The 57,406-nt window shown below is 70.2% G+C and carries 46 protein-coding genes and 1 tRNA gene (2 of these 47 running past the window's edge); 25 read left to right on the top strand and 22 right to left on the bottom strand.

Annotation, left to right across the window (positions count from 1 at the left end; genetic code table 11):
* Both R2J75_RS13795 and R2J75_RS13790 read left to right on the top strand, forming a co-directional pair.
* On the top strand, positions 1–258 hold the 3' portion of the coding sequence (locus tag R2J75_RS13795; RefSeq protein WP_316410393.1) for a hypothetical protein. The gene continues 246 nt to the left of window position 1, outside the view; 258 of the gene's 504 nt are visible here — the last part of the coding sequence; its start codon lies off the left edge, out of view; it ends in the stop codon at positions 256–258.
* A gap of 315 nt (positions 259–573) precedes the next feature.
* Positions 574–1,370 (top strand): IS5 family transposase gene (locus R2J75_RS13790; RefSeq protein ID WP_394365840.1). Its coding sequence is split into 2 segments (ribosomal slippage): positions 574–910 and positions 910–1,370, totalling 798 coding nucleotides; the frame shifts between segments, so codons are not numbered across the junction.
* 209 nt (positions 1,371–1,579) lie between these two features.
* Here the strand turns inward: R2J75_RS13790 and R2J75_RS13785 are convergent.
* Positions 1,580–1,861 carry a GxxExxY protein gene (locus R2J75_RS13785; protein ID WP_316410391.1) on the bottom strand — a complete coding sequence of 94 codons (282 nt, stop codon included), beginning with the start codon at positions 1,859–1,861 and terminating at the stop codon, positions 1,580–1,582.
* A 136-nt stretch (positions 1,862–1,997) separates the two neighbouring features.
* A complete protein-coding gene (locus R2J75_RS13780) occupies positions 1,998–2,489 on the bottom strand; it encodes an IS5 family transposase (protein ID WP_316411607.1) in 492 nt (163 codons plus the stop codon).
* An 82-nt stretch (positions 2,490–2,571) separates the two neighbouring features.
* Between R2J75_RS13780 and R2J75_RS13775 the strand changes: the two genes are divergently transcribed.
* Both R2J75_RS13775 and R2J75_RS13770 read left to right on the top strand, forming a co-directional pair.
* Positions 2,572–3,411 (top strand): tyrosine-type recombinase/integrase, encoded by an 840-nt coding sequence (locus R2J75_RS13775; RefSeq protein ID WP_316410090.1) that lies wholly within the window; start codon positions 2,572–2,574, stop codon positions 3,409–3,411.
* 4 nt (positions 3,412–3,415) lie between these two features.
* Positions 3,416–4,540 (top strand): IS91 family transposase, encoded by a 1,125-nt coding sequence (locus tag R2J75_RS13770; RefSeq protein WP_316410089.1) that lies wholly within the window; start codon positions 3,416–3,418, stop codon positions 4,538–4,540.
* Between the two features lie 262 nt (positions 4,541–4,802).
* Here the strand turns inward: R2J75_RS13770 and R2J75_RS19955 are convergent, their stop codons facing one another.
* The 8 genes from R2J75_RS19955 to R2J75_RS13735 all read right to left on the bottom strand — a co-directional run bounded on the left by R2J75_RS19955 (position 4,803) and on the right by R2J75_RS13735 (position 13,696).
* Entirely contained in the window at positions 4,803–5,168 is a 366-nt protein-coding gene (locus R2J75_RS19955) for an IS5 family transposase (RefSeq protein ID WP_394365849.1), read from the bottom strand.
* 797 nt (positions 5,169–5,965) lie between these two features.
* On the bottom strand, positions 5,966–6,520 hold the full coding sequence (locus tag R2J75_RS13765) for a NifU family protein (protein WP_243334138.1): 555 nt from the start codon (positions 6,518–6,520) through the stop codon (positions 5,966–5,968).
* A gap of 10 nt (positions 6,521–6,530) precedes the next feature.
* Complete coding sequence (gene sufU, locus R2J75_RS13760; RefSeq protein ID WP_243334140.1) at positions 6,531–6,980, bottom strand: Fe-S cluster assembly sulfur transfer protein SufU; 450 nt, start codon at positions 6,978–6,980, stop codon at positions 6,531–6,533.
* Positions 6,977–8,212, bottom strand: a complete 1,236-nt coding sequence (locus R2J75_RS13755; RefSeq protein WP_243334142.1) for a cysteine desulfurase — start codon at positions 8,210–8,212, stop codon at positions 6,977–6,979. The genes sufU and R2J75_RS13755 overlap by 4 nt, the downstream gene beginning before the upstream one ends.
* The gene (gene sufD, locus R2J75_RS13750; protein ID WP_316410390.1) at positions 8,209–9,489 is read right to left on the bottom strand and encodes a Fe-S cluster assembly protein SufD; all 1,281 of its coding nucleotides are present in this window, start codon (positions 9,487–9,489) and stop codon (positions 8,209–8,211) included. The genes R2J75_RS13755 and sufD overlap by 4 nt, the downstream gene beginning before the upstream one ends.
* Complete coding sequence (sufC, locus tag R2J75_RS13745; RefSeq protein ID WP_243346992.1) at positions 9,489–10,268, bottom strand: Fe-S cluster assembly ATPase SufC; 780 nt, start codon at positions 10,266–10,268, stop codon at positions 9,489–9,491. Before sufC ends, sufD begins: the two co-directional genes overlap by 1 nt.
* Positions 10,269–10,343: 75 nt before the next feature.
* Positions 10,344–11,783, bottom strand: a complete 1,440-nt coding sequence (gene sufB, locus R2J75_RS13740) for a Fe-S cluster assembly protein SufB (RefSeq protein WP_243334148.1) — start codon at positions 11,781–11,783, stop codon at positions 10,344–10,346.
* A 59-nt stretch (positions 11,784–11,842) separates the two neighbouring features.
* Positions 11,843–13,696 (bottom strand): tetratricopeptide repeat protein, encoded by a 1,854-nt coding sequence (locus R2J75_RS13735; RefSeq protein WP_243334150.1) that lies wholly within the window; start codon positions 13,694–13,696, stop codon positions 11,843–11,845.
* A 66-nt stretch (positions 13,697–13,762) separates the two neighbouring features.
* Between R2J75_RS13735 and R2J75_RS13730 the strand changes: the two genes are divergently transcribed.
* From R2J75_RS13730 to R2J75_RS13705, 6 genes are all read left to right on the top strand, one after another.
* The gene (locus tag R2J75_RS13730) at positions 13,763–14,521 is read left to right on the top strand and encodes a sulfite exporter TauE/SafE family protein (protein ID WP_243334152.1); all 759 of its coding nucleotides are present in this window, start codon (positions 13,763–13,765) and stop codon (positions 14,519–14,521) included.
* An 80-nt stretch (positions 14,522–14,601) separates the two neighbouring features.
* Positions 14,602–15,105: a tetratricopeptide repeat protein gene (locus R2J75_RS13725; RefSeq protein WP_243334154.1), complete on the top strand. Its 504-nt coding sequence runs from the start codon at positions 14,602–14,604 to the stop codon at positions 15,103–15,105.
* Positions 15,106–15,193: 88 nt separating this feature from the next.
* Entirely contained in the window at positions 15,194–15,991 is a 798-nt protein-coding gene (locus R2J75_RS13720) for an MqnA/MqnD/SBP family protein (protein WP_243334156.1), read from the top strand.
* Between the two features lie 53 nt (positions 15,992–16,044).
* Complete coding sequence (locus tag R2J75_RS13715; RefSeq protein ID WP_316410389.1) at positions 16,045–16,791, top strand: YIP1 family protein; 747 nt, start codon at positions 16,045–16,047, stop codon at positions 16,789–16,791.
* Between the two features lie 9 nt (positions 16,792–16,800).
* The gene (locus R2J75_RS13710; protein ID WP_243334158.1) at positions 16,801–17,157 is read left to right on the top strand and encodes a YbjQ family protein; all 357 of its coding nucleotides are present in this window, start codon (positions 16,801–16,803) and stop codon (positions 17,155–17,157) included.
* Positions 17,154–17,729: a hypothetical protein gene (locus R2J75_RS13705; protein WP_279342759.1), complete on the top strand. Its 576-nt coding sequence runs from the start codon at positions 17,154–17,156 to the stop codon at positions 17,727–17,729. Before R2J75_RS13710 ends, R2J75_RS13705 begins: the two co-directional genes overlap by 4 nt.
* A gap of 49 nt (positions 17,730–17,778) precedes the next feature.
* On the opposite strand, the gene R2J75_RS13700 is transcribed toward R2J75_RS13705, so the two are convergent.
* The 3 genes from R2J75_RS13700 to R2J75_RS13690 form a co-directional block, all read right to left on the bottom strand.
* Positions 17,779–18,795: a helix-turn-helix transcriptional regulator gene (locus R2J75_RS13700; RefSeq protein WP_316410388.1), complete on the bottom strand. Its 1,017-nt coding sequence runs from the start codon at positions 18,793–18,795 to the stop codon at positions 17,779–17,781.
* 95 nt (positions 18,796–18,890) lie between these two features.
* A complete protein-coding gene (locus tag R2J75_RS13695) occupies positions 18,891–19,325 on the bottom strand; it encodes an arginine repressor (RefSeq protein ID WP_316410387.1) in 435 nt (144 codons plus the stop codon).
* A gap of 279 nt (positions 19,326–19,604) precedes the next feature.
* Positions 19,605–20,534 carry a tyrosine recombinase gene (locus R2J75_RS13690; RefSeq protein WP_243334160.1) on the bottom strand — a complete coding sequence of 310 codons (930 nt, stop codon included), beginning with the start codon at positions 20,532–20,534 and terminating at the stop codon, positions 19,605–19,607.
* A gap of 69 nt (positions 20,535–20,603) precedes the next feature.
* Here R2J75_RS13690 and acpP point away from each other — a divergent pair, with 69 nt between their 5' ends.
* From acpP to R2J75_RS13660, 6 genes are all read left to right on the top strand, one after another.
* Positions 20,604–20,843 carry an acyl carrier protein gene (gene acpP / locus R2J75_RS13685; RefSeq protein ID WP_243334161.1) on the top strand — a complete coding sequence of 80 codons (240 nt, stop codon included), beginning with the start codon at positions 20,604–20,606 and terminating at the stop codon, positions 20,841–20,843.
* A 153-nt stretch (positions 20,844–20,996) separates the two neighbouring features.
* Positions 20,997–22,247, top strand: coding sequence for a beta-ketoacyl-ACP synthase II (gene fabF / locus R2J75_RS13680; protein WP_243334162.1), 1,251 nt, complete (start codon positions 20,997–20,999; stop codon positions 22,245–22,247).
* Positions 22,248–22,352: 105 nt separating this feature from the next.
* Positions 22,353–24,362: an excinuclease ABC subunit UvrB gene (uvrB, locus tag R2J75_RS13675; protein WP_243334163.1), complete on the top strand. Its 2,010-nt coding sequence runs from the start codon at positions 22,353–22,355 to the stop codon at positions 24,360–24,362.
* A 586-nt stretch (positions 24,363–24,948) separates the two neighbouring features.
* Positions 24,949–25,362 carry a GxxExxY protein gene (locus R2J75_RS13670; RefSeq protein WP_243334164.1) on the top strand — a complete coding sequence of 138 codons (414 nt, stop codon included), beginning with the start codon at positions 24,949–24,951 and terminating at the stop codon, positions 25,360–25,362.
* A gap of 968 nt (positions 25,363–26,330) precedes the next feature.
* Positions 26,331–30,413: a DUF3857 domain-containing protein gene (locus R2J75_RS13665; RefSeq protein WP_316410386.1), complete on the top strand. Its 4,083-nt coding sequence runs from the start codon at positions 26,331–26,333 to the stop codon at positions 30,411–30,413.
* A gap of 22 nt (positions 30,414–30,435) precedes the next feature.
* The gene (locus R2J75_RS13660; RefSeq protein WP_316410385.1) at positions 30,436–34,530 is read left to right on the top strand and encodes a DUF3857 domain-containing protein; all 4,095 of its coding nucleotides are present in this window, start codon (positions 30,436–30,438) and stop codon (positions 34,528–34,530) included.
* A 47-nt stretch (positions 34,531–34,577) separates the two neighbouring features.
* On the opposite strand, the gene guaB is transcribed toward R2J75_RS13660, so the two are convergent.
* Positions 34,578–36,038: an IMP dehydrogenase gene (guaB, locus tag R2J75_RS13655; RefSeq protein WP_243334169.1), complete on the bottom strand. Its 1,461-nt coding sequence runs from the start codon at positions 36,036–36,038 to the stop codon at positions 34,578–34,580.
* Positions 36,039–36,210: 172 nt separating this feature from the next.
* Complete coding sequence (rbr, locus tag R2J75_RS13650) at positions 36,211–36,792, bottom strand: rubrerythrin (protein WP_394365919.1); 582 nt, start codon at positions 36,790–36,792, stop codon at positions 36,211–36,213.
* Positions 36,793–37,067: 275 nt separating this feature from the next.
* On the opposite strand from rbr, the gene nifJ reads away from it, so the two are divergent.
* Entirely contained in the window at positions 37,068–40,637 is a 3,570-nt protein-coding gene (gene nifJ, locus R2J75_RS13645) for a pyruvate:ferredoxin (flavodoxin) oxidoreductase (RefSeq protein ID WP_279342148.1), read from the top strand.
* 122 nt (positions 40,638–40,759) lie between these two features.
* Positions 40,760–41,752, top strand: a complete 993-nt coding sequence (locus R2J75_RS13640) for a dihydroorotate dehydrogenase-like protein (RefSeq protein ID WP_243334172.1) — start codon at positions 40,760–40,762, stop codon at positions 41,750–41,752.
* Between the two features lie 98 nt (positions 41,753–41,850).
* On the opposite strand, the gene R2J75_RS13635 is transcribed toward R2J75_RS13640, so the two are convergent.
* The 3 genes from R2J75_RS13635 to R2J75_RS13625 form a co-directional block, all read right to left on the bottom strand.
* On the bottom strand, positions 41,851–42,360 hold the full coding sequence (locus R2J75_RS13635; protein ID WP_243334174.1) for a nitroreductase family protein: 510 nt from the start codon (positions 42,358–42,360) through the stop codon (positions 41,851–41,853).
* Between the two features lie 44 nt (positions 42,361–42,404).
* Positions 42,405–44,024, bottom strand: coding sequence for a methyl-accepting chemotaxis protein (locus tag R2J75_RS13630; protein ID WP_243346980.1), 1,620 nt, complete (start codon positions 44,022–44,024; stop codon positions 42,405–42,407).
* 88 nt (positions 44,025–44,112) lie between these two features.
* A tRNA-Leu gene (locus R2J75_RS13625) sits at positions 44,113–44,195 on the bottom strand.
* 85 nt (positions 44,196–44,280) lie between these two features.
* On the opposite strand from R2J75_RS13625, the gene R2J75_RS13620 reads away from it, so the two are divergent.
* The 3 genes from R2J75_RS13620 (at position 44,281) to R2J75_RS13610 (ending at position 48,272) form a co-directional block, all read left to right on the top strand.
* On the top strand, positions 44,281–45,093 hold the full coding sequence (locus tag R2J75_RS13620; RefSeq protein WP_243334178.1) for a transporter: 813 nt from the start codon (positions 44,281–44,283) through the stop codon (positions 45,091–45,093).
* Positions 45,094–45,118: 25 nt separating this feature from the next.
* On the top strand, positions 45,119–47,422 hold the full coding sequence (locus R2J75_RS13615) for an ATP-dependent helicase (protein WP_316410384.1): 2,304 nt from the start codon (positions 45,119–45,121) through the stop codon (positions 47,420–47,422).
* Positions 47,423–47,517: 95 nt separating this feature from the next.
* A protein-coding gene (locus tag R2J75_RS13610) for an IS5 family transposase (protein ID WP_316410383.1) occupies positions 47,518–48,272 on the top strand; the annotation gives its coding sequence in 2 pieces (ribosomal slippage) (positions 47,518–47,851 and positions 47,851–48,272; 756 coding nt in all).
* A 163-nt stretch (positions 48,273–48,435) separates the two neighbouring features.
* Here the strand turns inward: R2J75_RS13610 and R2J75_RS13605 are convergent.
* Positions 48,436–50,391, bottom strand: coding sequence for a transglutaminaseTgpA domain-containing protein (locus tag R2J75_RS13605; protein WP_308220542.1), 1,956 nt, complete (start codon positions 50,389–50,391; stop codon positions 48,436–48,438).
* A gap of 23 nt (positions 50,392–50,414) precedes the next feature.
* Positions 50,415–51,542 carry an anhydro-N-acetylmuramic acid kinase gene (locus tag R2J75_RS13600; RefSeq protein ID WP_243335958.1) on the bottom strand — a complete coding sequence of 376 codons (1,128 nt, stop codon included), beginning with the start codon at positions 51,540–51,542 and terminating at the stop codon, positions 50,415–50,417.
* Positions 51,543–51,593: 51 nt separating this feature from the next.
* On the opposite strand from R2J75_RS13600, the gene R2J75_RS13595 reads away from it, so the two are divergent.
* The 4 genes from R2J75_RS13595 to R2J75_RS19950 all read left to right on the top strand — a co-directional run bounded on the left by R2J75_RS13595 (position 51,594) and on the right by R2J75_RS19950 (position 57,136).
* Entirely contained in the window at positions 51,594–52,271 is a 678-nt protein-coding gene (locus R2J75_RS13595; RefSeq protein WP_243335957.1) for a hypothetical protein, read from the top strand.
* 110 nt (positions 52,272–52,381) lie between these two features.
* The gene (locus R2J75_RS13590; RefSeq protein WP_316410382.1) at positions 52,382–55,843 is read left to right on the top strand and encodes an ATP-binding protein; all 3,462 of its coding nucleotides are present in this window, start codon (positions 52,382–52,384) and stop codon (positions 55,841–55,843) included.
* A 492-nt stretch (positions 55,844–56,335) separates the two neighbouring features.
* Complete coding sequence (locus R2J75_RS13585) at positions 56,336–56,518, top strand: hypothetical protein (RefSeq protein ID WP_316410381.1); 183 nt, start codon at positions 56,336–56,338, stop codon at positions 56,516–56,518.
* A 153-nt stretch (positions 56,519–56,671) separates the two neighbouring features.
* Positions 56,672–57,136 (top strand): GxxExxY protein, encoded by a 465-nt coding sequence (locus R2J75_RS19950; RefSeq protein ID WP_394365848.1) that lies wholly within the window; start codon positions 56,672–56,674, stop codon positions 57,134–57,136.
* Here R2J75_RS19950 and gatC read toward each other — a convergent pair.
* Positions 57,060–57,341 carry an Asp-tRNA(Asn)/Glu-tRNA(Gln) amidotransferase subunit GatC gene (gene gatC, locus R2J75_RS13580; protein ID WP_316410380.1) on the bottom strand — a complete coding sequence of 94 codons (282 nt, stop codon included), beginning with the start codon at positions 57,339–57,341 and terminating at the stop codon, positions 57,060–57,062. The two genes, R2J75_RS19950 and gatC, sit on opposite strands and share 77 nt — an antisense overlap.
* A 2-nt stretch (positions 57,342–57,343) precedes the next feature.
* Positions 57,344–57,406 carry the final stretch of a tRNA (adenosine(37)-N6)-threonylcarbamoyltransferase complex transferase subunit TsaD gene (gene tsaD, locus R2J75_RS13575; protein WP_243334889.1) on the bottom strand. It continues 960 nt past the right edge of the window, so the window shows 63 of its 1,023 coding nt (coding positions 961–1,023); its start codon lies off the right edge, out of view — the gene reads right to left on this strand; it ends in the stop codon at positions 57,344–57,346.

Below are 57,406 nucleotides of genomic sequence, written 5' to 3'. Positions count from 1 at the left end.
GAAGCGTCGCGGACGATTCTGGCGGCCGGGCCCTCGGAGATCCTTCCCGACTCGCCCCGGGCCCGCCGCCGTTCCATCGAGATCATCGACCCCCTCGACTTCCCCGAAACCCGTGCCCACATGGCGCAGGAGGCGGCCTGCGCGGCGAACCTGGCGACCTTCGCGGCCGCCTTCCCGGAGGCCGGGGCGGGCCTCCAGGCCATCCTGGAGGAGTGCACGTACGTCGACCTCGACGACCTTTCCCTGGACTTGATCTAGGGTGTGTTCGGAATCTAGGATAGTAATGGCTAATACCCATCCGTGCCGGAGCATGGAGGAGCTGGAATAGTGAGTCTGTGCTGCAGTGCCTGATGGCGCCGCGCATTCGCAGCATCCTATTGGAACGCGGAGGCGCGGAGGATCTCGCTGAGGCTCGCGGAGAAAGGATCAAGCCCTTGTATGTATCACCCGCTTGATTCCACCGTCTTTGAAAGGCCACTGACGGAAATTGAGGAGCAGGCCGACCTCCATTCCGCCTTAGAAGTGGTAACAAAACCCCTTGTACATCAAGGAAAGAGTGCATAGTGTACTTGGATGGCCCGAGAAATCTTGCCCTCTGAGCTCTGGGAACGCATCGCTCCGCTTTTGCCTCCGCCCGTGCCGAAGCCGAAGGGAGGGCGGCCTCCTGTGCCCAACCCCAACGCCTTGCGGGGAATCCTGTTCGTCCTGAAGACTGGCATCCGCTGGGCGGATCTGCCGAAGGAGATGGGCTGCGGCAGTGGCATGACATGCTGGCGCCGACTCCAGGAGTGGCATGACCTCGGCGTGTGGGACGACCTCCATCGAATCCTGCTTGAGGAGTTGAACGACGCAGGCCGAATCGATTGGGAGCGCGGCGCCCTGGATGCTTCGAGCATCAGGGCAAAAAGGGGGGCCAAGCGATCGGCCCGAACCCCACGGATCGAGGGAAGAACGGGACCAAGCACCACCTGATCACCGATGCCAATGGCATCCCGATGGCCGTGCTGGTGGGGCCTGCGAACCAGCATGACTCGGTCCCATTCGAGAAGCTGATCGATGCGGTGCCAGGGATTCGCCATGGTCGTGGGCGCCCCCGCCGGCGTTTCAGGAAACTGCACGCCGACAAGGCGTACGACTTCCGCCGCTGCCGGGTGGCCTGCAAAGTCCGGGGCATGCTCTCCCGCATTGCACGGCGAGGGGTCGAGACCGCAGAGAAACTTGGCAAGCATCGCTGGGTAGTCGAGCGGACCTTCGCGTGGTTCAAGCACTTCAGGCGCCTCATGGTTCGTTACGAAAGGCGGGCCGATATCCACCTAGCCTTCCTCAAGGTTGCAGCCAGCCTCATCTGCTTCTCTGCCCTGGGATGGTAATGCGCTGGAAGTAGCCCCAGCCCTATCCCCGTTGATCCCAACCATCGGCGTTCATCCCTGTTACGCAGGGCCAGCGATGGCATGGGTCGGTGCGCCCATTACATGCGCCGACCCATCTATGCCTCGGCCCTGCGTAACAGGGATGAACGCCGATGGTCGGGATGGAGGAGATGAAGCATGGTAATCGCCGGCGGAAAGCACTGGTTTTGTTACCACTTCTTAGCCTCCACGACCACGAGGTCGTCAACCAGCAAATCCAGCCGGTAGGCCCGCTCAACCACAAGCCCCCTCCACTCGATATCCAGGAAAACCTCCCGCTTCACCTTATGGCCGGCCAGTCTCAGGGAGTGCGCCAGACAGACCTTGTAGGGATCTTCCAGGAGTCCGTGCCCCAGAGCCTTCTGGATCTCGATGGCCTCCCCGATGATGGCCTGGGTGATCTCCTTGTGCGGATGATCCTCCCCGTCGACCTCTCCCCAATGCCTTCCCATCACGCCTCCCGTTGGGACGTGTCATTGGGAGGTGGCAGGTTCCAGGAGCGCTTTCCTCCGCGACCCTCTGCGAGATCCTCCGCGCCTCCGCGTTTCATAGGATCAATGAGGATCCGGAACGCTTGTCACCCTCCGCTCATAGCCTCAGCCAGATCACGATGCAGGCCAAAGCCACCTGGGCTGAGAAACTTCGCGCCGTTTTGTCGAACCTGGTGGCCAGCGCCCTGAACTGTTTGAGCTTGGCGAACCCATGCTCGATGGCATGACGGGCCTTGTATAGGTGTGAGACCCAGGCCGCCGGATTCTTGCGCCGGGGATGAGGTGGGATGACGGCTGTCGCACCCATGGCCTCGATCGCCTTCCTTACCGGGTTCCCATCGTAGGCCCGATCTCCGGACACGTACTCTGCCTGCCAACCGCACAGCAATCCTTCAGCAGACCGGCTTTCATGGGCTTGCCCCGGAGTGACCAGGAAATCCAAAGGATCACCGTGGGCATCGCAGATCAAATGGATCTTGGTCGAGCATCCACCCCGAGATTGTCCGAGCGCCTGGTTCCAGAGCCCCCCCTTGGACGAAGCCGCTTCGCGGCAGGGGTGATCAGCGTCCGTCCAGCCTGATCGTCCAATAAGGCTTGCGGGATCTACAGCTTGCAGTCCCCATGGATGTGGCGGTGTTACAGCACCAGCCCCACATTCATGGAGGACTGCAATGGCGGTCAGTTTATCTCTGTCCCGGTTCGCCGGGGACCTTCAAATGGCGAACCGCGCCCATAAGACGATCCAGCAGTACGTCGCATCGGTGAGGCGTTTCGAGGAATTCCTTGGCCACGACCCATGCGACGCCAGCCAGGAATCGGTGCGGCGGTGGGTGGACGTCCTCCGGCAGCAGGCCATCGGAGCCTCCCGGCTGGCCCTCCACTACTCAGCCTTGAAGTTCCTCTATGCCCGGACCCTGGGCCAGCCCGAGAAGGTGGCCTGGATCACCGTCCCCAAGGCCAAGGCCCACCTGCCTTCCACCTTGAGCCAGGCTGAGGTTGCGCGGCTGCTGGACGGGTTCACCACCACGAAATACCGCACCTTCTTCACTCTGGTCTACGCCACCGGCCTGCGGATCAACGAGGCCTGCCGGCTCGAGACCCGGGACATCGACGCCATGCAGCAGGTGATCCACGTCCGCGATGGAAAGGGCGGCAAGGACCGGATGGTGCCCATGGGGGCCAAGCTCTACCGGGCGCTGCGGACCTACTACAAGCACATGCAGCCCCCGAAGCCTTGGCTGTTCGCCTCCAAGTCGGGAGGGCCCCTCTGCGCGGACACCGCCCGGCGCGCCCTCCTTTGCGCAGCGGCCGTCTCCGGCATCGGCAAGTTCGTGAACCCCCACCTTCTGCGCCACGCGTTCGCGACCCACCTGCTGGAGAGCGGCGAGGACCTGCGCAAGATCCAGGTGGTCCTGGGCCACGCCAGCATCACCTCCACCCAGATCTACACCCAGGTGGCGCCAGGCCAGATCGCCGCCGTGCGAAGCCCTCTGGAGGACCTGCCGGAGTAGGGCGGTGGGGTTCACCCGACCCCGTTTCGACATCGCCGACATCGTCCGCCTCCACCGCGACGCCCTGGAAAGCCGGGTTGCCTTGAACCGGCAGCAGCGCCGCGTCCTCACGGCCATCGGCCAATGCCGCACCGCGGCCCTGGGCGGGCACAAGGAGGTCTGCGAGCACGGTGACTTCGAGCGGATCGCCTACAACTCCTGCCGGGACCGGCACTGCCCCAAGTGCCAGGCCCTGGCCCAGGAACGCTGGCTCGACAAGGAGACCCAGCGCCTCCTGGACGTGCCCCACTTCCACCTGGTGTTCACCCTCCCGGCGGAACTGCGGTTCCTGGCCCGGCAGTATCCGGCCAAGTTCTACGGCGCCCTGTTCCGGGCAGCGACGAAGACCCTCCTGAAGCTGTTCCGGAGCCGACTGAAGGCCATTCCCGGCCTGCTGCTGGTGCTGCACACCTGGACCCGGGAGTTGACCTTCCACCCCCACCTCCATGTGCTGGTCACCGCCGGGGGCCTCGCCCTCGACGGCGGAGGCTTCATCCCCAGCGGGAAGAATTACCTGTTCCCGGTGGCCATGATGGGTGAGGTGTTCCGGGCCAAGATGCTCAACGCCCTGGGCCGGCTCCAGGCGAAGGGCGCCTTCCCTGAGGTCCCGAAGGAACTCTACGCCAGTCGGATGGCCACGGTCAGCGATCTGGACTGGGGCGTCCACGCCAAGAAGCCGTTCGGGCACTCCAGCCATGTGGCCGGCTACCTGGCCCGGTACACCCACCGGGTCGGCATCGCCAACTCCCGGCTCCTGGACGTCACCGAGGACCGGGTGACGTTCGCCACCAAGAACGGCAACACTGCAACGGTCCACCCCGTGGAGTTCCTCGAGCGCCTGGTCCAGCACGTCCTCCCCCCGGGCTTCCACAAGATCCGTCATGCCGGCCTCTACGGCTCCCTCCAGGCTGGCGGCCTTCTGGAGAAGGCCAGGGCCATCGTCGGGACCTGCAAGAAGCCCCGGAAGGATCCATCCGACCTGGAACGGGTGGAACGCGAATCCCAGACCTGCCCGGTCTGCGGCGGGGCCCTCCGTCGGACACCCCTGCCCGCCACCATCCGCGCACCGCCCGAGGACGATCCATGCTGACCGTCCCCACAACGCCCATGACATCAACTCCCGGCCTGCCCGGTTGGGGTGGCTGGACCGGGGTCTGCCTGCACCTCAGCATCCCGCCGGGAACGGTGATCCCGAAGGGCGGATCTGAGCCCCACGGAACGATCCAGGGAGCCATCGGGTCCCCTCCCGGGCTCCGACCCATTTCGAAATCCCCATAGCCCGGTTGCGCCGGCCCCCTGCCGCTACGGGCCTGTCCAAGAACGTAAGATCGGGCTGCGCGTCAGCGCGCCGGTCAAGGCGTACGCTCGTGTTCCTGCGAGCCCGATTTACTAACTATTTTGCCTGCTGAATGTTGATGAGCGCGAATGATGGTGCCATCCGGCATGACCCACTCCAGGTCGGCTTCCTTGCGCAGGAACTCCAGGATCCTTTGCCACACGCCGCGCTTGGTCCAGGCCTCAAATCGCGTGTACACGCTTGTCCAAGGTCCAAATTCCTCCGGCAGGTCCCTCCACGGCGCCCCAGTCCTGTGCCTCCACAGGATCGCCTCCACCATGGGACGGTTGGGGTGACGGGATCGCCCCATCCCTCCACGCTCTGGCGGAAGGAGCGGTTCAAGCTTTGCCCACATGGCATCGGTCAGGAAACTTCTCGGCATCGGTACCCCAGGAAAATTCGTGGTGTACGAGCCTTTACGTATGAGTACAAGTTCACTATTTATCTAATCTATAGATTCCGAACACAGCCTAGCCCAACCTTCCGACCCACTTGAACGATCACTACCGATTACAGCGGATCGCTCCACAGCCAGCACGACACTGGCCGATTGAGCGCGCAGAGGCGAGGGTCAGGGCGAGGAAGCAGGGGCAGCATCCCAGGCACCCCCGTTCATCCCCGTGCATCCCCGGCGAATGAAATCGCAGGGATGGGACGGCGCAATCGGGTAACGGATGCGCCGCCCCATCCCGGCTGTATTTTCAACGGGGATCAAGGGGATGCGCGGGGAGGCTTGGGATACGTCCAGGACCGCGGCCAGGTCCTTCCACCGCTCCCTGGGCAGGTCGAGGCTTCCAAGGTTCGTGATCAGGCGCTGCCTAGGTCCCGCTTCCGCCCGGTAGCTTTCAACCAGCTGATGCTTGTTGAATGATGTGCCGACCTTGCCCTGGGAGGTCTGCACGGAACGAATGAACATGGCCCCAACGCAGGCCTCAAACCCTTATGCCGCCCATCCAGCCGGCATGACGACTTTTCGACTTTTCGGATTTCGGGGCCACATCGACACGGCTTACCCGGTCCCAAAATCCGAGTTACTCGACTTACGGATTTAGGAGACCGGGTGGGTCGGAAGGTTGGGCTTGGGCCGCGTCCGCCAAGTCTCTTGGTTCATCCGTACGCGATCTTGGGCTATAAGTTCAACCTAACTGATCATTATGCCTATGAGACGCCGGACGCTCCCTAGACGGTGATCACCACGATCTCGGGATCCACTTCCTTCTTCAGGATGCCCTCGATGGCCATGAGGGTGCCGGTGAGGCCGGAGGGGCAGGATCCGCAGGCGCCCAGGTAGCGGATCATCACCTGCTTCTCGTGGCGGCCGACGATCTCCAGGCCTCCGCCGTCGGCGGCCAGGGCGGGCAGGATGCTCTCCCCCAGCACCTTGCGGATCTGCTGGATGAAGGGGTCGTTCTCGTCCACCTGGGGGGCCTCCCAGTGGGGCGGGGGGGCGGCGGCCTGGCCCGCGGCGGACGGGGCCTGCCGGATGGGGGGCGCCAGCTTGGGCAGGAGCTCCGTCCAGCCGATGCCGTCGTCCTTGGTGACGGTGATGAACTTGTCCTGCATGAACACCGAGACCACGTGCCCCACGGCGAAGAGGCCCTTCGCCAGGGGGTCGTGCTCGGCCATCTCGGCGTCGCGGAAGGCCTTGGGGAAGCCTACGGCCACGGGTTCCTTGAGCTGGAACTTCACCGCGTTGGGGTTGGGGGTGTACTCGATCTCCGCGATCTTGGGCATGGGGGCCGTCCTATTCCGTGCTGGTCGTGTCTTCCCCGTGCAGGGCGCTGTGGAGGGTGGCCCAGGGGAGCACCGCGCACTTGACCCGGCTCGGCAGGTCCTTCACGCCCGAGAAGAGGGTGAGGCGGCCCAGGTCGTGGGCCTGGTGCTCCACGTCCAGGGTGCCCCGGATCATGGCGCGGAACTGCTCCACGAGCACCTCGGCCTCGGCCTGGGTCCTGCCCTTGACGTTGACGGTCATGAGGCTGCTGGAGGCCTTGGAGATGGCGCAGCCGTGGCCCTGGAAGCGGATGTCCTTCACGAGGCCGTCCTCGACCACCAGCTTGAGGACGATGTCGTCCCCGCAGAGGGGGTTCAGGCCGTGGGCCTGGTGCGTGCAGGGCTCCAGGTCCCCGAAGTTGCGGGGCTTCTTGTTGTGCTCGATGATGACCTGCTGGTACAGCTCCCGGGGGTCGCTCACTGGAAGATCTCCTGCACCTTCAGGATGCCAGAGACGAGGGCGTCCACGTCCTCCCGGGTGTTGAAGTAGGCGAAGGAGGCCCGGGTGGTGGCGGGGATCTGGAAGCGGGTCATGACGGGCTGGGCGCAGTGGTGGCCCGCCCGGACGACCACGCCCTCGTGGTCGAGGATGGACCCGATGTCGTGGGGGTGGATGCCGTCCAGGACGAAGGAGATGACCGAGGCCTTCTCCCGGGCGGTCCCGATGATGCGCAGGCCGGGGATCGCCTGGAGGCGCTCCGTGGCGTAGGCCAGGAGGGCGTGCTCGTGGGCGGCGATGCGGTCCAGGCCGAGGGCCGTCACGTAGTCGATGGCCGCGCCGAGGCCGATGGCCTGGGCGATGGGGGGGGTGCCGGCCTCGAACCGGGCCGGGACGGGGGCGTACGTGGTCTTCTCCCAGGTGACGGAGAGGATCATGCTGCCGCCGCCGTGCCAGGGGGGCATGGCCTCCAGCAGCTCCCGCTTCCCGTAGAGCACGCCGATCCCCGTGGGGCCGGAGAGCTTGTGGCCGGAGAAGACGTAGAAGTCCGCGTCCAGGTCGACCACGTCCACGTGGAGGTGGGGCACCGCCTGGGCGCCGTCGACGAGGACGGGCACGCCCTTGGCGTGGGCGCGGGCGATGATCTCCTTGACCGGGTTGATGGTCCCCAGGACGTTCGAGACGTGGGTGACGCCCACGAGCCGGGTGCGCTCGTTGATCAGGTCGTCGAGGCCGTCCAGGATCAGCTCCCCGTCGTCGTTCATGGGGATGACCCGGAGGGTGGCGCCGCGCTCCTCGGCCAGCAGCTGCCAGGGCACGATGTCGGCGTGGTGCTCCATGGCGGAGAGGAGGATCTCGTCGCCGGCGTGGACGTTCCGGCGCCCGAAGGTCTGGGCGACGAGGTTGATGCTTTCCGTGGTGCCTCGGGTCCAGACGATCTGCTTGACGCTGGGGGCGTTGATGAAGGCCCGCACCTTCTCCCGGGCCTCCTCGAAGCGGTCCGTGGCCTCCTGGCTGAGGGTGGACACGCCGCGATGCACGTTGGTGTGCTCGAAGCTCTGGTAGCGGCTCATGCGCTCCACCACCGGCAGGGGGGTGAGGCTGGAGACGGCGCTGTCCAGGTAGATGAGGGGCTTGCCGTGGAAGGGGGTCGTCAGGGCGGGGAAGTCCCGGCGGATCCCGGGGACGTCGAGGGGGAGGACGGCGGTGGTCATGACAGGGCCTTGAGGGCGCTGGAGCGGGTGCGGGCCAGGACGGCCTGCCGGAGCTGGCGGCGCAGGCTGGCGACGGGGATCCCGGTCAGCACGTCGGCGGCGAAGGCGTAGGTGAGGACGTTCCTCGCCAGGTCGGGATCCAGGCCCCGGCTGCGGAGGTAGAACAGCCCCTCCGGATCGAGCTGGCCGATGGCGGCGCCGTGGGCGCACTTGACGTCGTCGGCGAAGATCTCCAGTTCGGGCTTGGCGTCGATCTTCGCGGTGGGGGACAGGAGGAGGCCCCGGCACTGCTGGCGGGCGTCGGTGCTCTGGGCCCCGGGCCGCACGAAGATCTTGCCGTTGAAGACGCCCCGGGAGGCGCCGTCGGCGATGACCTTGAAGGCCTGGCGGCTGGTGCAGTGGGGCACCAGGTGATCGATGACGGAGTGGGTGTCCGCGAGGCGGGCGCCGTCCAGGAGGGCCAGGCCGTCCAGGGTCAGCTCGGCGCCTTCGGCGGCCATGGCCGCGTGGGGCATGGAGCGGGACAGGCGGGCTCCCAGGCTGATGGTGCGGCCCTCGTAGCGGGCGCCGCGGTCCAGGCGCAGGGCGAGGCGGCTGACGTGGAAGGCCTCGGCCGATTCCCGCTGGACCCGGTCGTGGACGAGCTGGGCGTCCTCCCGCAGGAGGACCTCGGTGACGGCGGCGGTGAGGTAGGTGCCCGCGCCGGCGTACTCCTCCACGAGGACGGCGGAGGCGCCGCGCTCGAGGACGACGTGGAGGCGGGGGAGGACGGCCGCGGGGGCCTCGCCGCCCTGCTGCAGGAAGACGACGTGGAGGGGGACCTCCACCCGCACGCCCTTGGGCACGACGAGGAGGGCGCCGTCCTGGAACCGGGCCAGGTTGAGGTCGGAGAAGGGGTCCTGTCCGGCGCCGGCCAGGGAGCCGAGGCCCTTGGCCATCTCGGAGGAGCACCCCAGGTTCATGAGGCGCACCCCGGGGGGCAGGCTGGCCACGTTGCTGGCGTGGGGCGCGTAGCGGCCGTTCACGAACACGAGGCGGGTGCCCCGGGCCTCGGGGAGGATGTGGGGGGCGATGTCGGCCTCGGCGGCGGGGGCGGGCCCGAAGTCCAGCCCGCGCAGGGGGGCCAGGTCGGTGTACTTCCACGCCTCCTCGTGCGTGCCCGGCAGGGCGGCGCCGGCGAGGGCCGTCTCGGCCTGGGCGCGCAGCTCCGTCCACTCGCAGGGGCGGGGCAGGGCCAGGAGGCGCTCCGCGAAGGGCGCGGCTTCCACGGCCACCATCACGACCTCCCCGCCGCGGCCTCTTCCTTCAGCCAGTCGTAGCCGCGCTCCTCGAGCTCCAGGGCGAGCTCCTTGCCGCCGGTGCGGATGATGCGGCCGCCGCTGAGGACGTGCACCTTGTGGGGCTGGATGGTCTCGAGGATCCGGGGGAAGTGGGTGATGATCAGCTGGGCGCGGTCGGGGGCCTGCAGGGCGGTGACCGCCTCGCCCAGCACCCGGAGGGCGTCGATGTCGAGCCCGGAGTCCAGCTCGTCCAGGATGGCCAGGGCGGGCTCCAGCACGCACATCTGCAGGATCTCGTTGCGCTTCTTCTCGCCGCCGGAGAAGCCCTCGTTGAGGCTGCGGTCCAGGAAGGCGGGGTCCATCTTCACCACCTGGAGGCGCTCGCGGATGAAGTCGTCGAACTCCAGGGGGTCGAGCTCGTCCCTGCCGGTGGCCTCGGCCTTCTTGTTGTAGGCGAGGCGCAGGAAGGAGGCGTTGGAGACGCCGGGCACCTCGATGGGGTGCTGGAAGCCCAGGAAGACGCCCGCGCGGCTGCGCTCGTCGGGCTCCATCTCCAGGAGGTTCCGTCCCTGGAAGATCACCTCGCCCCCGGTGACGACGTAGGCGGGGTGGCCGGCCAGGACCTTGCCGAGGGTGGACTTGCCGCTCCCGTTGGGGCCCATGATCGCGTGGACCTCGCCGGCCCCGATCTCCAGGTCGATGCCCTTGAGCACGTCGTTCTCGCCGATCCTTGCCGTCAGATTCTTGATGGAAAGCATGCTGTTCTCCAGGGTCATTTCGATTCCTTCATGCAGCGGCGCGCAGCGGGTCCGCGGAGGACCGCCGGGAAGGGGAAACCGGGTTTCCCTCCATCAGCCCACGCTCCCTTCGAGCTTGAGGCTGAGCAGGCGGGTGGCCTCGACGGCGAACTCCATGGGCAGCTCCCGGAACACGTCCTTGCAGAAGCCGTTGATGATCATGGAGATGGCGTCCTCGGCCGGGATGCCGCGCTGCTGGAAGTAGAAGAGCTGCTCTTCCCCGATCTTGCTCGTCGTGGCCTCGTGCTCGACCTTCGCGGTGGCGTTGTCGACCTCGATGTAGGGGAAGGTGTTGGCGGAGCACGTGCTGCCGATCAGCATCGAGTCGCACTGGCTGAAGTTGCGCGCCCCCTCGGCTTTGGGCAGGACCTTGACGAGGCCGCGGTAGCTGTTGGCGCTGCGGCCGGCGGAGATGCCCTTGGAGATGATGGTCGACCGGGTGTTGCGCCCGATGTGGATCATCTTGGTGCCGGTGTCGGCCTGCTGGAGGTGGTTGGTGAGGGCGACGCTGTAGAACTCGCCCACGCTGTTCTCGCCCAGCAGCACGCAGCCGGGGTACTTCCAGGTGATGGCCGAGCCGGTCTCCACCTGGGTCCAGCTGATCTTGGCGTTGCGGCCCTTGCAGAGGCCACGCTTGGTGACGAAGTTGAAGATCCCGCCCTTGCCGTCCTTGTCGCCGGCGTACCAGTTCTGGACGGTGCTGTACTTGATGCTGGCGTCGTCCAGGGCGACCAGCTCCACCACGGCGGCGTGCAGCTGGTTGACGTCGAACTGGGGGGCCGTGCAGCCCTCCAGGTAGCTGACGGAGGCCCCCTCCTCGGCGACGATGAGCGTGCGCTCGAACTGTCCGGACTCCTTGTTGTTGATGCGGAAGTAAGTGGACAGGTCCATGGGGCAGGCGACGCCCTTGGGGATGAAGCAGAAGGAGCCGTCTGTGAAGACAGCGGAATTGAGGGCGGCGTAGAAGTTGTCCGTGTAGGGCACCACCGAGCCGAGGTACTTCTTCACGAGGTCCGGGTGCTCGCGCACCGCCTCGCTGAAGCTGCAGAAGATGATGCCCACCTCCGCCAGCTTGGCCTTGTAGGTGGTGGTGACGCTGACGCTGTCGAAGACCACGTCGACGGCCACGCCGGCGAGGGCTTTCTGCTCGTTCACGGGCACGCCCAGCTTCTCGAAGGTCTTCAGGAGCTCGGGATCGACCTCGTCCATGCTCTTGTACTTGGGCTCCTTCGCCCGGGGCGCGGAGTAGTAGACGATCTTCTGGAAGTCCGGCTTGGGGTACGAGACGTTGGCCCATTCGGGCTCCGTCAGCGTCAGCCAATGGCGGTAGGCCTTGAGGCGGAACTCGAGCAGCCAGTCGGGTTCCCCCTTCTTGGCGGAGATGTGGCGGATGACGCTCTCATCGAGCCCCGGCGCCACGCTGTCGGATTCGATGTCGGTGACGAACCCGTACTTGTATTCCTGACCTGTGACCTGCTGAAGCGACGTACCCATACCGGCCCCTACCTCATTCCATAATCATGACCAGTTTTGTCAACTTTGTCACGTTCCGTTTAATGATGGCCGGTTTGGCGCTCGAGATCCTGGACCAGCCGTTCCATCCGGGTCCGGAGCAGCTCGACCTGGCCCTCGGGCAGGTCGCCCGGGTCCGCGTCCAGTCCGTCCTTCAGGACCGCCAGGGCCTCGTCCCGCTCGCGGAGGGCGGCCAGGGCCGTCCCCAACTGGAAATGATTGATCATCGTCGGCTCGTTGGCTATGACCGGATCCACAAGCTGGACGACTTCCCGGGCCTGCCCCAGTTCCAGGAGGTACTGGCCGAGGAGGGTCCGGGCCCGGGCCTCCTGCCCGGGCAGGGGGTTGGCCTGCAGGTTGCGCACCTGCTGGAGGTCCGCATCGTTGACGCGGCCGGTCATGAGCTTCTGGGCGAGCCGGATGATGGAGGCCTCCCAGGCGCCGCTGCTCTTGGGATGGGCCTGGAGGAAGGCCTCCAGGGCCAGGTTGAAGGTCCGCTCGTCGTTCCGGTCCATGGCATGGTCCACGGCCAGGCGCATGGCCATGAAGCAGAGGCGGGGATGCCGGCCGCTGGAGGCGAACTGGATGGCCTTGGCGAGCTGGCCCTTGGGGTCCCGGTGGAAGGCGGCGTCCAGCTCCAGCCAGTCCAGGCGTTCGCTGCGCTCCCGGCGGCGGGCCTTGCGCAGGGCGGCCTCGGCTTCGCCCAGGTTGCCCTCGGCCAGCCAGTCCTCGGCGTCGTCCAGGATGAACCGGGCCTCGGCCTTGCCGCCCCGGGCGCTCCGGAGCTGCTGGGCGTTCTCGGCGTCCAGGAGGAGGAGGAGCTGGGGATCCCCGGGGTGCTGGCGGAGGAGTTCGGCGAGGATGGAGAAGGCCTTGGCTCGCTCGTCCGCAAGGATGTAGCCTTCCGCCAGCAGTTCCCGCACCCGCAAATCACCGGGCAGGTGGCCGGAGGCCTCCTTGAGGAGGGCGATGGCCTTGGTCGCCTCGCCCCGGGCCAGGAGCACCTCGGCCAGGAGGGAGAGGGTCTCGCCGTCCCGCTGCATGTTCACGGCGTCCTGGGCGGACTCCTGGGCGGCCTGGAGGTCCTCGGCCTCGAGGAGGAGTTCGGCCAGCTGGATGCGGGGGCTCACCTCGTCGGGCCGGATGTCGGCGGCGATGCGCAGGGTCTCGATGGCCGCGTCGGAGCGGTCGGGGTCGTCCTGGAGCACCTTGGCCAGCAGCATCCAGCCTTCGAAGTGGCGGGGGCTGAGCTGGACGACCCGGCGTGCGAGCTGTTCGGCCTCCTCCCAGGCCTGGGCGACCTCCTTGAGGGCGGCCACGGTGAAGACCAGTTCATAGTTGCGGGGGTCCAGGGCCAGGGCCTCGCCCAGGCGGGTCGCCGCCTCGGGGAGCTGCCCGTTGTCCAGCAGGGCGGAGGTTTCCAGGAGGGCCCGGCGCAACTGGCTGGCGGCCTTGGGCTTGGCGATGGGCAGGATGCGGGCCCGGTACCGGGTGAACAGCTCCCGGGCGCTGATCAGCTGGAGGTTCTCCTCCACCAGCTGCTCCCAGCGGGACGAGAAGGCGCGGCCGTCGAGCTGCCCCTTCTGCTCCATCTCCTGCACGAGGCTCATGAGGCCGTTGCGGAGCATGACCTCGGAGCGCTCCAGGCGCCCCAGCTGGTCGGAGACGGTCTCCAGGTAGGTCTCCACCCGGCGCAGGGTCTCCTCCAGGCCGGTGATGCGCTCCAGGAGATGCTCGTCGAGGTCGTCCTCGGCCTCCATCTCCTCGGTCTCCTCCCAGGCCTGGTCCCCGGCGACGATGAGGAGGCGCGTGCCGCACTTGCGGCAGATCTCGCGCTCCCCGGGATTCCAGGTGAAGCAGTTCTGGCAGTAGGTGCCCGGGGTCTCGTTGGTCATGGCTCCAGGATAGCCGGTCCGGGACCGGGGGGATTTGCCTGTACAATCGCCGGGAGGTCCCCCCCCATGCTCGAACACTGGCTCAACCAGCCCCACGCGGCCCCCTGGCTCCTGGTGATGTGGATCGCCGGCCTCCTGGGCTCCATCGGGCACTGCGCGGGGATGTGCGGTCCGGTCGTCGCGGCCTTCGGGCTGGCCCAGGCCCGGCAGGGGGGCCGGCTGTGGCCCCGGCACCTGCTGTTCCAGGCGGGCCGGGTGACCACGTACGCCGTCCTGGGTGGCCTGATCGGGTTCCTGGGCGGCTTCGCCCGCCTCCAGACGGTCCAGGACATGCACGCCTGCTGCCGGCCGGAGGGCGCCGAGCTGATCGCGGCCCAGGCCTGGCCCTGGCAGATCTATGTGAAGCTGGGCATCGGCTTCCTCATGCTGCTCCTGGGCCTTTTCATGGCCATGGGCCGGCGGGCGGATGGTCTTCTTGAATTTTCCATGCCCGGCTTCCTCCAGCGCTTCCTGGGCCGGGGCCTGAAGTGGGGCGGGGCGCCCTACCTCCTGGGCCTCGCCTGGGGTTTCATCCCCTGCGGCCTCGTCTACATGATGCTGCTCAAGGCCCTGGACGCCGGCAGCTGGCGCATGGGCGCCGCCGGCATGGCCGCCTTCGGCCTGGGGAACCTGCCCATCCTCCTGGGCCTGGGCCTGGCCGCCACGCGCCTGAGCCCCGCCCTGCGCAGCGGGCTGCTGCGCCTGGGCGGCGTGATGGTGGGCGGGATGGGGATCACCATCCTTTGGCAGGCGGTGCGGTTGCTGAGGTTCCAGGCCGGGCTGTGAGGCCCGGGCCCCCCTCCGGGCCTGGCGCTTCAAGCCGGGGCCGGTTTCATCCTATGATGGAGGGCCATCGAGGCCCTGCCATGAGCACCGAAGAGAAGAAGCAAGAGGCGATGGAACTCGTCAGCAAGGCCTACCAGCACCACATGCGGGGTGAGGTTGACCGGGCCATCGAGCTCTATTCCCGGAGCCTGGAGGTCCTCCCGACCCCCGAGGCCTTCACGTACCGGGGCTGGGCGCGGAGCTTCCAGAAGGACTTCCAGGCGGCCATCGCGGACTGCCACCGGGCCATCGACCTGGATCCCGAGTACGGGAACCCCTACAACGACATCGGCGCCTACTACCTGGAGCTGGGGCAGCTGGACGACACCATCCCCTGGCTGCACATGGCCCTGAAGGCCAAGCGGTACGAGAGCTACTGCTATCCCCACTACAACCTGGGCCGCGTGTACGAGGCCCTGGACCGGCTGGACCTGGCCCTCGAGCATTACCGGAGCGCCGTCCGGGAGAACCCCGGCTACGCCCTGGCCGTGAAGGCCGTGGAGCGGATCAAGGACAAGCTGACCCTCCACGCGGCCTCCCGATGACCGGGGCGGCCCCGCGCCCTTCCTCCCCCCTGCAACCCCCTCGGGGCCTCCCGGCGACGCCCGGCCCCGTCTCCCCGGAGGCCGCCTGATGCGCCTGACCATCGCCCACAGCCCCGATTCCGACGACGCCTACATGATGGCCCCGCTGGCCCTCGGGTGGCTGGACCCGGAGGGCTTCGAGTTCAGCTTCGTGCGCAAGGACATCGAGACCCTCAATGGGGAGGCCCTGGAGGGGCGGTACGAGGTGACGGCCATCAGCTTCGGCGCCTACCCGGAACTGCGGGACACCTACCAGCTGCTCACGGCGGGAAGCAGCATCCAGGAGGGGACGGGGCCCGTCGTCGTGTCCCGGGCGCCCCTGTCCCGGGAGGACCTGGCCGGGGTCACGGTGGCCGTGCCGGGCCTGCGCACCAGCGCCTACCTCTCCCTCCGGCGCTGGCTGCCCGGGGTGAAGGTGGAGCTCGTGCCCTTCGACCGGATCCTGGACGAGGTGGCGGCGGGAACCTTCGCCGCCGGCCTCCTCATCCACGAAAGCCAGCTGATGTACCAGGCCCTGGGCCTCCACAAGGTGGTGGACCTGGGCGCCTGGTGGAAGGAGACGCACGACCTGCCCCTGCCCATGGGCGGCAACGCCATCCGCAAGGACCTCCCCGCGCCGGTGAAGGCGCGCTTCGCCGCCCTCATGCGCCGCAGCGTCGTCACCGCCATGGCGCGCCATGCGGAGAGCGTCGCCTACGCCCAGAGCTTCGGCCGGGGCATGGACGACGAGATGATCGGCCGCTACGTGCGGGCCTGGGTCAATGAATTCACGGTGGATCCGGGTCCCCGGGGCCGCCGGGCCGTGGACCTGCTCCTGGGGCTCGAGGCGGATTGGATCCAGGGCTAGGAGCCTTGGGCCCGCGGTGCGAGAATCCAGGAAACCACCTGTGTGAGGTCCCCATGGAACCCTATCCGCCTACCGAGAGCCTGTACGGAAGCCAGCAGGAGCCTCCGGCGCCCGCCGCGCCGGGGCTGATGGACCAGCTCACGGGCGTCTTCACGGAGCCGGGGGCCCTCTTCGACCGCCTCCGCGCCACCCCCGTCTGGGGCGGGGCCCTGGGCCTGCTCCTGGCCGCCAACGCGGTCGTCACCGCGATCTGGGCCCTGCGCGTGGACGTGGACGCCATGCTCCGGCCGGTGCTGGAGGCCAACCCGAAGGTGCCCCCCGAACGCATCGACGAGATCATCCGGATGCAGGGCAAGTTCATGCTCCCCGTGGGCCTCCCCGTGGGCCTCGTGTTCATGGTCCTGACCTTCCTCCTGTCGGCCCTGGTGTTCTGGCTCGTCGGCAAGGGCCTGGCCGAGGGGGAGCGCCCCGGCTACGCCCAGGCCTTCTCGGCGGTCACCGTCTCCAGCCTGGTGGGCCTGCCCCGGGCCATCCTCCTGGCCATCATCTGCGGCCTGAGGAACTTCGGCGGCGCGACCCCCGACGCCCTCTCCCCCACCTCCCTGGGCTTCTACCTGGCTCCTGAACAGCCGAAGCTGCACGCCCTGTACAACAGCATGGACCTGTTCACCTTCGCCACCCTGGTCCTGACCTGGATCGCGGCCCGCCGGACCCTCCGGCTCAATGCGGCGGGCGCCGCCATCTGCACGGCCTGGATGGGCCTCCTGATGATCGTCCTGCCCCTGTTCCGCGCACACTAGGAGGAGCGCATGTCCCACATCACCATGCACCAGATCCCCATCCTCTCCACCTTCGATCCGCCCCCGGGGATGGAGATCGAGCGGGTGGTGGGCCCCTGCTGGGGCATCACCGTCCGCAGCCGCAGCGTCATCGGCACGGCCTGCGCCGGCTGCCAGCAGATCTTCGGCGGGGAGATCACCATGCTCACCGAGCTGGCCGGGGAGTCCCGCAACGAGGCCATGAACCGCCTGGAGCGGCACTGCCGGGAGATGGGCGCCAACGCCATCCTGGGCTTCCGCTTCGATTCCGGCGAGCTGATGCAGAACACCAACGAGATCGTGGCCTACGGGACGGCCGTGGTGCTCAGGGCCAAGCAGGCCCAGTGACCCGCCCGGGGCTCGATCCGGCCCTCGCCCGCAAGATCGATCGCCTAGCCCGCCGGGCCCACGCTTTCCACCGCTTCGCCCACCACCCCCTCTGCGGCGCCTACCGCGGGGAGGTGGTGGCGCTGGGGCGGTGGCGGCTCTGCCGGGGCTGCCTCCTGGGGGGCGCCGGCCTCGGGGCGGGCCTGGTCCTGGGGGGCGCCCTGCCGCCCCTGCCGTTGGCCGTGCCGGCGGCCCTGGCCGCCCTGGGCGCCGCCTGGGCCGCGGCCCTGGCCCGCCTGCGGCCGCCCAAGCTCCTCTCCCGGCTCCTGCCGGCGGCCCTCGCGGGCTTCACCGTCGGCGCCGCCCTCCGCCCGGGCCGCGTGGGGGGCTTCCTCCTGGCGGCCGGCGTGGCCGGGATCCTGGCCCTCTACCTGCGGGCCTACCGCCGCCGGGGGCCCCACCGGGAGGCCTGCGCCGCCTGTCCGGAACGGGACCTGGGAACCGCCTGCTCGGGCTACCGGGCCCAGGTGCGCCGGGAGCGGGCCTTCAGCCGCTTGGCCTCCCGATGGATCGCGCGGGGCGGGAAAGCCTGAGGGCCGCCCCGGTGGCCGGGGCGGCCCTCCCTGGAACCGGGTCGCCGGATCAGAGCCGGTCGATGCGGATCTCGATGCGGCCGGCCTTGGCGGGCTTGGGGGCCTCGGGGGCCTGGCGGGGCGGCTCGGGGCGCCGGCGGGGCTCGGCGTGGGATTCCCGGGGCTCGGGCCGGGGCTCCGGGCGGGGTTCGGGCCGGGGCGCGGGCTTGGGGGCCGGGGCCGCGGGGGCGGCGACCTTGCCGCCCCAGGTGATGCCCACCTGCTTGATGCGGTCCTGGAGGCGCTGGGGCTCCAGCACCTGGATCCCGTCGCCGAACTGCATGGCCCAGCGGGCGATGGCGCGGAGGTCGGTGCCGGTGAAGGAGACGAGGGCCTTGCCCTCCTCCTGCTCCTCGATCCGGAATTCGGGGAAGGGCGCCGGGGCCTGCCGCACGGCGAAGATCCACTGCTTGAGCAGCACGGCCTTCACCTGGATGGGCTCGCCGCCGAGCCAGCCGCCCACGTGGTTGGCGGGGGTGCCCTCCTTGTAGGGGCCCTGGGCGGCGCGGCCCATGCCCTCCACGAGGGAGACCTGGGCGATGATGTCGAGGCGGTGGTGGCGCTCGGCGTTGTAGCGGCGGTCCCAGCCCCAGACGTACCAGGCCTTGGCGAAGGTGTCGAAGATCAGCTGGCGGGGCTCGAAGGTCCGGGGCGGGTTGGCGTCGGCGTCCTGGAAGAGGAGTTCGACGGCCGCGCCGGCATGGATCGCCTGGAGCACCGTGAGGGCCTGGGGGGTGACGAGGCCGGGGTCCGGGGCGGGCGCGGCGGCGGGGGCCGGCGCGGCCGGAGCCTCGGGGGCGGCTTCCACGGCCGGGGCGGGCTCGGGCTCGGCCTTGGCCTTGCGGGGGGCCCGGGTCCGGGCGGCCTTGGGGGCCGGGGCTTCGGCGGTCTCGGCCGCGGCGGGGATGGGTTCGGGGACGGGCTCGGCCTTCCGGGCGCGGGTCCTCGCGGGCTTGGCCTTGGGCTCCGCGTCCGGCGTACCAGCAACGGGGGCGGCGTCAGGCTTTGTGGATTTACGAGGTGCCATCAGAGGTTCTCTCCTGGCTTCACTATGGCTGGAAGCGGCAGCCCCGTCCATCCGGTACGTGGGTCCCGGGCCGGGGCTCCGGCCGGGAAGTGCCTTCAGACACGTTCCTGCGGGGGGCCGAGGATCAGGCTGAGGCCCGCCTGGACCTCTTCCACGCGGGTGCCGCGCTGGAGCGCGACGAGCACCGTGTCGTCGCCGGCCACCAGGCCCGCCACGCCCGGCAGGGCCCTCCGGTCCAGGCGCTGGACGAGGCTCTGCGCCATCCCCTGGCCCGTCTGCAGGACCACCAGGCCTGGGGAGGCGGGCACGAGGGCGTAGGGCGGCGGCGCCTGGGTGCCGGTGGCGATCCGCTGGTACCGTCCCTGGCGCTTGCGGATGGACAGTTTGGCCAGGCGCCGGGAGAGGGTGCCCTGGGTCAGGCTGAAGCCCTCCTGGGCGAGGAGGCTGAGGAGCGTGGCCTGGTCGGGGATGGCCGTCTGGGACGTAATCCTTAGAATGGCTTGGTCTATGGCCTTCTTCCCTGGTTCCATGGGGCAGGTCCTTCCTGGGGCCATGCCTGGGGGGCGTTGCAAGCCCGAGCGCCAAGGCATGAATGAATGTTCGATTGGCCTCATTATGCTAGGCTGGGCCGGCTTTGAAGCCGCCAAGCAAGGTTAAGATCTTGAAATATCCCCTACCTGGGCGAATCCCTGCATATTCACCCGGTTTTTTGATCCCCCGCTCCCGGGGGGGTCGGCCCCGGCGCCTCCCCGTCCGGGTCCGGGGACGGCATTAAAAGGTAAATATCTGGTTGGAGGCCGGCGGGCACCTCAGGCCCGGGGGTGCATCCGGTCGTACAGGGCCCGGAGCCGGGCCTGGTGCACATGGGTGTAGATCTGGGTGGTGGAGATGTCCGCGTGGCCCAGCATGGCCTGGACGGCGCGCAGGTCCGCCCCGTGGTCCAGGAGGTGGGTGGCGAAGGCGTGGCGGAGCACGTGGGGGCTGACGGCCTCCCGGCGGATGCCGGCCTTGACGGCGTAGGCCTTGAGCAGGCGCCAGAAATGCTGTCGGGTGAGGGGTTCGCCGGACCGGCCCACGAAGAGGGTGTCCGCCTGGGGCCGGAAGCCGGGGCGGAGGGCGAGCCAGGCCCGGAGCCAGTGCTCCGCGCCCTCCCCGAAGGGAATGAGCCGCTCTTTCCGTCCCTTGCCCATCACTTTAAGGAAGCCTTCGTCCAGGAACAGGGACAGGCCCGAGAGCCCGGCCAGCTCCGAGACCCGGAGGCCCGAGGCGTACAGCAGCTCGATCCAGGCCCGGTCCCGCACGCCCAGGGGGACCGCGGTGTCCGGGGCGCCGAGGAGGGCCTCCACCTGGCCCTCGGTGAGGGTGCGGGGCAGGATGCGGGGCGGCCGCGGGGGGCGCACCACGGCCTCGGGGCCGGCCCCGGCCTCGCCCTCCAGGCGCTGGAAGGCCAGGAACTGGCGGAGGGCGGAGGAGAGGCGGGCGATGCTCCGGGCGGCCTTCCCGGAGGCCTGCTGGGTCACCAGGAAGGCGGTGACCCGCTCCCGGTCCAGGGCCGGCGGGGGCAGCTCCGCCTCCGTGGCCCACAGGGCCAGGTGCTGGAGGTCGGACAGGTAGCCCGCGACGGTGTGGGCCGACAGGCCCCGTTCCACCGCCAGGTGGGTCCGGAAGGCGCGAAGGGCCGCGGCCCAACCCAGGGGCCAGCCGTGTTCGGGCGTCGCGATCTGGGGTTCCCGGGGCATGGGGTCAAGTGTAGCCGCTTGGCAATCCGGAAAGGCCGTGATAGCCTCGTCAGGTTCTAAGGAGAGACCATGGCTGAAATTCGTAAAAAGGTCATTGCGATCATCGCCGAGCAGCTTGCCAAGCCTGAGGATTCCATTTCCGAGAACAGCCACTTCGTGGACGATCTCGGTGCCGACAGCCTGGACACCGTCGAGATCATCATGGCCATCGAGGAGGCCTTCGGGATCGAGATCCCCGAGAGCGAGCAGGAGAAGATCCGTACGGTTGGCGACGCCATCTCGTACATCGAGAAGAATGCCAAGGCCTGAGACCTCCTTGGGATGCCTATCCGCGCCGCAGGAAGGTGATTCCTGCGGCGTTTGCCTTTAGACCCAGCCAGGGCCTCCTCGCTTGTCTTCCCGACCGGAAGCGCGAACGGGGTCTGCCTGTGGCATCCTTGTCTTTGTCAATGAGGTGACGCCATGAGCACCGTTCAGCGCCGACGCGTTGTCATCACCGGCATGGGAACCGTCAATCCCTGCGGCAACACCGTCCCCGAGACCTGGGACAACCTCCTGGCCGGCAAGAGCGGGATCGGACTGATCACGCGGTTCGACGTGTCGGACTTCGCCTGCAAGATCGGCGGCGAGGTGAAGGGCTTCGAGCCCGACCGGTACATCGACAAAAAAGAACAGAAGAAGATGGACATCTTCATCCAGTACGCCATGGCCGCCGCCCAGGAAGCCATGGAGGACGCCGGCCTGGCGGGGATGGAGCTGACCAAGGCGGAGCGGGAGCTGTTCGGCATCTCCATCGGCTCCGGCATCGGCGGCCTCTCCACCATCTGGGAGGAGGCCCACGGCTACCGCGGCCCCCGCCGCACGAGCCCCTTCTTCATCCCGAGCCTCATCATCAACCTGGCCTCGGGCTTCGTGAGCATCAAGTACGGCCTCCAGGGCCCCAATTCCGCCGTGGCCACCGCCTGCGCCACCGGCACCCACGCCATCGGCGACGCGGCCCGGCAGATCATGTTCGGCTACGCGGACCGCATGGTGGCCGGCGGCAGCGATTCCGTCATCAACCCCCTGGGCCTGGGCGGCTTCGCCGCCATGCGCGCCCTGTCCACCCGCAACGACGCCCCCGAGCAGGCCAGCCGTCCCTTCGACAAGGGCCGGGACGGCTTCGTCATGGGCGAGGGCGCGGGCATCCTGGTCCTGGAGGAGTACGAGCTCGCCAAGGCCCGCGGCGCCAAGATCTATGCTGAGATCGCGGGCTACGGGATGAGCGGCGACGCCCACCACATCTCCAGCCCCAGCGAGGACGGCGACGGCCCCCGCCGGGTCATGCAGGCCGCCATCCGCGACGCGGGCATCGCCCCCGAGCAGATCGGCTACGTGAACGCCCACGGCACCTCGACCCCCGCGGGCGACCGCATCGAGTGCTCCGCCATCAAGCAGGTCTTCGGGGCCCACGCCGCGAAGCTGAAGGTGAGCTCCTCCAAGTCCATGACGGGCCACCTCCTGGGCGCCGCCGGCGGCCTGGAGACCATCGTCGCCGCCCTCGCGGCCAAGACCGGCAAGATCCCGCCCACCCTCAACGTGGTGGACCAGGATCCCGACTGCGACCTGGACGTCACCCCGCACACCGCGGGCACCTTCGACGCCGAATACACGCTGAACAACAACTTCGGCTTCGGCGGGACGAACGGCTGCGTGGTTCTCCGCCGGCTGTAGGCGCCCCCAGGCGCCCGGACAAGGCCCAGCGCCCCGGCGCTGGGCCTTTTTCTTCGATGGCCGGGGCGTTCGCCAAACGTTCGCCTTTCGGCTAGGATGGAGGGCATGGCCCGGTCGATCCCCTTCAAGCTCCATGCGCCATACCAGCCCGCCGGGGACCAGCCCCAGGCCATCGCCCAGCTGGTGAAGGGGGTCTCGGACGGCGAGCGCTTCCAGACGCTCCTCGGCGTGACGGGCAGCGGCAAGACCTTCACGATGGCCTCGGTCATCGCGGAGCTGGGGCGGCCCGCCCTGATCTTCGCGCCCAACAAGACGCTGGCGGCCCAGCTCTTCTCCGAGTTCAAGCAGTTCTTCCCCGAGAACGCGGTCGAGTACTTCGTCAGCTACTACGACTACTACCAGCCCGAGGCCTACGTCCCGGAGCGGGACCTGTTCATCGACAAGGACGCCAAGATCAACGACGAGCTGGAGAAGCTCCGCCTGTCGGCGACGCGCAACCTCCTGGAGCGGCGGGACGTGGTCGTGGTGGCCTCCGTGAGCTGCATCTACGGCCTGGGCGATCCGGGCAGCTACCTGAACCTCTCCGTGAACCTCCGGACCGGCGGGACCCGGGACCGGGCCATGCTCCTGCGGGACCTGGTGGCCATCCAGTACAGCCGCAACCAGATGAGCTTCGAGCCCGGCGTCTTCCGGGTTCGGGGCGACGTGGTGGAGGTGTATCCCGCGTACGAGGACACGGCCTACCGCATCGAACTCTGGGGGGACGAGGTGGAGCGCCTCTCCCGCATCGATCCCCTGCGGGGGACGGTCCTGGAGACCCTGCCCGAGCTGACCATCTGGCCCAAGAGCCACTACGTCACCCCCGAGGACCGCCTCAAGGAGGCCATCCGGGAGATCAAGGCGGAGCTGGAGGCGCGGGAGGAGGCGTTCCGGGCCGAGGGCCGCATCGTGGAGCTCCAGCGCCTCCATCAGCGCACCGTGTACGACCTGGAGATGATGAAGGAGATGGGCTACTGCTCGGGGATCGAGAACTACTCCCGGTTCCTGGACGGGCGCAATCCGGGCGAGCCCCCCCACACCCTCCTGGACTACTTCCCCGAGGACTTCGTCCTCTTCATGGACGAGAGCCACGTGGCCACGGGCCAGCTGCACGGCATGTACAACGGGGACCAGTCCCGGAAGCGCACCCTCGTGGACTACGGCTTCCGCCTGCCCGCGGCCCTGGACAACCGGCCCCTGCGCTTCGAGGAGTTCGAGACGCGGGTCAACCAGCTGGTCTTCGTGAGCGCGACCCCCGGGGAGTACGAGCTGACCCGGAGTGGCGGCGTCGTGGTGGAGCAGGTGGTCCGGCCCACGGGCCTCGTGGACCCCGAAGTGGAGGTGCGGCCCGTGGGGAACCAGGTGGACGACCTCCTGGAGGAGATCCGCAAGGTCACCGCCCGGGACGAGCGCGTCCTCGTGACCGTCCTGACCAAGAAGCTGGCGGAGCAGCTCACCTCGTACTACCAGGAGCTGGGCATCAAGGCCGAGTACCTCCACAGCGAGATCGACACCCTGGAGCGCGTGGAGCTCCTCAAGAACCTGCGCCGGGGCGTCTTCGACGTGCTCGTGGGCATCAACCTCCTGCGGGAGGGCCTGGACCTGCCGGAGGTGAGCCTGGTGGCCATCCTGGACGCCGACAAGGAGGGCTACCTGCGCAGCGCCCGGAGCCTGATCCAGACCATCGGCCGCGCCGCCCGCAACGTGAAGGGCAAGGCCATCCTCTATGCGGACCGGCGGACCGACTCCATGGAGACCGCCATCCGCGAGACGGAGCGCCGCCGCCTGAAGCAGCAGGAACACAACGCGGCCCATGGCATCACCCCCGAGACCGTGCGGCGCAACCTGGACGATGTCATGGGCGAGGCCCTGGCCCGGGAATTCATCACGGTCCCCAAGGAGGGCAAGGTGGCCGAGGAGCCGCTGCTCTACCTGGAGGAGCGGGAGTTCCAGCGGGAGGTGGCCAAGCTGGAGGCCCGCATGAAGGAACACGCCTCCCGCATGGAATTCGAGAAGGCCGCCGAACTGCGCGACCGGGTCCTCAAGGCCAGGCGGGAGCGGCTCCTCGCACCCTAGTTCCACCCAGGCCCTGGCCAAGGTCCGCGCGGCCCTCAAGCGCCTCCTGACCCAGCTGGGCTCGTGTCGGTAGACCGAATCACCGGAACCGCCTTGTTCCGATCCTTCGTGCTGGCGAGGGTGAGTAAAAAACCCGTACACCGAGTGCGCTGAGACACCGAGTCACGCGGAGTCGGCTTCGCGGTTCAGCACGCCGACCCATGCCACCCAGGCCCTGGCCCTCAAGCGCCTCCTGACCCAGCTGGGCTCGTGGCGGTAGATCGAATCACCGGAACCGCCTTGTTCCGATCCTTCGTGCTGGCGAGGGTGAGTAAAAAACCCGTACACCGAGTGCGCTGAGACACCGAGTCACGCGGAGTCGGCTTCGCGGTTCAGCACGCCGACCCATACCACCCAGGCCCTGGCCCGCTGGCGCGGGCCGCGATGCTGCGCATCGCTCGGCTGGGGGCTCCGGGCCTTCCGCATGCATGCCTGTGGGTGCCCTGCGCCCCCAGCCTTGGACGGGCCTGGGCTCAGCCGCCTCGGTAAACCTCGGTTTCGGGAACACACGCCGACCTCCTGGAATCCCACCGGCAGGAGCTCCCTCATGCACCAAAGCCCTCCTGACGACCGCCCCCATAGCGACCTGACCCGTTCCATCCTCGAATCCGCCATGCACGTCCAGAACCGCCTTGGGGTTGGCCTTTACGAAAAACCCTACAAGGTCTGTCTGGCCCATACCCTGCGCCAGAACGGGCACCGGGTCCTGCTGGAAGTCCACCTGGACATCACCTTCGAGGGGCTTCTGATTCCCGACTCCTACCTGATCGATCTCATGATCGATGACACGGTGATCGTTGAAGCCAAGGCTGTGGAGCGGCTGACCCCCATCCATCAGGCCCAGCTCCTCACCTATCTGCGCCTCTCTGGCAAGGAGGTGGGACTGCTTCTCAACTTCTGGGCCTGCCCGTTGAAAGATGGGGGAATCCAGCGGCTGGTGCTCAGTCGGGACCGGGCCTAGCCGGCCGCACTTGAGTCACCGAATGGATTGGCCGAGCATGACGGCCTTGGCCATCCGGTGCAAGGACCCTTGCGTGGCATGCTCAGGCTGCTCCAGAGTGGTCATCCGCACGATCTCCGCCTTGCGCTCCGCCGTGAGGGTGGCACCCGGCCTCCAGGAACCGGTCCCGCCACCGCCGGACGGTGTTGTAACCCACCTGGGGCTGGTCGGCGGTGGGCCGAACCTCAAGCCCAGGCCCGTCCAAGGCTGGGGGCGCAGGGCACCCACAGGCATGCATGCGGAAGGCCCGGAGCCCCCAGCCGAGCGATGCGCAGCATCGCGGCCCGCGCCAGCGGGCCAGGGCCTGGGTGGTATGGGTCGGCGTGCTGAACCGCGAAGCCGACTCCGCGTGACTCGGCCTCTCAGCGCACTCGGCGTACGGGTTTTTTACTCACCCTCGCCAGCACGAAGGACCGGAACAAGGCGGTTCCGGTGATTCGATCTACCGACACGAGCCAAGCTGGGTCAGGAGGCGCTTGAGGGCCAGGGCCTGGGTGGTATGGGTCGGCGTGCTGAACCGCGAAGCCGACTCCGCGTGACTCGGCCTCTCAGCGCACTCGGCGTACGGGTTTTTTACTCACCCTCGCCAGCACGAAGGATCGGAACAAGGCGGTTCCGGTGATTCGATCTACCGACACGAGCCAAGCTGGGTCAGGAGGCGCTTGAGGGCCAGGGCCTGGGTGGGATGGGTCGGCGTGCTGAACCGCGAAGCTGGCTCAGCGTGACTCGGAGTCTCGGCGCACTCGGCGTACGGGTTCTTTTCATACCCTTGCCGTTACGAAGGTACGGGACGCGATCGTTCCGGTGATTCGATCTGCCTGCCCTCGCAGCGGCCCTTCGGACGGCCTCACCCAAGGGCCTCGTCTTCCGGGTTGCTCTGGCCCCGGGATCGGTAAATAATCGACAAATCAACATTCTCTGGAGGTCGGATGATCCAGGCGCCTGCCCTCGGCATGGTCGTGTCCGCGCTCGTCGCGGGCCCCCTCGCGGCGCAGGCCGTCTGGGATCCGGGGGCGCCGTTCACGGCGAGTCCGCAGGAGCTGCTCCGGTTCTCCGGCCAGCACCCGGTCCTGGAGCGGGAGCCCGTGTGTCTCCTCTTCGAGGGGCGCTCCTGCTCGGTGGACGCCCAGGGCCGCCGGTACCGGGTGTTCCACACCATCTACCGGGTGGACGCCGATTCGCACCTGCGGGGCTGGAGCGAGATCTCCGCCACCTGGTCCTCCTGGTACCAGGAGAAGCCCGTGCTCCAGGCCCGCGTCATCAGCCCGGACGGGTCGGTCCATACCCTGGATCCGGCCACCCTGGGCGAGTACAGCAAGGGCCGGGGCGCGGAGGGGGCGGAAGCCGCCCGGCGCACCCTGGCCGGGCCCCTCCCGCACATGGCCCTGGGGGCGATCGTGGAGGAGGTGACGATCCTGCGCGACCACACCCCCTTCTTCGGGTCGGGCGGCTCGGGCCGGATCCCCCTGGCGCCCACGCCCACGGCCAAGGCCGTCCGGTTTTCCCTCGACGCGCCGGAGGGGGTGCCCCTGCGGTGGCAGGCGAAGGGTACGGGCCCGGTCCAGCCGGTGGAGGCGGTCAAGGACGGCCGGCGCTGGGTGCGCCTCGCCATGGGACCCCTGGCGCCGCCCTCCGACTCCGAGCCCAACGCGGACCCGGCCCGGTGGGACCGGCCGCGGGTGGAGTGGACGACCCAGCCCGGCTGGGGGGACCTGGCCGAGGCGTACGGGAAACTGATCCCCGCCGGCCTGCCCGATGACCTGAAGGCGTGGTTGGCGGGCCTGCCCGGGCAGGTGCCCGACGTGCGCGTCCGGGCGGCCACCGTGGTCACCCGGATGCACCAGCGCGTGCGCACCGAATTCGTGAGCTGGGGCGATGTGCCCCTGGCCCCCCGGGCGCCTGAAGAGACCCTCCGGCGGGGGGTCGGGGACGTCAAGGACAAGGCGGCCCTCCTGGTCCGCATGCTCGAGGCCGCGGGGATTCCCGCCCGCATGGCCCTCGTGCGCACCGAGGACCAGGACCAGAATCCCGAGGTGCCGGACCTCATGGGCTTCGATTTCGCCCTGGTGCGGGTGGAGGGGCGGGACGGCTTCTGGATCGATCCGGCCAATGACATCGTGCCGCTGGGGGTGCTCTATCCGGACGCCCAGGGTCGCGGCGCCCTCCTGGCGGGGCCGGGCGCGCGGGGCCTGGTGAAGACCGATCTCCTGGACGGGAAGGTCAACCGGGCCCTGGAGGTGCGGGAGGTCTTCCTGGCCGAGCAGGGGCCCGCCCGGGTGGTGGAGACCAGCGAGTACGGCGGCCTGGAGGATCTCAAGGTGCGCCGGAACCTGGGGGGACCCGATCCCGCCAAATCCCGGACCCAGCTGGCCGACTACGTCCGGAACGCCTACGACGCCAAGGCCGGCGAGGTGGTGGCGATGCCCGACCTGCGCGACCTCGCGGTCCCCGCCCGCTTCGTGCTGGAGGCCCGGGGGGTCGGCACGGCCCGCACGGGCTGGATCGACGCCTATGCCCAGCTCCATGTGTGGGGCATGTTCCGGGAATTCCAGAAGCTGCTGGAAGGCGACGGCAAGAAACCCCTGCCCCCGCGCACCCAGGACCTGGTGCAGCCCGAGCCCGTCCGGGTCGAATGGCGCTACCGCGTGCACCCGCCCAAGGGCTACGTGCTGCGGAGCCTCCCGGAGAGCGATCGCCTGCCCCTGGGGCCGGCGACCTTCACCCGGTCGTACGCCCGGGAAGGGGACGGCACGGCGCTCGCGTCCTTCGTCCTGGATTCGGGTCCGGCCCGGTGGACCCCGGCCCAGGTGGAGGCGGCCCGGAAGGCCCTCACCGCCTTCTCGGAATCGCGCCGCACCGACCTGATCTTCGACCAGGAGGGGGAGGCCCTCCTGAAGGCCGGGCGGGCTCCCGAGGCCCTGGCGGCCTTCCGCAAGCTGGCCGCGGACGAGCCCGCCAGCCCCCTGCCGTGGGCCCGCAAGGCCCAGGCCCTGCTGGGCCTCGGGCTGGGAGAAGCGGCCCGGGAAGCGGCCCGCAAGGGCGTCGCCCTGGCGCCCGGGTCCGCCCTGGCCCAGGACACGCTGGGATGGGTGCTCCAGTTCGACGAGGGCGGGCGGCGCTTCCACAAGGGCTGGGACCGGAAGGGGAGCTCGGAGGCCTACGAACGGGCCCTGGCCGCCGACCCGGACCTGGACGACACCCGCGCGGACTACGCCCTCCTGCTGGAGCGGAACGCGGACGGGGAGCGGTACGGCCCGGGGGCGGAGCTGGACAAGGCCATCGCCCTCTACAAGACGCTCCATGACAAGAAGCTCCACGGCCGGGACGAATCCTACCTGGCCGCCCTCGGCCAAGCCGGCCGGTTCAAGGAGGCCTGCGAGCTGGCGGCCTCCATGGAAGCCAGCCCCTTCCGAACCGGCTGGTGGGCCGCATCCCTCGTCCGCCTGAAGGGGGCGGACGCGGCTCTGGCGGAGCTGCGGGGCCTCCTGACGAACGCCTTCACCTGGGAGGGGGGCCTCCATGCGGCGGTCCTCCACCTCATGGATCTCCGGGACTACGCCGCCGCGGTGGCCGTCCTGAAGGCCTGCCCCGCCGGGGGCGAGGGCGCCGAGGCCCGCGGCCTGCTGCTGGAGGCCGCGACCCGGGCGGTGCCCGCCGAGTCCCGGACCCTGGACGCGGCGGATCCGCGCGCCGTCTTCGTGCGCCTGGCCTCCCTCCACGCGGGCGGGCTCAAGGGACCGGAGGACGTGGCGGGCCTCGTGACCCCCGGCCTGCGCGCGCACCTCCAGGTGGCGGAGAACTGGGACGTCCTCAAGGGTTCCCTGCGCCAGTTCAGCAGCGCGGCCCTGGACCTGGACCTGGATCCCCGGCCCGCCCTGGACGCCAGCCTGGCCCTCAGCGAATTCAAGGTGGAGGGGAGCGCGGCCCAGGGCTGGCGCGTGACGGTCCGGGCCCCGGGCCAGAAGGGGGCCCTCACCCAGGTCTGGGCCTTCTCCGCCGGGGAGGGCGGGTGCCGGCTCGCGGCCTTCCAGGCCGACCCCGGCACCTTCGGCCAGGAAGCCCTCACCCGCCTGGAGGCCGGGGACCTGGCCGGGGCCCGGGGCTTCCTGGACTGGGCGCGGGAGCTCCTGCCGGTCCAGGGCGGGGACGATCCCCTGGGGGGCCACCCCTTCCCCCACCTCTGGATCAAGGGCCGGGCCGCGGAGGCCGAGGCGACGCGCACGGCCGCCGCCGTCCTGGCCTGCCGGGAAAAGGAGGACGCCCGGATCCTGCCCCTCCTGGAGCAGGGCGGGGCCGCCGTCCGGGACCCCTTCAAGCGGGCCCGCCTGGACCAGGCCCTGATCATGGCCTATCTGACCCGCGAGGCCTGGGCGAAGGCGGAGGCCCCGGTGGCCCGCATCGCGGCGGTCCACGAGGATTCGCGGAACCTCCGGTTCGCCCAGGTCCTGGTCCTGCGGAACCTGGGGCGCTGGGAGGACCTCTACGCCTTGGAGGGGCGGGTGCTGGCCCGCTTCCCGGAGGATGAGGACATGCTGGGCTCCCGGGAGGCCACCCTCGCCCAGCTGGGGCGGAGCGACGAGCGCCTGCGGCTCGTGCAGACCAAGATGGACCACGGAACCGCCCAGCCCGGCGATCTCAACAACCTGGCCTGGTACAGCCTCCTGCTGGGGCGCGTGTCCGACACCACCCTGGAGGTGGCCCGCCGGGCCGCGCGGGCCAGCGATCCCCCCCATCCCGGCACCCTCCACACCCTGGCGGCCGTGCTCGCGGAGGTGGGACCGGTGCCGGAGGCGGCCAAGGCCCTCCAGGCCTCCCTGGCAGGCCGGCCCTCCGAGAGCCTGGGCTCCAACGAGTACTACGTCCTGGGGCGCATGGCGGAGCGCCTCGGTGAACCGGAGGTGGCCCGGGCCTGCTACCAGCGGGTGAAGCCGGACGACCCTCCGGCGCCGCCGGCGGACTCCTGCTGGTTCCTCGCCCAGCGGCGCCTGAAGGCCCTCGGCGCCGCCCTGTAAGCCTTCCGAACGCGGAGACACCATGGTCCGGATTCCCTCCCTCGTCCTCATCCTGTCCGCCGGGGCGGGCGCCCTGATGGCGGGCGGCCCGTGGGAGACCGCGGCGCCCCTGGCCGCCGACCCCCGGGCGGTGGTGGAGGCGGCCAAGGCCCACCCGCCCCGGGAGGGCAAGGCCGTCCTCGTCCTCCACGAGGCCTACACCTGGGTGCTGGACGCCCAGGGCCGGCGGCACCGGGTCTCCCACTCCCTCTACCGCATCGACGGCGAGGCGGCCCTGAAGAGCTGGAGCGAGGTCGGGGCCGGCTGGGGCCCATGGTACCAGGCGCGCCCCGTCATCCGCGCCCGGGTCATCACGCCCGATGGGAAGGTCCATCCCCTGGATCCGGCCACCCTGGGCGAATATGCCACGGGGCAGGGGGGGGACGGTCTCTTCGAGTCCCGCAAGAGCCTGAACGGGCCCCTGCCGCACACGGCCGTGGGGGTGATCGTGGAGCAGGAGATCGTCGCGGACGACACGGAGCCCTTCTTCGGCACGGGCTCCATGGCCCGGGTCCAGCTGGCCCAGAATGTCCCCGTCGTGAATGTCCGCTTCACCCTGGACGTGCCCGCGGGCACGCCGCTCCACTGGCGGGTGACGAACCTGGCGGGGAAGGCGCCTGTCCAGACGACGGAGGGCGGCCGCACCCGCCTCACCCTGGAGACCGGCCCCCTGGAGCCCCCCCGGGACTGGGAGCCCCTGGAGGATTCCGGGAAGGAGGCGCCCGCCGCCTTCTGGTACTCGACCCTGCCCGGCTGGGGCCAGGTGGCCGAGGCCTACCACGCCCTGGTCAAGCTGGATCCCCTCCCCGAGGACCTGGCGGCCCGGATGGCCGGGCTGAAGGCCTCCGGCCTGCCCCGGCGCGAGGTGGCGGCCCAGGCCCTCGCGGAGCTGCAGAAGCGGGTCCGCTACACCGGCGTCGAGTTCGACGACGCGGCCATCGTGCCCCGGGAGCCCCGGGAGACCCTCCAGCGGGGCTTCGGCGACTGCAAGGACAAGGCGACCCTCCTGGTGGCCCTCCTGGAGAAGGCCGGGGTGCCGGCCCGGGTGGCCCTGCTGAACGTGGGCCCCGACCCCGACGTGGAGCCCGACATGCCCGGCATGGGCATGTTCGACCACGCCATCGTGCACTGCCCCGGCCCGGACCCCCTGTGGATCGACCCCACGGTGGAGCTGGCCCCCGCGGGGCAGCTCCCGTGGCAGGACCAGGGCCGGCTGGCCCTGGTGGTGGATCCCGCCACGCGGGAGCTGGTCCGCATCCCCAAGGAGGGCATGGAGGCCAACCGGATCGTGGAGACCCGGGACGTCCACCTCTCCGAGTGGGGCGACGCCCGCGTGGTGGAGACCACGGACTACTTCGGCCTGGACGCCCTCTCCGCGCGTTCGGACCTCGCCAGCCTCGACGCCAAGGCCATGCGGGAGAACATGGAGCGCTACGTCAAGAGCGCCTACAACGCCAAGTCCCTGGGCGCCCTGGACTGCTCCGACCTCAAGGACGTGTCGAAGCCCGTGCGCTTCGTGCTCGAGGCCAAGGATACGCCCCGGGGCCATACCTGGTGGCGGGAGGCCAAGGCCGAGCTCGTGGTGTGGCCGATGCTCAGTGGCCTCATCCGCGTCCTGGAGGGGGAGGACGACGCCAAGCCCCTCCCGGCCCGCACCAAGGACCTCCGCTGGCGGGTGCCCTACGTCAAGGAATGGACCTACCGGGTGCATCCGCCCCAGGGCTACGCCCTGCGCAAGCTGCCCGAGGGGGGCGAGGTGGTCCTGGGACCCGCGCGGTTCCGCCGGACCTATGGGCTGGAGAAGGACGGCTCCGTCACCGCCACCCACCGCTTCGAATCCGGGCCGGAGGCCTGGACCGCCGCGGAGGTGGAAGCCGCCCGCAAGGCCGTCAAGGCCTTCGGCGAGACCCCCCGGGTGGACCTGCTGTTCGACCAGGAGGGAGAGCTCCTCCTGAAGGCCGGCAAGACCGGCGAGGCCCTGGCCTCCTTCCGGAAGCTGGCCGCCGCCCAGCCCCGCTCGCCCCTCACCCTCTGCCGCCAGGCCCAGGCCCTCCTGTCCGCCGGCCTTGGGGAGGCGGCGCGGGAGAAGGCCCGTCAGGCCGTGGCCCTGGATCCCGGCTCCTGGGTGGCCCAGGAGACCCTGGGGTGGGTCCTCCAGTTCGATCTCGTCGGGCGGCGCTTCAAGGACGGCTGGGACCGGGCCGGATCCATCGCTGCCTACCGGAAGGCCGAGGCGCTGGACGCGACCGAGTGGGGCTGGCGGGCGGACTTCGCCTACCTCCTCGAGCACGATGCCGGGGGGGAGCGCTACACCGCCGGGGCTTCGCTGGACCAGGCCATCGCCCAGTACCGCTTCATCCGCGACACCCTGAAGGTGGACAGCCGCGACGAGTGGCTCCTGGGCGCCCTGGGGGAGGCGGGCCGGCATTGGGAGGCCCTGACCCTGGCCCGGGATCTCAAGGCCTCCGCCTTCCGCAACGGCTGGCTGGTCGCATCCATGGTCCAGCTCCAGGACGTGGACAAGAGCCTGGCCGAGCTGCCGGGCCTCCTGGGTGGGCAGTTCACCTGGAAGGACGCCATCGCCCCCGCTGTCCTCCACCTGGCCAACGCCGGGGCCTACGCCCGGGCCGCCCGCCTCATCCAGGGCGGGCCCCAGGGGGCGGAGGGGGCGGATGAACGCCGCTTCCTGGCCGAGGCCCTCTCCAAGGTGGTGCCCGCCGAAGCGGCGAGCCGGGCCAAGGCCGATCCCAAGGCGGCCCTCGTCCGGGCCATCCAGGCGATCGCGGCCCCGGGGGCGGAGCTGAAGGTCCTGGACGCGGTGGCCACCCCCGGCTTCAAGGCCCACCTGGCCGCCGGGAACCGCTGGGAAGGCTTCAGGAACTACACCGCCTCCGTGGACCTCGCCTTCCGCTCCCAGGGCCTGCGGCGCCGCGCCGCCCTGGACCTCACCCTCACCATCGCCCAGCTCGCGGTGGACGGGGACGAGGCGCGGGGCTACCGGGTCCGCGCCACCTTCCCGGGCACCTCGGGCGGCACGTACCGGCAGACCTGGTACTTCACCGTGGATCGCGGCGTGGCCAAGGTGTGCGCCTGCGAGTTCGCCCTGGCCACGGTCGGCGCGGAGGCCCTGCGGCGGGCGGATGCGGGGGACCTGGCCGGCGCCAGGTTCTTCCTGGACGGGGCCCGGGAAGCCGTCAACCGGAACGGGGGCGACGATCCGCTCAACGCCGCCCCGTTCCCGTACCTGTGGACCCGGGGCCAGGCGGCCACCGCCGACGAGGTGCGCTGGGCCGCCGCCGCCCTGCGCATCTGGGTGAAGGAGGACCCCAGCATCGGCCCCCTGCTGGAGGCGGGGCTCCGGGGGGCGAAGGACCTCACCCGGCGCACCTACGCCCGGTTGGCCTTGGCCTTCCGGCAGGAGGACAGCCGGCAATGGGAGGCGCTGGAGGCGACGACGGAGCCGCTCCGCGCGGACTTCCCGGATTCCCCGGCCGCCCAGGGGTTCCACCTGACCGTGCTGAGCGCGAAGAAGGACTGGAAGGGGCTCCTGGCCCGCAGCCAGGAGCTGCTGGCGGCCAACCCCGGCAACCTCGTCTTCCAGGCCAACCGGGACGGGGCCCTCAACCACCTGGAGTCCCGGGAGGCCCGGATCGCCCGGCTCGAGGCCATGGTGGAGCGGGAGCAGCCCTCGACCTGGCACCTCAATTCCCTGGCCTGGCTCCACGCGGTCGAAGGCCGGGTCACCGAGAAGACCGTCGAGCTTGCGCGGCGCATGATCCGCATGGACACCGGGGACAGCGCCTCGCGGCTGCACACCCTGGCCACGGTCCTGGCCGACCGGGGCTACGCCGCGGAGGCGATGCAGATCCTCCACCGCTGCATCCAGGCCCGGGGGGCGGGCCGGCCCGACAGCAACGAGTGGTTCGTCGTGGGCCTCATCGCCGAGGCCCTGGGCGAGCCGGAGGCCGCGCGCCGCTGCTACGCCCTGGTGAAGCCCTCCGCCCCGGACTCGGGCGAACTCCCGGGCGAATCCTGCCACGAGATGGCCCAGCAGCGCCTGGCCCGCCTGCCGAAGTGAGGGCGGGGGCGGGGGGGCCGGCGCCCGGCCCCCCCCCGCCCGGTCCCTCAATCCATGCGGTAGTTGGGGGCTTCCTTGGTGATCATCACGTCGTGGGCGTGGCTTTCGCGCAGGCCGGAGCCGCTGATCTGCACGAAGGTGGCCTTCTGCTGGAAGTCGGCGATGTCCCGGCCGCCCACCAGGCCCATGCCGGCCCGGAGGCCGCCCACGAGCTGGGCGATGAGGTCCACCAGGCGGCCCTTGTAGGGGACCTGGCCCTCGATGCCCTCGGGCACCAGCTTGGTGTCGTCCTTGCCCTCCTGGAAGTAGCGGTCCTTGGAGCCCTGCTTCATGGCCCCCAGGCTGCCCATGCCCCGGTAGGACTTGTAGGTGCGGCCGCCGTAGAAGATGGTCTCGCCCGGGGCCTCGTCCGTGCCCGCGAAGAGGCTGCCGATCATGACGGCGTCGGCGCCGGCCGCCAGGGCCTTGGCCACGTCCCCGCTGAACTTGATGCCGCCGTCCGCGATGCAGGGGACCCCGGCCTCGCGGCAGGCCCGGCTGGCCTCCACGATGGCCGTGACCTGGGGCATGCCCGCGCCGGTGACGATGCGCGTGGTGCAGATGGAGCCGGGCCCGATGCCCACCTTGACCGCGGAGGCGCCGGCCTCGCAGAGGTCGCGGGCCCCCTGGTAGGTGGCGACGTTGCCGGCGATGACCGGCACGTCGGGGAGGGCGGCCCGGAGGCGGCGGAGGGCGTCCAGCACGCCCGCGCTGTGGCCGTGGCTGCTGTCCAGGCAGAGCACGTCCACCCGCGCGGCGACGAGGGCCTTGGCCCGGTCGAGGAGCTCGGGGCCCACGCCCAGCGCGGCGCCCACCCGGAGGCGGCCCTGGGCGTCCTTGCAGGCGTTGGGGTAGTTGGTGGACTTCTGGATGTCCTTGACGGTGATGAGGCCCTTCAGGTCGCCCGCGTCGTCCACCACGAGCAGCTTCTCGATGCGGTGCTTCTGGAGGATGGCCCGGGCCTCCAGCAGGGTGGTGCCCACGGGCACGGTCACCAGGCGGTCCTTGGTCATGACCTCGCGCACCGGCAGCTCCCAGCGGTCCTCGAAGCGCAGGTCCCGGTTGGTGAGGATGCCGACGAGCCGGTGGTTCTCCACCACGGGCACGCCGGAGATGCGGTACTTGGCCATCATGGCCTCCGCCTCCCGGATGGGGGCGTCGGGGTGGATGACGATGGGGTCGGTGATCATGCCGCTCTCGGAGCGCTTGACCTTGTCCACTTCCTCCGCCTGCCGGTCGATGCTGAGGTTCTTGTGGATGATGCCCACGCCCCCCTGCTGGGCGAGGCCGATGGCCAGCCGCCCTTCGGTGACCGTGTCCATGGCCGCGGACAGGAGCGGGATGCCCAGCTTCACGCCCTGGACCAGCGTGGAACTGAGGTCCACCTGGTTCGGGTGCACGTCCGATGGGCCGGGCACGAGGAGCACATCGTCGAAGGTCAACGCCTGGGTCAGGGGCAAGGTGAGCATGGGGGCCTCTTTGCGGAGTCCGCGGCTGCGGAGCCTTGCACGACATGATGGCACGGAAACTGGCCGCTCGTCTGTGATGGGCATCTCAGAAAAAAACGATCGGCCTGGTGAAAAAAATAAATCATCCCCCCGCCCCCCGGCGCCGCCGGGATGCGGGGGGAGGGGCCTGGCGTCAGAACCGCTCGGCCACCGGCTCGAAGTAGCCCTGGGGCTTCTGGCAGACGGGGCAGAGCTTGGGGGCCACGGGGCCCTCGTGGATGTGGCCGCACTCGCGGCAGCGCCAGTAGATCTTCTCGCCGCGCTGGAAGACGGTGCCGTTCACCACGTGGTCATACAGGCGGGCGAACCGGCCCTCGTGCTCCTTCTCGACCTTGGCGATCCACTCGAAGGTGCGGGCCACCTCGGGGAAGCCCTCCTCCCGGGCGATCTTCGCGAACTCGGGGTAGAGGGCCGTCCACTCCTCGTTCTCGCCGTCCACGGCCGCCTTGAGCTGGGCCGCGGTGTCGCCGGCCACGACGGGGTAGGTGGCGGTGATCTCCAGGGCGCCCGGGGCCAGTCTGGCCAGGTGGGCGTAGAAGAGGCGCGCGTGCTCGCGCTCGTTGGCGGCGGTCTCCTCGAACACCGCGGCCACGTGCTCCAGGCCCTCGGCGCGGGCGACCTGGGCCGCGAAGGTGTATCGGTTGCGGGCCTGGCTCTCGCCGGCGAAGGCCTTGAGCAGGTTCCGCGCGGTCCGGCTCTCGTTGAATTCCATGATGACCTCCGGTCAATGTGCGCCCTTCGCGGAGATGTGCCTTGCTGGCGGCGGGGGCGCTGGTTCAAAAAGGATGGGTTGAGTCTAGACCACTTGGCCCAACCCTGTAACTTGCGACACACCTTTCCCCTTTGCGGACCCTCTGCTCTTGATAAAGGAACACTTGAAGAATACGATGACCAGAGTGCGAAGCAGTATGTTCTAGGCCGTCGGCCCTGCTTCTCCAAAGACCCACACCCACGTCGGAAAAGTCCAACGACACACGTAGGAGGAAGGCCATGGCCGAACGTCGCATGGTTACCTTGGACGGTAACGAAGCTACGGCATCAGTCGCGCACCGCTTGAATGAGGTGATCGCGATCTACCCGATCACCCCCTCTTCCAACATGGGCGAGTTCTCCGACGAGTGGAGCGCCCAGGGCCGGAAGAACATCTGGAACACCGTCCCGTCGGTGGTCGAGATGCAGTCCGAAGGCGGCGCGGCCGGCGCGGTCCACGGTGCCATGCAGGCTGGCGCCCTGACGACCTCCTTCACCGCCTCCCAGGGTCTTCTGCTGTTCATCCCGAACATGTACAAGATCGCGGGCGAGCTGACCCCCTTCGTGCTGCACGTGTCCGCTCGCACGATCGCTACCCACGCCCTCTCCATCTTCGGAGACCACGCCGACGTGATGGCCTGCCGCCAGACCGGCTTCGCCATGCTGAGCGCCGACAGCGTCCAGCAGGCCCATGACTTCGCCCTCATCTCCCAGGCCTCCACCCTGAAGAGCCGGGTCCCCTTCATCCACTTCTTCGACGGCTTCCGCACCTCCCACGAAGTCAACAAGATCGAGATGCTGAATGACGATGACCTGCGCGCCATGGTCACCGACGAGATGGTGAAGGACTACCGCAGCCGGGCCCTGACCCCCGACGCCCCCCTGGTCCGCGGCACCGCCCAGAACCCCGACACCTACTTCCAGGCCCGCGAAGCCTGCAATCCCTACTACAACGCCTGCCCCGAGATCGTGCAGGCCGAGATGGACCGCTTCGCCGAGCTCACCGGCCGCAAGTACAAGCTCTTCGACTACCACGGCCACCCCGAGGCCGAGCGCGTCATGATCATCATGGGCTCGGGCGGCGACACCGCCACCGAGTACGTGGACTGGGCCCTGGCCAAGGGCGAGAAGATCGGCCTCCTGCAGGTCCGCCTGTTCAGGCCCTTCTCCATCAAGCACTTCATCGGCGCCCTGCCCAAGACCGTCAAGAAGCTCGCGGTCCTGGACCGCTGCAAGGAGCCCGGCGCCCTCGGCGATCCCCTCTACCTCGACGTGGTCACCGCCCTGCGCGAGGCCGCCGAGGAGGGCATCAGCCACTTCGACCAGGCCCCCCGCGTCTTCGCCGGCCGCTACGGCCTCTCCAGCAAGGAATTCAACCCGAGCTGCATCAAGGCCATCTACGACAACCTGGCCAAGGACAAGCCGAAGAACCACTTCACCGTCGGCATCGTCGACGACGTCACCTTCAGCAGCCTCGACATGGACCACGAGTTCGACATCGAGGGCGCCGACGTCAAGCGCGCGATGTTCTACGGCCTCGGCTCCGACGGCACGGTGGGCGCCAACAAGAACTCCATCAAGATCATCGCCGAAGAGACCACCAACTACGGCCAGGGCTACTTCGTCTACGACTCCAAGAAGGCCGGCGCCATCACGATCAGCCACCTGCGCTTCGGGCCCAAGCCCATCCGCAGCGCCTACCTGATCCGCAAGGCCAACTTCGTCGCCTGCCACAACACGAGCTTCCTCGACAAGTACGACATGCTCTCCTCCGCCGAGGTGGGCGCCACCTTCCTGCTGAACTCCCCCTTCTCCAAGGATGAGGTGTGGGACAGCCTGCCGAAGGAGGTCCAGACCGCCATCGTGTCCAAGAAGCTGCGCTTCTTCACGATCGACGCCTTCGACGTGGCCCGCAAGACCGGCATGGGCGTGCGCATCAACACGATCATGCAGACCTGCTTCTTCGCCATCTCCGGCGTGCTGCCCCGCGAGGAGGCCATCGCCCAGATCAAGAAGGCCATCAAGAAGACCTACGGCAAGAAGGGCGAGGCCGTCATCAAGAAGAACTTCGAGGCCGTGGACACCACCCTCGAGCACCTGCACCAGGTCGAGGTCCCCGCGACCGTGACCGCCGAGCGCGTCATGCCCCCGACCGTGGCCGACGAGGCTCCGGACTTCATCAAGCGCGTCACCGCCATCATGATGCAGGGCAACGGCGACCTGCTCCCCGTCAGCGCCTTCCCCGTGGACGGCACCTGGCCCGTGGGCACCACCAAGTGGGAGAAGCGCAACATCGCGATGGACATCCCCGTCTGGGACCAGAGCATCTGCATCCAGTGCAACAAGTGCGCGCTGATCTGCCCCCACGCCGCCATCCGGCCCAAGGTCTACGATCCGGCCTGCCTCTCCGGCGCCCCCGAGACCTTCAAGTCCGTCGACTACAAGGGCGCCGAGTTCAAGGGCCAGAAGTACACGATCCAGGTCGCTCCCGAGGACTGCACCGGCTGCGGCATCTGCGTCGCCGTCTGCCCCGCCAAGGACAAGAGCAACCCCAAGCACAAGGCCATCGACATGACGCTCCAGGCTCCCCTGCGCCAGCAGGAGGCCGAGAACTTCAAGTTCTTCCTCGAGCTCCCCGAGGCCGACCGCACCGTCCTGAAGACCGACGTGAAGGGCAGCCAGTTCATGCAGCCGCTCTTCGAGTACTCCGGCGCCTGCGCCGGCTGCGGCGAGACCCCCTACATCAAGCTGATGACCCAGCTCTTCGGTGACCGGGCCCTCATCGCCAACGCCACCGGCTGCTCCTCCATCTACGGCGGCAACCTGCCCACCACGCCCTACACCGTCAACAAGGACGGCCGCGGTCCCGCCTGGGCCAACAGCCTGTTCGAGGACAACGCGGAATTCGGCCTGGGCTTCCGCCTCGCCGTGGACAAGCACCAGGAGTTCGCCCTCGAGCTGCTGCACCGCCTCGCCGCCCAGGTGGGCGATGAGCTGGTGGCCGGCATCGTCGCCGCCGACCAGAGCAACGAGGCCGGCATCCAGGCCCAGCGCGAGCGGGTCGCCGCCCTCAAGGCCAAGCTGGCCGGCATCAAGGATCCCGAGGCGCCCCGCCTCGCCCTCGTGGCCGACTACCTGGTCAAGAAGAGCATCTGGATCGTCGGCGGAGACGGCTGGGCGTATGACATCGGCTACGGCGGCCTCGACCACGTGCTGGCCTCCGGCCGGAACGTGAACATCCTGGTCCTCGACACCGAGGTCTACTCCAACACCGGCGGCCAGGCCTCCAAGTCCACCCCCCTCGGCGCCGCCGCGAAGTTCGCCATGGCCGGCAAGCCCCTGCCCAAGAAGGACCTGGGCATGATCGCCATGAGCTACGGCAACGTCTACGTCGCCAAGGTGGCCATGGGCGCCAAGGACGTCCAGGTGGCCAAGGCCTTCCTCGAGGCCGAGAGCTACGACGGTCCGTCCATCATCATCGCCTACAGCCACTGCATCGCCCACGGCTTCGACCTGGTCCAGGGCTGCGAGCAGCAGAAGCTGGCCGTGGACTCCGGCCACTGGCCGCTGTTCCGCTTCGACCCCCGCCGCATCGAGCAGGGCGAAGGCCCCCTGCAGATGGATTCCGCCGCGCCCAAGGTCGAGATCGGGAACTACATCCTCAACGAGACCCGGTTCCGCATGGTGCAGCAGCAGAACCCCGAGCACTTCAAGCACCTGCTCGCCATGGCGCAGCGCGAGGTCACCAACCGCTACGCCTCCTACGAGAACCTGGCCAAGCTGACCATGCCGGTCAAGACCGCCGAATAACGTCCAGGCCTTCGGGCCGCCGCGCCGCCACCCTTTCGTTCGGGAAATCGAACGGAAGGGTGGCGGTTCCCGTTGAGGGGTGTTCCAATGGTGACCAGTCCAGCCCCAATGAAGGAGTCGTCATGAACCTGAAGACCACCTACCTTGGCCTCCCGCTCGAGCATCCGGTCATGGCCGGCGCTTCGCCGCTGGGTGCCGACCTGGATGCCGTCCGCCGCCTGGAGGACGCCGGCGCCGCCGCCATCACCCTCCCCTCCCTGTTCGAGGAGCAGATCACCCGGGAGGAGTCGGGCACCCTCTACGACCTGGCCGCCCACGCCGAGACCTTCGCGGAGGCCACCAGCTACTTCCCCCGCTTCGACGAGATGACCCTGGGCCCCGAGAGCTACCTGACGCAGCTGCAGCGGGTGAAGGCCGCGGTCCGCGTCCCGGTCATCGCCTCCCTCAACGGCATCACCAACAGCGGCTGGCTGGACTACGCCCGGAAGATGCAGGACGCCGGGGCCGACGCCCTGGAGCTCAACATCTACTACCTGGCCACCAACCCGCTGGAGACCTCGGACCTGGTGGAGCGCCGGACCCTGGAGATCGTGCGCACCGTGAAGTCGAGCGTGACCATCCCCGTGGCGGTGAAGCTCTCTCCCTTCTTCAGCTCCCTGGCGCACTACGCCAAGGTCCTGGAGGGGGCCGGGGCCGACGCCATCGTCCTCTTCAACCGCTTCTACCAGCCCGACCTGGACATCGAGAACCTGGAGGTCACCCCGGCCCTCCAGCTCAGCTCCAGCTCCACCCTGCGCATGCGCCTGCGCTGGCTGGCCATCCTCTGGAGCCACGTGGGCGTGCCCATGGCGGTCACCGGCGGCGTCCACACCCCCGAGGACGCGGTGAAGGCCACCATGGCCGGCGCCACCGGGATCCAGATGGTCTCCGCCCTCCTCAAGCACGGCCCCGAGCGCCTCACCGAGGTGCGGGACGGCCTGGCCGCCTGGATGGAGGAGCACGAGTACGAAAGCCTGGACCAGATGCGGGGCAGCATGAGCCTCGTGAAGTGCCCCAACCCCCAGGCCTTCGAGCGCGCCAACTACATGCGCGTCCTCCAGGGCTGGAAGGCCTGACCCCCTCGGACCGGGCCCATCCCACCGGGAACGGGCCGATGGATGCCTCGGCATCCATCGGCCCGTCCAGGCTGGGCCCGCACCGGGCGGGCCGGGTCCTACCAGGTGTTGAGGTGGATCAGTTCGGGGCGGTAGCGGTCCTCGCTTTCGGGCGTCTCGGCGGGGTGGCCGATGGGGACGAGGGCGAAGGGGATCACGTCGGGGGGCAGTTCGATGAGGCCGCGCAGGGCCTCGATGCGGTCCTCGCGGGGGTGGATGCCGACCCAGACGGCGCCGAGGCCCTTGGCGTGGGCGGCGAGCAGGAGGTTCTGGGTGGCGGCGGCGCAGTCCTGCACCCACATGCCGGGGTGCTTCTCCTGGCGGTGGTCGCCGCAGACGAGGACGGCCACGGGGGATTCGGCCAGCATGCCCGCGTAGGGGTGGAAGTCGGGGATCCGGTCCAGGATCTCGCGGTCGGTGAGGATGAGGAAGTGCCAGGGCTGCTCGTTCCCCGCGGAGGGCGCGTGCATGGCCGCCCTGATGAGTTCGCGCACGACGTCCAGGCTCACGGGACGGGGGGTGAAGGCGCGGATGCTCCGTCGGGTGTTGAGGGCTTCTAGGGCGTCCATCAGAACTCCTGGGGCTTGAGGGGGAAAACCATCATACGCCCAGTTCAGGCGATCTTGAACCGGCCGATGGACGCCGCGACCTGGTCGGCCACGGAGGCCAGGAATTCCGCGGTGCGGTTCACTTCCTCCACGGTCGCGGCCAGCTCCTGGGAGGCGGCGGCGCTGCGCTCCGTCCCGGCGGCGGCGGTCTCCACCTGGCGGGCGACGTCATCGCAGGTGCGGCCCTGGGCGTCGGTGGCGGCGCCGATCTCCCGGGCCGAGCGCGCCACGGCGTGGATGTTCCCCTGGAGGCTCTCCAGGGCCGCGCCGGATCGCCCCGTCGTGGCCAGGCCCCGGGCCATGGCCGCCTCGGAGGCCTGGATGAGGCCCGCGATCTCCCGGGCGGCCGAGGCGCTCTTCTCGGCCAGCTTGCGCACCTCCTCGGCGACCACGGAGAAGCCCCGGCCGTGGACCCCGGCCTTGGCGGCCTCGATGGCGGCGTTGAGGGAGAGGAGGTTGGTCTGGCGGGCCAGGTCCTGGATGACCTGGACGGCCCGGACCATCCGCTGATTCGTCTGCCGGATTTCCTCGATGGCCTCGCCGGCCTCCCGGCCCTGGGCCACCCCCTCCGCCACGGCGGCCACCATGGCCTCCGCCGAGGCGCTGTTGGCGCGGGCGTTGCCCGCCACGTCCCGGATGGAGTCCGCGAAGGCCAGCACCGAGGTGGCGGTCTGTTCCCCCGCGGCTCGCTGGCCGTCCGCGAAGGCCGCGATCTCCGCCGCCGCCCGGGCCATTTCGGCGGCGGTGGCGCTCAGCTCCGTGGAGCCGGAGGCCACCCGGGCGCTGGCCTCGCCCAGGTCCCGGAAGATGGTGCGGAGGGCCCCGGCCAGGCCGTTGAGGTGGGCGGCCATCTCGGCGAACTCGTCCTGGCCGGCCACGGGCACGGCGTGGCTGAAGTCGCCGCCGGCCATGCGGCGGACGCAGGCACCCGCGGCGTCCAGGGGACGGAGGATCCCCTGGACGAGGGACCGGGTGAAGGCCAGGGCGGCGAGGAGGCCGATCAGCAGGAGAGCGGTCTGCTGCAGGAGCAGGGCCCGCCGTTCGGCCTCCAGGGACTGGGCCGCCTGGGTCCGCAGGGCCTGGGTCCGGGCGATGATCTGTTCGGCCAGCTCCCCCAGGGCCGCGGCCATGGGGCGGTCCACCCCCCGGAGGGCGGCGTCCACGGACCGGTAGGACCCGGGCTGGTCGGGCCGGAAGGCCGCGAGCCCCGCGCGGTAGCGCTCCCCGAGGTCCCGGTGCTCGGCCTGGGCCCGGCGGGCCAGGGCCGGGTCCAGGCCCGCCGCCGGCAGGGCCTCGGCCAGCTTGTCGAGGTTGGCCTGCACCTCCGTCTCGGCCCGGGCGAAGGCCGCGCGGTACTTGCCCAGGAGGGCGGGGTCGTGGCCCCGCAGGAGGATGTCCTTGAATTCCTGGACCTGGGTCTTGAACTCGCTCTGGGTGTCCCGGGCCAGGTCCCCGGTCTGGGCGATGCGCCGGGTCGCGTCCAGGGCCGCCAGGGCCGTGGTCCGGGTCCGGCCCAGGGCGACCAGACCCCCCAGCCACAGGAGGGCGGCGAGGAGGAGCAGGAGGCCCGCGAGGAGGTGGAGCCGGACGCCCACCCTCAGCCTGGAAAGGAACCCGCCAGCCATGACGCCTCCCCCTGGAGCGCCCCGGCCGGGGCGTGCGGGAGAGCATAGACGAGAAGGGGGGTCCCGGCCAGCGGAAAGGGGGGATGCGTGCTCGCAGAGGGACTCGAACCCTCATGACCTTGCGGTCGGCGGATTTTAAGTCCGCGGCGTCTGCCATTCCGCCATGCGAGCCGGCCGGACCATCTTAGCGGGTCCCGGCGCCTTCCCCAACCGGCTCCGGCGGGCGATGATGGCAGGGATCTTCCTTGAGGTGTCCATGGCGCCGCGTTCCGCCGCTCTGCTGATTCCCGTCCTCGCCGGCGCCCTGGGCGCCCAGGAACCCGGTCCCATCCAGGACAACTCCTTCCTGGTGGAGGAGGCCTACAACCAGGAGCCGGGGGTCGTCCAGCACATCAGCACCTTCATGCGCGACCGGACCAGCCGGGACTGGCTGTTCACCTTCACCCAGGAGTGGCCCGCCCCGGGCATCACCCACCAGCTGAGCTACACGGTGCCCTTCCAGCGCCTCTCGGCCTCTCCCGACGGCCGTCGCGCGGTGGGGGACGTCCTCCTCAACTACCGCTACCAGCTCCTGGGCGACGGGGAGGCCCGGGTGGCGATCGCGCCCCGCCTGTCCCTGGCCCTGCCCACGGGGGACGAACGCCAGGGCCGGGGGGCCGGGGCCCCGGGCCTCCAGGGCCTCGTGCCCATCAGCGTCGTGCTGGGTCCCGCCTGCGTGGCTCACTTCAACGTGGGGGCCTCCTTCACCCCCGGCGCCCGGAACGCCGCCGGGGACAAGGCGGACCTCACGTCCTGGACCCTGGGGCAGAGCTTCGTCTGGCTCGCCCACCCCAACGCCAACGCCATGCTGGAGTTCGCCTACACCAGCGGCGAGGCCGTGGCCGGCCCGGGGCGGCGGGAGCGGGTCGAGACCTTCTACGTGAACCCGGGCCTGCGCTTCGCCATCAACTTCCGGAGCGGCCTCCAGATCGTGCCCGGGATCGCCTTCCCCATCGGGGTCGGCCCCAGCCGGGGGGACCGGTCCGTCTTCCTCTACCTGAGCTTCGAACACCCCATGTGGAAACCCTGAGCCCGGTCCTTGGTAGACTCGGAGGATGCCGGAACCCACCCAGGACCATCCCCTCCTCCGCAACCTGAACGGGCCCCAGCAGGAGGCGGTGACCCACACGGAGGGTCCCCTGCTCATCCTGGCCGGGGCCGGGTCGGGCAAGACCACCGTCATCACCCGGCGCATCGCCTGGCTGATCGAGGAGGCCGGGGTCCGGCCCGCCAGCATCCTGGCCATGACCTTCACCAACAAGGCGGCGGGGGAGATGGCGGAGCGGGTCCAGCGCCTCGTCTCGGTGCCCGCCGAGCAGCTCTGGGTGAGCACCTTCCACAGCTTCTGCACCCGGATCCTCCGCCGGGAGGGGGACCGCACCCCGGTGGGCCGGGACTTCGTCATCTTCGACCCCTCGGACCAGCGGAGCCTCGTCAAGCAGGTGCTGGCGGACCTGAAGCTGCCCGAGAAGCAGTTCCACCCCAAGCGGGTGCTGGAGCTGATCTCCGATTTCAAGAACCGCTGCCTGCTCCCCGAGGAGGCGGTGGAGGAGGCCCTGGACCCGTGGACCCGCAAGGCCCTGGAGGCCTACAAGCTCTACCAGGCCGGGCTCCGGAGCCACAAGGCCTGTGATTTCGACGACCTGCTCCTGTACACGGAGCGGTTCTTCCGGGAACCGGCGGTCCAGGCGGCCTACGCCGACCGCTTCCGCTACCTCCTGGTGGACGAGTACCAGGACACGAACCGGGCCCAGTACATGCTCGTCCAGCACCTGGCCCGCACCCACAAGAACCTCTGCGTCGTCGGCGACGAGGACCAGTCCATCTACGGGTGGCGCGGGGCGGACATCCGGAACATCCTCGATTTCCGCCGGGACTTCCCCGAGGCCGTGCAGATCAAGCTGGAGCAGAACTACCGCTCCACCCAGCAGATCCTGGACGCGGCGAGCACCGTCATCGCCAACAACACCCAGCGCCTGGGCAAGAGCCTCTGGACCGACCTGGGCCTGGGGGAGAAGCTGACCTTCCGGCTCCTGGACGAGGGGCGGCTGGAGGCGGAGTACGTGGTGGAGCGGATCCGGCACGAGCGGTTCCGGTTCCCGGACGGCAGGTTCGCGGTGCTCTACCGCGCCAACTGGCAGTCCCGGCAGCTGGAAGAGGCCCTCCGGGCCGCCAACATGCCCTACAAGCTGGTGGGGGGCGTCAAGTTCTACGAGCGCCAGGAGGTGAAGGACCTCCTCGCCTACCTGCGGCTCATCTGCAATCCCTTCGACCTCGTCAGCTTCCGGCGCTCCGTGAACTCCCCGTCCCGGGGCGTGGGGGCCACGACCCTGGCCCGGATCGAGGCGGCCATCCCCGAGGGCGGGACGGCCCTGGAGGGGGCGGCGATCCTGCTCCGCAAGGGCGAGCTCAAGGGCCGCGCCCAGCGGGAGATGGGGCGCTACCTGGACCTCTTCGCCGCCGCGGCGAAGGAGGCCTCCAGCCAGGGCCTGGCGGCGCTGGTGCGCTGGGTGCTGGTGGAATCGGGCTACGTGCGCATGCTGGAGGAGGAAGGGACCCTCGAGGCCGAAGGCCGGATGCGGAACCTGGAGGAGTTCGTCTCGGCCGCGGCCGACGCCGAATCCCTGGGCCTGCGGCTGGCCGAGTTCCTGGACCGGGTCACCCTGGCCTCGGATACGGACGAGCTGGAGGAGGCCAGCCTCCTCTCCCTCATGACCGTCCACTGCGCCAAGGGCCTGGAATTCCCCGTGGTCTTCCTCGTGGGCATGGAGGAGGACGTCTTCCCCAACCGGAACGCCCGGGAGGCCGAGGACGGGGTGGAGGAGGAGCGGCGCCTCTTCTACGTGGCCATCACCCGTGCCCAGGCCAAGCTCTACCTCACCGCCGCGCGCCGCCGCCGGGCCATGGGCCAGGAGGTCCTGGGCATGCCGAGCCGTTTCCTCCGGGAGCTGCCCGAGGACGCCCTGGAGGCCCCCATCCGGTGGGGCACCGAGCTCTACCGCGCGGGGCAGGGGACCTTCGGATCGACCCGCCCCGCCGCGGGCGGGGGTGGCGGCTCCGTGGCCTCCGAGCTGAACCGCATCCGGGGCCTCTTCGCCCAGGTCCGGGGCGAGGCCCCGGCCGGGCCCGGCCCCGCCGCGGCCCCCGATCCCGAGCCGGTGCCCCCGCAGCCCGCCCCCCCCGGCGGCACCTGGCCGCGGGGCACCCGGGTGCGGAGCCCCCGCTTCGGCCGGGGCGTCATCACCGCCGCCACCGGGGGCGGGGACATGCTCACCTACACCGTCCGCTTCAGCGACGGCGAGCGCCGCATCGTGGCCCGGTTCGGCATGCTGGAACGGGAACCGGAGTCCAATTCGTGATGGCTAGGCTGTGTTCGGAATCTATAGATTAGATAAATAGTTAACTTGTACTCATACGTAAAGGCTCGTACACCACGAATTTTCCTGGGGTAACGATGCCGAGAAGTTTCCTGACCGATGCCATGTGGGCAAAGCTTGAACCGCTCCTTCCGCCAGAGCGTGGAGGGATGGGGCGATCCCGTCACCCCAACCGTCCCATGGTGGAGGCGATCCTGTGGAGGCACAGGACTGGGGCGCCGTGGAGGGACCTGCCGGAGGAATTTGGACCTTGGACAAGCGTGTACACGCGATTTGAGGCCTGGACCAAGCGCGGCGTGTGGCAAAGGATCCTGGAGTTCCTGCGCAAGGAAGCCGACCTGGAGTGGGTCATGCCGGATGGCACCATCATTCGCGCTCATCAATATTCAGCAGGCAAAAGGGGGGGCTCTGGAACCAGGCGCTCGGACGATCTCGGGGTGGATGCTCGACCAAGATCCATTTGATCTGCGATGCCCACGGTAATCCTTTGGATTTCCTGGCCACTCCGGGGCAAGCCCATGAAAGCCGGTCTGCTGAAGGATTGCTGTGCGGTTGGCAGGCAGAGTACGTGTTCGGAGATCGGGCCTACGATGGGAACCCGGTAAGGAAGGCGATCGAGGCCATGGGTGCGACAGCCGTCATCCCACCTCATCCCCGGCGCAAGAATCCGGCGACCTGGGACTCACACCTATACAAGGCCCGCCATGCCATCGAGCATGGGTTCGCCAGGCTCAAACAGTTCAGGGCGCTGGCCACCAGGTTCGACAAAACGGCGCGAAGTTTCTCAGCCCAGGTGGCTTTGGCCTGCATCGTGATCTGGCTGAGGCTATGAGCGGAGGGTGACAAGGGTTCCGGATCCTCATTGATCCTCCGCGCCTCCGCGTTCCAATAGGATGCTGCGAATGCGCGGCGCCATCAGGCACTGCAGCACAGACTCACTATTCCAGCTCCTCCATGCTCCGGCACGGATGGGTATTAGCCATTACTATCCTAGATTACGAACCCACCCTAGGCGCCGGGTCCCCGATGCGCCAGGCCGCGGCCTCGGTCTGGGCCAGGCGGGCCAGGGCGGCGCGGCCCTTGCCGCCGTAGGTCACCGCGTCGGCCTCCTGGGCCAGGGCGGCCAGGGCGGGGGCCCGGTCGGGGCGGAGGAGGGCGAGGCGGGCCAGCCAGGCCCGGGCGGTCTCCCCGGTGAAGGGTTCGGAGGGCGTGCCCGCGGCGCGCACCAGGGGGGCCAGCTCGGTGATCCGTCCGGGCAGGCCGTCGCCAGCGCCGCCCCGGGCGAAGAACCGCCAGGCGGCCCAGGCCAGGGCCCCGGCGGCGCCCACGAGGGCCGCGGCCTTCAGGAGGGCGCCCAGGCCCGGCCCCAGGCGCAGGCGGTCCCAGCCGTCCTGGAGCCAGGCCAGGCCCTGCACCTGGTCCTCGTCGGAAAAGCGGACCACGTACCGGTCCCACCGGAAGCGCAGGGCGTCGGCCATCCGGGCCGCAGCGGCGGCCACCCCCCCCGCCCCGAAGGCGGAGGGCGGGGCGGGCGGGGTCGGGTCCGCGATCCGCCAGAGGCGCGCCTCCGGATCATAGAACTCCACCCAGCTGTGGGCCTCGTTCTGGGTCACGAGCCAGTAGCCGCCCTCGGGGATCCAGGGGCCCAGGCGGTAGCCCACCGCGACCCGGGCGGCCACGCCCCGGGCCCGGAGCATGAGGGCCAGGGCCGAGGCGAAGTACTCGCAGTGGCCGGCGCGGGTGCGCTCCAGGAAGTCGTCCACGGGCCGGGCCGCGCCCCCGGAGGGGTTGTCCAGGGTGTAGCGGAAGGCGCGGAGGGCGGTGGTGAGGCGCGCGGCCAGTTCCGCCGGGGGCAGGTCCCCGGGCGCCTCCCGGCGGCTGAAGCGCAGGGCGGCCCCGGCCTGGTCCCCCGCGGCGGTGAGGTCGGCCAGGCGCTGGGCGGTCATGCCGCGCTCCGGCTCCCCCGGGAGGGGGTGGAGCTGGACGCGCAGGGGCAGGATGCGGCGGACGGGCACCGTCCACCGGAGGGCGCCCCCGGGGCCCGGGCGCAGGGTCTCCCCGTCGGGCGGCTCCAGGGCCTGGAAGCCGTAGGGCAGGGGGAGGGCCTGGACGGGGGCCGGGTTGACGTACAGGGTGGCTTCGAGGGGACGGTCCGGCGGCACGGGACCACGCCAGCCCACGGAGAACCGCCGGGGGGTGTCGGCGGCCCGTTCCCAGCGCTGGTCCCGCAGGTCCTCCAGGACCAGGGCCTTGAGGAGCCCGAACGGGCCCGCGAGGCCCGGATCGGGCTGGCCGGGCACCACGCGCAGGGCCACCTCCGTGCCCCCCTCCAGGGGACCCCGGGCGGACAGGTCCAGGACGGTGGGCAGGCCGGCCTGGCCCCCCACGGGCGTCTGGAGGCCCAGGGGCAGGCCGCGGACCCCCGCCCGGAGGCGGGGCAGGATGACGAAGCACCCGGCGGCCACCACCACGGCGGCCACGGTCCAGCGGGGCACCCGCCCCAGGGGCGCCGGGCCCGCGGGGGTGGCCACCCGCTCCGAGGCCTGGTCCCAGGCCTGCTGGACGAGGGCCGCCGCCGCCCCCGCGGCCCACAGGACCGCCCACAGGAGGAAGTCCAGGTCCGAGGTGGACACGGCCGTGGTCAGGAAGAGCAGGAAGCCCATGAGGAGGACCTGCCGGCGCTGGGGCAGGCCCCGGGGCAGGGCGAGGCGCACTCCGCAAAGCATGAAGAGGGTGTTCACCACCGTGGGCAGGACGCCCGTCCGGGCCGCCACCAGGAAGAGGAAGACGGCGAGGGCGGCCACCTCCAGGGGGCGCCGGAAGCGGTGGAGGTCCAGCCGCCGGTGCTCCACGAAGGCCGCGGCGGCCAGGGGCAGGGCCATGCCCCCCACTTCCTCCCAGGTGTAGGCGCCCGTGGTGGCGAGGGCCCCCCAGGCCAGCCAGGGGGGCACATGGTCCATCCACCGGCCAGGGATCAACGGGGCACCCAGCTGCCCAGGACCGCGGCCCGCGCGGCGCCGGTCACCTCGGGCAGGTTGGCGGGCACGCCCACCGCCGACGCCGCGCCCAGCAGGGCCCAGCTGACGGCTTCCCGGGCCCCCGGGGGGAACTGCAGGTCATCCACGAGGGGATGCTCCGGCAGCCGCTCCGCCAGGCCCCGGCGCACGGCCTGGTGCTTCGCGCCGCCGCCCGAGAGCAGGAGGGGCGCCCCGGGCAGGGCGGGGGCGTGGGTCCGGAGTTCCCGGGCGCAGGCCTCGGCCGTAAAGGCGGCCAGGGTGGCCAGGCGCCGGGCCAAGGGCAGGCGATCCAGGGCCCCTTCCTCGGCGCGGAGCCAGGCGGCGCCGAACACCTCCCGGCCCGTGCTCTTGGGGGGAGGCAGGTGGAAGTGGGGATGGTCCAGCCACCGGCGGAGGAGGGCGTCGTCCGGCTCGCCCTGGGCCTGGGCGCCGTCCGGATCGAAGGGCTGGCCCAGCCAGCGGGCCGCGGCCAGGTCCAGGAGGCTCATGGCGGGCCCCAGGTCCCAGGCCAGGGTCCGGGTCCCGTCCCACACGGTGGCGTTGGCGATGCCGCCCAGGTTGAGGGCGATCCAGGGGCCCTCCGCCCCGTGGAGCCAACGCTCCGCCAGGGGTACCAGGGGCGCGCCCTGGCCGCCGAGGGCCATGTCCCGCCGGCGGAGGTCCCAGACCACGGGGCAACCGAGGGCTTCCGCCAGCACGTAGGGATCGGCCAGCTGCAGGGTGGCGCCCGCGGCGGGGCGGTGCTGCACGGTCTGGCCGTGGAGGGCCGCGAAGGTGGGCCGGAGCCCCAGCCGCTCCGCCAGGTCCCGCCCCGTGCGGGCGTGGTGATCGCCCAGCTCCCGCTGGAGGGCGCAGAGCTCCGAGGGGGGGAGGGCGTCGGCCGCCGCGGCCAGGACCCGCTCCCGCAGGCCGGCGCCGTAGGGGTGGTGGACGTGCCCCAGGAAATCGAGGAAGGGCCGGCCCCCGCGGAACCCCTCCGGGTCGATCCGCACCAGGGCCGCGTCCGCGCCGTCCGCGGAGGTGCCGGACATGAGGCCCAGGACCGTCCAGGGACCGGGGTCGGGGAGGAGGCGCGCAGGTTCCATGTCCCGGTCATTATGCCAGTGGCGGTAAGCTGTGGGTCGCGAGGTGACGCGATGGACACCCTTCTCCTCATGACCCAGCCGGCGATCCTGCGCCGCCAGGGGGAATCCTCGGGCGGCGGTCTGGGCTGCTTCGTGGCCCTGCTGGTGATCGGCATCATCGTCTTCCTGGTCCTCCGCGGCCGGCGCGACCGCGAGGAGCAGCTGGGCGCCGCGCACCGCCCCATGGGCACCGGCCCCGTCGAACCCCACACCTTCGCCTGCCCCTACCCCAAGTGCCCCTCCTGCGGCGCCACCGGGGAGAAGATGAAGCAGCAGTACGACGGCCTGCGGAAGGTGACCTGGACCTGCGGCTACTGCGGCACCCTGGCTGGCGTCCAGGAACTCCGGGACGAGGAGCTGCCCCCCGGCGCCCGCCAGCGCCTGGGCCTGGACCAGCCCCAGGGCATGATGCCCGGCCAGGCCTACCCGCCCCAGGGCGGCGGCAGCGGCATGGGCGGCCTCCTCACGGGCATGATGATCGGCAGCATGATGGGCGGCGGCCACCACCGGGACCCCGATGACTGGGGCGGCGGCGGTTCGGGCTCGGGCTCGGGCGGCGACTGGGGTGACGGCGGCGGCTCCGGCTCCGGCGGGGACTGGGGCGATTCCGGCGGCTCCGGGGGGGACTGGGGCGACTCCGGCGGCGGCGACTGGGGCGGCGGCGATTCGGGGGGCGGCAGCGACTGGTGACGCCGCCGCGGGCGACATTTCAAATTTTCAACCTTCGGGCCGGAGGCCTGTCTAAAATGTAACCTGTCCGTTTTCGAGGGGTTGCATTGAAGGTTTCATGGATCCGGCCGGTGACCCTGCTCCGGGCGGCGCCATGCCTGGGCCTTCCCTTGACCGCGCTCCTGGGGAACCTCACCGGGCACCCCGCCCTCGCCGCCCTCGGGCGGACCCTCCAGCCCATGTCCACCCCGGCGGCCGCGGCCTTCCTGGACCTGGGCGCGGGGCTCCTCCTCGTCGAGCTGGGGCGCCGCAGCCGAGCCGCCCGATGGGCGGCACTGGGGGCGGCCGTGCTGGCCACGGCCTACCTGGGCCTGGGTGTCCTGCTCTTCCATTTCCAGGGGGCCCTGCCCCTGTTCGGTCTGCTCGGGGGGGCGGTATCTGTCGGCCTGCTGGCCATGGCCGGCGCCGGCCGCGGCGGCCTGCGCCAGGGCGCGGCCCTGGCGGCGCTCCTGCCGCTGGTCGCCGGGGCCCTGCACCTCTTCGGGTACGCCTCGGGCGTGCCCCTGGACTACGAGTCCGGGTTCATGCCGGCCTCGCTGCCCACCTCCCTTTGTCTGGCCTGCCTGGGGCTGGCCCTGCTGCCCCAGGCGGGTCACGACACCTTCCCCCTCTCCCTCTTCCGTCTGCACCGGACGGAGCGGAATCCGGCCCTGCCCTGGGCCCCCCAGTTCCCGCTCGCGGCCTTCCTGCTGGGCGCCACCCTGGCGCTGGTGGCCGGGGTGCTGGTCATGCGGAGCCAGGTGGATGCCAGCCTGGCCTCGGCCCGATCCCAGTTGGCGGGGTACGCGGACCTCAAGGCCGAGGGCCTCGACCGCTGGGTGGCTGAACGGCGCGCCGACGCCGCGCTGATCCGGGAGACGCCCCTGATCAAAGCCCCGCTCCAGGCCTTCCTCCGCAGCCAGCGGTCCGGGGACCCGGGCCTCGCCGCCTGGATGGTCAGCCTGCGGAAGGCCGGCGGCTACCGCTCCATCACCCTCTGCGACACGGCGGGCCGCGTGCGCCTCCACCTGGGTCCCCCCGAGGCGCCCGAGGGCTCGGCGGTCCACGACGCCGCCTTCCGCCAGGTCCTCGCCACGGGCGACGTGGCCCTGGAAGGCTTCCATGCCCAGGGGGCGGACCCGGACCCCCATTCGGGCTGGTGGGTCCCGGTGACGGGCCCGGATGGCGCGCGGGTCGGGGCCCTCTGCCTGGCCACCGATTCGGGCGCGTTCCTGGGACCCTACCTGGCCGATCTCTCGCCCCAGGCGCCCCGGGCCGTCTCCAGCCTTGTGGACCTGTCCGGCGCCGACGCGCGCATCCTGGGGCAGCCGGTTCCGCCGGGCCTCCGGAAGGCCGTCCTGGCCGCGGCGGCGACCGCGGGGCCGGTGGACACCACCGGGGGCGGCGGCCGGCCTTCTGGTCGGACGTTCGTGAGCGCGCGGCCCATCCGGGACACGCCCTGGCACCTGGTGGTCCGGGCGGAGGAAGCGGCGGTCGTGGCGGCCCTGCGCCCGCGCTTCTGGGCCATTGCCCTCGTCACCCTGGGGGCCGTGGCGGTCACGGGGCTGGGCACGGGGATCCTGGTGCGCCACTATGCCGCCCGGCGGGTGCGCGAGCTCCTGGCCGCCGAGCGCGAGCGCAAGGTCCTGGCCGAGCGGGCGCGTTCCCTCATGCACGAGGCCAACGACATCATCCTCATCACCGACCAGGAGGGCCGCATCCTGGAGGCCAACCGGGTCGCGGAGGCCGCCTACGGGTACGACCAGAACGACCTGCGCGGCCTGGCGGCCGGGACGCTCCGGCCGCCGGGGACGGAGGCGGAGTTCCGGGAGCGCTGGGCCCAGCTCCTGGCCCAGGGGCAGGGGGTGTGGGAGACCCGCCACCGGCGCCGGGACGGCAGCACCTTCCCCGTGGAGGCCAGCAGCCGCGTGGTGGCCCAGGAAGGGGAGACCCGGGTGGTCTCCTTCCTGCGCGACATCTCCGAGCGCCACGCCCAGGCCCGGGCCATCCGCCGGTTGTCGCGGCTCTACGCGGCCCTGGGCCAGGTGGGCCAGGCCATCGTATGGGCCCGGAGCCAGGACGCCCTCCTCCGCCGCATCTGCGAGGTCCTCGTGGAGGGCGGCGGCATGGCCTCGGCCTGGGCCGCCCGCCTTGACGCGGTGGGGACGGGCCTCGAGGTGGCCGTGCGCTGCGGCGCGGACGGGCCGCCCCTCCCCGAAGGGGTCCTGGCGGCGGTGGTGGCGCGGGGCGAGCCGGTCATCCTGGCGGGAACCTCCGCCGTCCTGCCCGTGGCCCAGGCCGGGCGGATCACGCACCTGCTGGGGGTGGACGCGGGGGAGGGCGGAACCTTCGGCCCCGAGGAGACGGACCTCCTCATCGAGACCGCCATGGACCTGGCCTTCGCCCTCGACAAGCTGGACGGGGAGGCCCAGCGGGCCCGGGCGGAGGCGGAACAGCGCAACCTGGAAGCCCAGCTCCAGCAGAGCCAGAAGATGGAGAGCCTCGGAAGCCTGGCCGGCGGGGTCGCCCACGACCTGAACAACGTCCTGGGCGCCATCCTGAGCCTGGCCTCCGCCCACCAGGAGACCCCCGGCCTGACGCCGGCCCTCGGCCGGGCCCTGGAGACCATCGTCAAGGCCTGCCTGCGCGGGCGGGACGTCATCAAGAGCCTGTTGTACTTCTCCCGCAAGGGGCTGGAGGCCCCCCGGCCCCTGGACCTCAACGCCCTGGTGCGCGACCTCGCCCAGCTGCTGGCCCACACCACCCTCCAGCGGGTCCGCCTGGACCTGGCCCTGGAGGAGGGCCTGCCCGCCCTCATGGGGGACGGCTCGGCCCTCAGCCACGCGGTGATGAACCTCTGCGTCAACGCCGTGGACGCCATGCCCGGAGGCGGCACCCTCACGCTGAGCACCCGGCGGGAGGGCGGCGGCGTGGTCCTGGAGGTGGCCGATACGGGCGAGGGCATGCCGGAGGAGGTGCTCCGCAAGGCCATGGAGCCCTTCTTCACCACCAAGCCCCTGGGCAAGGGCACGGGCCTCGGCCTGGCCATGGTCTTCGGGACCATGAAGGCCCATGGCGGCACCCTGGAGCTCCAGAGCCGCCCGGGGGAAGGCACCTCCGCCCGCCTGTGCTTCCCCGAAAGCCGCCTGGTCGCCGATGGGGCCGACGCCGGGCCCGCCCAGGAGGGGGGGGCGCCCACCGGGCGCCCCCGGCGGGTCCTGCTCGTGGACGACGACGATCTGGTGCGGGAGGCCATGGAGCCGCTCCTCAAGGCCCTCGGCCACACGGTCCACCTGGCCCCGGGCGGCCGGGAGGCGCTGGCCCTCCTGGAGGAGGGCCTGGCGCCCGACATCGTCATCCTGGACATGAACATGCCGGGCCTCACCGGGGCCCAGGTGCTGCCCCTGCTCCTGGCCGCCCAGCCGGGCCTCCGGGTCATCCTCGCCAGCGGCCACAGCGACCGGGACCTGCCCGACGTCGCCCAGGGAAAGCCGGGCGTGTCCTTCCTCCGCAAGCCCTTCAGCGTCGCGGAACTGCGGGCGGCCCTGGCCTAGACAGCATGGATTGGCCCCTCATTACCTTGCGGGGCCCATCCAGGCTGTCCAGCTCAATTTTCCGACCCACACGATCGATCACTACCGATTACAGCGGATAGCTCCACAGCCAGCACGACACTGGCCGATTGAGCGCGTAGAGGCGAGGGTCAGGGCGAGGAAGCAGGGGCAGCATCCCAGGCATCCCCGTTCATCCCCGTGCATCCCCGGCGAATGAAATTGCAGGGATGGGACGGCGCAATCGGGTAACGGATGCGCCGCCCCATCCCGGCTGTATTTCCAACGGGGATAAAGGGGATGCACGGCGATGCTTGGGATAAGTCCAGGGCCGCGGCCAAGTCCTTCCACCGCTCCCTGGGCAGGTCGAGGCTTCCAAGGTTCGTGATCAGGCGCTGCCGGGGTCCCGCTTCCGCCCGGTAGCTTTCAACCAGCTGATGATTGTTGAATGATGTGCCGACCTTGCCCTGGGAGGTCTGCACGGAACGAATGAACATGGCCCCAACGCAGGCCTCAAACCCTTATGCCGCCCATCCAGCCGTCATCCCACCTCATCCCCGGCGCAAGAATCCGGCGGCCTGGGACTCACACCTATACAAGGCCCGCCATGCCATCGAGCATGGGTTCGACAAACGGCGCGAAGTTTCTCAGCCCAGGTGGCTTTGGCCTGCATCGTGATCTGGCTGAGGCTATGAGCGGAGGGTGACAAGCGTTCCGGATCCTCATTGATCCTATGAAACGCGGAGGCGCGGAGGATCTCGCAGAGGGTCGCGGAGGAAAGCGCTCCTGGAACCTGCCACCTCCCAATGACACGTCCCAACGGGAGGCGTGATGGGAAGGCCTTGGGGAGAGGTCGACGGGGAGGATCATCCGCACAAGGAGATCACCCAGGCCATCATCGGGGAGGCCATCGAGATCCAGAAGGCTCTGGGGCACGGACTCCTGGAAGATCCCTACAAGGTCTGTCTGGCGCACTCCCTGAGACTGGCCGGCCATAAGGTGAAGCGGGAGGTTTTCCTGGATATCGATTGGAGGGGGCTTGTGGGCTTGATCCTTTCTCCGCGAGCCTCAGCGAGATCCTCCGCGCCTCCGCGTTCCAATAGGATGCTGCGAATGCGCGGCGCCATCAGGCACTGCAGCACAGACTCACTATTCCAGCTCCTCCATGCTCCGGCACGGATGGGTATTAGCCATTACTATCCTAGATTACGAACACACCCTAGCCGAGCACCCTCGGCACGACGAAATGGCCGCGCTCGGCCCGCGGGGCGTTGGCCAGGGCCTGGGCCTGGGTGAGGCCCTCGGCGGGGATGTCTTCCCGGCGGGGGAGGGGGGCGTCCAGGCCCCAGGGGGCGACGCCCTCCAGGTCCAGGGCGCCGAGGCTGCCGGCGTGGGTCAGGAGGCGCTCCATGTCCCGGCGCAGGGGTTCGATCTCCGCCTCCTCGAGGTGGAGGCGGGTGAGCGCGGCGCAGCGGAGCACGTCCTCGCGGGTCACGTCCACCGTCAGGCTCCCAGGGGCAGGTTGGCGTCGGCGTTGAGGGAGAGGGGCTCGTCGCTGGGCGCCAG

Source organism: Mesoterricola sediminis, assembly GCF_030295425.1.
GTDB classification, from domain to species: Bacteria; Acidobacteriota; Holophagae; order Holophagales; family Holophagaceae; genus Mesoterricola; species Mesoterricola sediminis.
The sequence above is the reverse complement of the archived record's forward strand: the minus strand, read 5'-3'. Positions and strand labels throughout refer to the sequence as shown.

What these genes read in the sequence shown, in the direction of transcription:
- R2J75_RS13785 (WP_316410391.1), bottom strand. Translation starts at nt 1,861, where the DNA reads ATGGGAAGGCATTGGGGAGAGGTCGACGGGGAGGATCATCCGCACAAG.
- R2J75_RS13775 (WP_316410090.1), top strand. Translation starts at nt 2,572, where the DNA reads ATGGCGGTCAGTTTATCTCTGTCCCGGTTCGCCGGGGACCTTCAAATG.
- R2J75_RS19955 (WP_394365849.1), bottom strand. Translation starts at nt 5,168, where the DNA reads ATGCCGAGAAGTTTCCTGACCGATGCCATGTGGGCAAAGCTTGAACCG.
- R2J75_RS13765 (WP_243334138.1), bottom strand. Translation starts at nt 6,520, where the DNA reads ATGCCCAAGATCGCGGAGATCGAGTACACCCCCAACCCCAACGCGGTG.
- R2J75_RS13755 (WP_243334142.1), bottom strand. Translation starts at nt 8,212, where the DNA reads ATGACCACCGCCGTCCTCCCCCTCGACGTCCCCGGGATCCGCCGGGAC.
- sufD (WP_316410390.1), bottom strand. Translation starts at nt 9,489, where the DNA reads ATGGTGGCCGTGGAAGCCGCGCCCTTCGCGGAGCGCCTCCTGGCCCTG.
- sufC (WP_243346992.1), bottom strand. Translation starts at nt 10,268, where the DNA reads ATGACCCTGGAGAACAGCATGCTTTCCATCAAGAATCTGACGGCAAGG.
- sufB (WP_243334148.1), bottom strand. Translation starts at nt 11,783, where the DNA reads ATGGGTACGTCGCTTCAGCAGGTCACAGGTCAGGAATACAAGTACGGG.
- R2J75_RS13735 (WP_243334150.1), bottom strand. Translation starts at nt 13,696, where the DNA reads ATGACCAACGAGACCCCGGGCACCTACTGCCAGAACTGCTTCACCTGG.
- R2J75_RS13730 (WP_243334152.1), top strand. Translation starts at nt 13,763, where the DNA reads ATGCTCGAACACTGGCTCAACCAGCCCCACGCGGCCCCCTGGCTCCTG.
- R2J75_RS13725 (WP_243334154.1), top strand. Translation starts at nt 14,602, where the DNA reads ATGAGCACCGAAGAGAAGAAGCAAGAGGCGATGGAACTCGTCAGCAAG.
- R2J75_RS13720 (WP_243334156.1), top strand. Translation starts at nt 15,194, where the DNA reads ATGCGCCTGACCATCGCCCACAGCCCCGATTCCGACGACGCCTACATG.
- R2J75_RS13715 (WP_316410389.1), top strand. Translation starts at nt 16,045, where the DNA reads ATGGAACCCTATCCGCCTACCGAGAGCCTGTACGGAAGCCAGCAGGAG.
- R2J75_RS13710 (WP_243334158.1), top strand. Translation starts at nt 16,801, where the DNA reads ATGTCCCACATCACCATGCACCAGATCCCCATCCTCTCCACCTTCGAT.
- R2J75_RS13700 (WP_316410388.1), bottom strand. Translation starts at nt 18,795, where the DNA reads ATGGCACCTCGTAAATCCACAAAGCCTGACGCCGCCCCCGTTGCTGGT.
- R2J75_RS13695 (WP_316410387.1), bottom strand. Translation starts at nt 19,325, where the DNA reads ATGGAACCAGGGAAGAAGGCCATAGACCAAGCCATTCTAAGGATTACG.
- R2J75_RS13690 (WP_243334160.1), bottom strand. Translation starts at nt 20,534, where the DNA reads ATGCCCCGGGAACCCCAGATCGCGACGCCCGAACACGGCTGGCCCCTG.
- acpP (WP_243334161.1), top strand. Translation starts at nt 20,604, where the DNA reads ATGGCTGAAATTCGTAAAAAGGTCATTGCGATCATCGCCGAGCAGCTT.
- fabF (WP_243334162.1), top strand. Translation starts at nt 20,997, where the DNA reads ATGAGCACCGTTCAGCGCCGACGCGTTGTCATCACCGGCATGGGAACC.
- uvrB (WP_243334163.1), top strand. Translation starts at nt 22,353, where the DNA reads ATGGCCCGGTCGATCCCCTTCAAGCTCCATGCGCCATACCAGCCCGCC.
- R2J75_RS13670 (WP_243334164.1), top strand. Translation starts at nt 24,949, where the DNA reads ATGCACCAAAGCCCTCCTGACGACCGCCCCCATAGCGACCTGACCCGT.
- R2J75_RS13665 (WP_316410386.1), top strand. Translation starts at nt 26,331, where the DNA reads ATGATCCAGGCGCCTGCCCTCGGCATGGTCGTGTCCGCGCTCGTCGCG.
- R2J75_RS13660 (WP_316410385.1), top strand. Translation starts at nt 30,436, where the DNA reads ATGGTCCGGATTCCCTCCCTCGTCCTCATCCTGTCCGCCGGGGCGGGC.
- guaB (WP_243334169.1), bottom strand. Translation starts at nt 36,038, where the DNA reads ATGCTCACCTTGCCCCTGACCCAGGCGTTGACCTTCGACGATGTGCTC.
- nifJ (WP_279342148.1), top strand. Translation starts at nt 37,068, where the DNA reads ATGGCCGAACGTCGCATGGTTACCTTGGACGGTAACGAAGCTACGGCA.
- R2J75_RS13640 (WP_243334172.1), top strand. Translation starts at nt 40,760, where the DNA reads ATGAACCTGAAGACCACCTACCTTGGCCTCCCGCTCGAGCATCCGGTC.
- R2J75_RS13635 (WP_243334174.1), bottom strand. Translation starts at nt 42,360, where the DNA reads ATGGACGCCCTAGAAGCCCTCAACACCCGACGGAGCATCCGCGCCTTC.
- R2J75_RS13630 (WP_243346980.1), bottom strand. Translation starts at nt 44,024, where the DNA reads ATGGCTGGCGGGTTCCTTTCCAGGCTGAGGGTGGGCGTCCGGCTCCAC.
- R2J75_RS13620 (WP_243334178.1), top strand. Translation starts at nt 44,281, where the DNA reads ATGGCGCCGCGTTCCGCCGCTCTGCTGATTCCCGTCCTCGCCGGCGCC.
- R2J75_RS13615 (WP_316410384.1), top strand. Translation starts at nt 45,119, where the DNA reads ATGCCGGAACCCACCCAGGACCATCCCCTCCTCCGCAACCTGAACGGG.
- R2J75_RS13600 (WP_243335958.1), bottom strand. Translation starts at nt 51,542, where the DNA reads ATGGAACCTGCGCGCCTCCTCCCCGACCCCGGTCCCTGGACGGTCCTG.
- R2J75_RS13595 (WP_243335957.1), top strand. Translation starts at nt 51,594, where the DNA reads ATGGACACCCTTCTCCTCATGACCCAGCCGGCGATCCTGCGCCGCCAG.
- R2J75_RS13585 (WP_316410381.1), top strand. Translation starts at nt 56,336, where the DNA reads ATGGCCCCAACGCAGGCCTCAAACCCTTATGCCGCCCATCCAGCCGTC.
- R2J75_RS19950 (WP_394365848.1), top strand. Translation starts at nt 56,672, where the DNA reads ATGGGAAGGCCTTGGGGAGAGGTCGACGGGGAGGATCATCCGCACAAG.